Source organism: Clostridiaceae bacterium (assembly GCA_012840395.1).
In the GTDB taxonomy this organism is placed as follows: Bacteria; Bacillota; Clostridia; order Acetivibrionales; family DULL01; genus DULL01.
In genome coordinates this window covers 57,672-113,402 of sequence record DULL01000066.1, presented here as the reverse complement: position 1 = coordinate 113,402, position 55,731 = coordinate 57,672, and the positions used below count along the sequence as shown (strand labels likewise).

Annotated in this window: 52 protein-coding genes and 5 tRNA genes (1 of these 57 cut by a window edge); 10 read left to right on the top strand and 47 right to left on the bottom strand. The window is 36.2% G+C overall.

The annotated features are described in order from the left end of the window. On the top strand, positions 1-260 hold a 260-nt coding region (locus GXX20_08485), incomplete at its 5' end, for a manganese catalase family protein (protein HHW31690.1). Positions 261-376: 116 nt separating this feature from the next. Here GXX20_08485 and GXX20_08480 read toward each other — a convergent pair. The 3 genes from GXX20_08480 to GXX20_08470 all read right to left on the bottom strand — a co-directional run bounded on the left by GXX20_08480 (position 377) and on the right by GXX20_08470 (position 687). Next, positions 377-452 (bottom strand) — tRNA-Lys (locus tag GXX20_08480). Between the two features lie 57 nt (positions 453-509). Further along, positions 510-585: transfer RNA gene (locus GXX20_08475), tRNA-Gln, on the bottom strand. A gap of 25 nt (positions 586-610) precedes the next feature. After that, positions 611-687, bottom strand: a tRNA-His gene (locus tag GXX20_08470). 338 nt (positions 688-1,025) lie between these two features. On the opposite strand from GXX20_08470, the gene GXX20_08465 reads away from it, so the two are divergent. The 4 genes from GXX20_08465 (at position 1,026) to GXX20_08450 (ending at position 5,986) form a co-directional block, all read left to right on the top strand. Beyond that, complete coding sequence (locus tag GXX20_08465) at positions 1,026-1,760, top strand: ABC transporter ATP-binding protein (GenBank protein HHW31689.1); 735 nt, start codon at positions 1,026-1,028, stop codon at positions 1,758-1,760. Positions 1,761-1,859: 99 nt separating this feature from the next. Continuing rightward, positions 1,860-3,425, top strand: coding sequence for a hypothetical protein (locus GXX20_08460; GenBank protein ID HHW31688.1), 1,566 nt, complete (start codon positions 1,860-1,862; stop codon positions 3,423-3,425). A 53-nt stretch (positions 3,426-3,478) separates the two neighbouring features. Further along, entirely contained in the window at positions 3,479-4,702 is a 1,224-nt protein-coding gene (locus GXX20_08455; GenBank protein ID HHW31687.1) for an ABC transporter permease, read from the top strand. Between the two features lie 36 nt (positions 4,703-4,738). Then, the gene (locus GXX20_08450) at positions 4,739-5,986 is read left to right on the top strand and encodes an ABC transporter permease (GenBank protein HHW31686.1); all 1,248 of its coding nucleotides are present in this window, start codon (positions 4,739-4,741) and stop codon (positions 5,984-5,986) included. A 117-nt stretch (positions 5,987-6,103) separates the two neighbouring features. Here GXX20_08450 and GXX20_08445 read toward each other — a convergent pair whose 3' ends face one another. The 5 genes from GXX20_08445 to GXX20_08425 all read right to left on the bottom strand — a co-directional run bounded on the left by GXX20_08445 (position 6,104) and on the right by GXX20_08425 (position 11,764). Continuing rightward, positions 6,104-7,573: a hypothetical protein gene (locus GXX20_08445; GenBank protein ID HHW31685.1), complete on the bottom strand. Its 1,470-nt coding sequence runs from the start codon at positions 7,571-7,573 to the stop codon at positions 6,104-6,106. 121 nt (positions 7,574-7,694) lie between these two features. After that, a complete protein-coding gene (locus GXX20_08440) occupies positions 7,695-8,816 on the bottom strand; it encodes an exo-alpha-sialidase (GenBank protein ID HHW31684.1) in 1,122 nt (373 codons plus the stop codon). A gap of 32 nt (positions 8,817-8,848) precedes the next feature. After that, the gene (locus GXX20_08435) at positions 8,849-9,673 is read right to left on the bottom strand and encodes a hypothetical protein (protein HHW31683.1); all 825 of its coding nucleotides are present in this window, start codon (positions 9,671-9,673) and stop codon (positions 8,849-8,851) included. A gap of 294 nt (positions 9,674-9,967) precedes the next feature. Then, a complete protein-coding gene (locus tag GXX20_08430; protein ID HHW31682.1) occupies positions 9,968-11,119 on the bottom strand; it encodes an aminotransferase class I/II-fold pyridoxal phosphate-dependent enzyme in 1,152 nt (383 codons plus the stop codon). Positions 11,120-11,272: 153 nt separating this feature from the next. After that, positions 11,273-11,764: a phage holin family protein gene (locus GXX20_08425; protein HHW31681.1), complete on the bottom strand. Its 492-nt coding sequence runs from the start codon at positions 11,762-11,764 to the stop codon at positions 11,273-11,275. 61 nt (positions 11,765-11,825) lie between these two features. Here GXX20_08425 and GXX20_08420 point away from each other — a divergent pair, with 61 nt between their 5' ends. Genes GXX20_08420 through GXX20_08410 form a run of 3 tightly spaced genes read left to right on the top strand, consistent with a single transcriptional unit; the run spans position 11,826 to position 12,926 of the window. Then, positions 11,826-12,092, top strand: a complete 267-nt coding sequence (locus tag GXX20_08420) for a transposase (GenBank protein ID HHW31680.1) — start codon at positions 11,826-11,828, stop codon at positions 12,090-12,092. Next, the gene (locus GXX20_08415; protein HHW31679.1) at positions 12,076-12,570 is read left to right on the top strand and encodes a hypothetical protein; all 495 of its coding nucleotides are present in this window, start codon (positions 12,076-12,078) and stop codon (positions 12,568-12,570) included. The genes GXX20_08420 and GXX20_08415 overlap by 17 nt, the downstream gene beginning before the upstream one ends. Before the next feature lie 35 nt (positions 12,571-12,605). Then, on the top strand, positions 12,606-12,926 hold the full coding sequence (locus GXX20_08410) for a hypothetical protein (protein HHW31678.1): 321 nt from the start codon (positions 12,606-12,608) through the stop codon (positions 12,924-12,926). Between the two features lie 107 nt (positions 12,927-13,033). On the opposite strand, the gene GXX20_08405 is transcribed toward GXX20_08410, so the two are convergent. From GXX20_08405 to ruvC, 10 genes are all read right to left on the bottom strand, one after another. Continuing rightward, positions 13,034-13,110, bottom strand: a tRNA-Arg gene (locus GXX20_08405). A gap of 55 nt (positions 13,111-13,165) precedes the next feature. After that, positions 13,166-13,239: transfer RNA gene (locus GXX20_08400), tRNA-Gly, on the bottom strand. A 128-nt stretch (positions 13,240-13,367) separates the two neighbouring features. Next, complete coding sequence (locus tag GXX20_08395) at positions 13,368-13,847, bottom strand: metallophosphoesterase (GenBank protein ID HHW31677.1); 480 nt, start codon at positions 13,845-13,847, stop codon at positions 13,368-13,370. A gap of 186 nt (positions 13,848-14,033) precedes the next feature. Then, positions 14,034-14,639: an XTP/dITP diphosphatase gene (locus GXX20_08390; GenBank protein ID HHW31676.1), complete on the bottom strand. Its 606-nt coding sequence runs from the start codon at positions 14,637-14,639 to the stop codon at positions 14,034-14,036. Positions 14,640-14,728: 89 nt separating this feature from the next. Beyond that, positions 14,729-15,877 carry a GerMN domain-containing protein gene (locus GXX20_08385; protein ID HHW31675.1) on the bottom strand — a complete coding sequence of 383 codons (1,149 nt, stop codon included), beginning with the start codon at positions 15,875-15,877 and terminating at the stop codon, positions 14,729-14,731. A gap of 220 nt (positions 15,878-16,097) precedes the next feature. Then, the gene (locus tag GXX20_08380) at positions 16,098-17,894 is read right to left on the bottom strand and encodes an N-acetylmuramoyl-L-alanine amidase (GenBank protein ID HHW31674.1); all 1,797 of its coding nucleotides are present in this window, start codon (positions 17,892-17,894) and stop codon (positions 16,098-16,100) included. Between the two features lie 151 nt (positions 17,895-18,045). Further along, a complete protein-coding gene (locus tag GXX20_08375; GenBank protein ID HHW31673.1) occupies positions 18,046-18,585 on the bottom strand; it encodes an epoxyqueuosine reductase QueH in 540 nt (179 codons plus the stop codon). A gap of 26 nt (positions 18,586-18,611) precedes the next feature. Further along, the gene (ruvB, locus tag GXX20_08370) at positions 18,612-19,607 is read right to left on the bottom strand and encodes a Holliday junction branch migration DNA helicase RuvB (GenBank protein ID HHW31672.1); all 996 of its coding nucleotides are present in this window, start codon (positions 19,605-19,607) and stop codon (positions 18,612-18,614) included. An 81-nt stretch (positions 19,608-19,688) separates the two neighbouring features. After that, positions 19,689-20,291 carry a Holliday junction branch migration protein RuvA gene (gene ruvA / locus GXX20_08365; protein ID HHW31671.1) on the bottom strand — a complete coding sequence of 201 codons (603 nt, stop codon included), beginning with the start codon at positions 20,289-20,291 and terminating at the stop codon, positions 19,689-19,691. 50 nt (positions 20,292-20,341) lie between these two features. Continuing rightward, on the bottom strand, positions 20,342-20,827 hold the full coding sequence (ruvC, locus tag GXX20_08360) for a crossover junction endodeoxyribonuclease RuvC (protein ID HHW31670.1): 486 nt from the start codon (positions 20,825-20,827) through the stop codon (positions 20,342-20,344). A gap of 193 nt (positions 20,828-21,020) precedes the next feature. Here ruvC and GXX20_08355 point away from each other — a divergent pair, with 193 nt between their 5' ends. Together GXX20_08355 and argH are read left to right on the top strand one after the other, a co-directional pair. Then, on the top strand, positions 21,021-22,250 hold the full coding sequence (locus tag GXX20_08355; protein ID HHW31669.1) for an argininosuccinate synthase: 1,230 nt from the start codon (positions 21,021-21,023) through the stop codon (positions 22,248-22,250). 68 nt (positions 22,251-22,318) lie between these two features. After that, positions 22,319-23,701 (top strand): argininosuccinate lyase, encoded by a 1,383-nt coding sequence (argH, locus tag GXX20_08350; GenBank protein HHW31668.1) that lies wholly within the window; start codon positions 22,319-22,321, stop codon positions 23,699-23,701. A 110-nt stretch (positions 23,702-23,811) separates the two neighbouring features. On the opposite strand, the gene GXX20_08345 is transcribed toward argH, so the two are convergent. The 29 genes from GXX20_08345 to secA all read right to left on the bottom strand — a co-directional run. Further along, the gene (locus GXX20_08345) at positions 23,812-24,000 is read right to left on the bottom strand and encodes a hypothetical protein (GenBank protein HHW31667.1); all 189 of its coding nucleotides are present in this window, start codon (positions 23,998-24,000) and stop codon (positions 23,812-23,814) included. A gap of 221 nt (positions 24,001-24,221) precedes the next feature. Then, on the bottom strand, positions 24,222-24,533 hold the full coding sequence (locus GXX20_08340; GenBank protein HHW31666.1) for a hypothetical protein: 312 nt from the start codon (positions 24,531-24,533) through the stop codon (positions 24,222-24,224). A gap of 369 nt (positions 24,534-24,902) precedes the next feature. Continuing rightward, positions 24,903-26,021, bottom strand: coding sequence for a polysaccharide deacetylase family protein (locus tag GXX20_08335; GenBank protein HHW31665.1), 1,119 nt, complete (start codon positions 26,019-26,021; stop codon positions 24,903-24,905). Between the two features lie 334 nt (positions 26,022-26,355). After that, on the bottom strand, positions 26,356-29,967 hold the full coding sequence (locus GXX20_08330; GenBank protein HHW31664.1) for an AAA family ATPase: 3,612 nt from the start codon (positions 29,965-29,967) through the stop codon (positions 26,356-26,358). Between the two features lie 23 nt (positions 29,968-29,990). Next, complete coding sequence (locus GXX20_08325; GenBank protein ID HHW31663.1) at positions 29,991-31,256, bottom strand: exonuclease SbcCD subunit D; 1,266 nt, start codon at positions 31,254-31,256, stop codon at positions 29,991-29,993. A 4-nt stretch (positions 31,257-31,260) separates the two neighbouring features. Further along, positions 31,261-32,178, bottom strand: a complete 918-nt coding sequence (gene metA, locus GXX20_08320; protein HHW31662.1) for a homoserine O-succinyltransferase — start codon at positions 32,176-32,178, stop codon at positions 31,261-31,263. Positions 32,179-32,202: 24 nt separating this feature from the next. Then, positions 32,203-33,492 (bottom strand): homocysteine synthase, encoded by a 1,290-nt coding sequence (locus GXX20_08315; protein ID HHW31661.1) that lies wholly within the window; start codon positions 33,490-33,492, stop codon positions 32,203-32,205. A gap of 132 nt (positions 33,493-33,624) precedes the next feature. Then, entirely contained in the window at positions 33,625-34,341 is a 717-nt protein-coding gene (locus tag GXX20_08310) for a PHP domain-containing protein (protein HHW31660.1), read from the bottom strand. A 26-nt stretch (positions 34,342-34,367) separates the two neighbouring features. After that, on the bottom strand, positions 34,368-34,703 hold the full coding sequence (locus GXX20_08305) for an AraC family transcriptional regulator (GenBank protein ID HHW31659.1): 336 nt from the start codon (positions 34,701-34,703) through the stop codon (positions 34,368-34,370). Beyond that, entirely contained in the window at positions 34,700-36,022 is a 1,323-nt protein-coding gene (locus GXX20_08300; protein HHW31658.1) for a 4Fe-4S dicluster domain-containing protein, read from the bottom strand. The genes GXX20_08305 and GXX20_08300 overlap by 4 nt, the downstream gene beginning before the upstream one ends. Positions 36,023-36,036: 14 nt before the next feature. Next, positions 36,037-36,468, bottom strand: a complete 432-nt coding sequence (locus GXX20_08295; GenBank protein HHW31657.1) for an anti-sigma regulatory factor — start codon at positions 36,466-36,468, stop codon at positions 36,037-36,039. Then, the gene (locus GXX20_08290) at positions 36,461-36,820 is read right to left on the bottom strand and encodes a hypothetical protein (GenBank protein HHW31656.1); all 360 of its coding nucleotides are present in this window, start codon (positions 36,818-36,820) and stop codon (positions 36,461-36,463) included. Before GXX20_08290 ends, GXX20_08295 begins: the two co-directional genes overlap by 8 nt. Positions 36,821-36,921: 101 nt before the next feature. Next, on the bottom strand, positions 36,922-37,701 hold the full coding sequence (locus tag GXX20_08285; protein HHW31655.1) for an SDR family oxidoreductase: 780 nt from the start codon (positions 37,699-37,701) through the stop codon (positions 36,922-36,924). A 455-nt stretch (positions 37,702-38,156) separates the two neighbouring features. Then, positions 38,157-39,407 carry a homoserine dehydrogenase gene (locus tag GXX20_08280; GenBank protein HHW31654.1) on the bottom strand — a complete coding sequence of 417 codons (1,251 nt, stop codon included), beginning with the start codon at positions 39,405-39,407 and terminating at the stop codon, positions 38,157-38,159. Positions 39,408-39,420: 13 nt separating this feature from the next. Further along, complete coding sequence (locus tag GXX20_08275; GenBank protein ID HHW31653.1) at positions 39,421-39,864, bottom strand: ACT domain-containing protein; 444 nt, start codon at positions 39,862-39,864, stop codon at positions 39,421-39,423. Positions 39,865-40,490: 626 nt separating this feature from the next. Further along, positions 40,491-41,537: a hypothetical protein gene (locus GXX20_08270; GenBank protein ID HHW31652.1), complete on the bottom strand. Its 1,047-nt coding sequence runs from the start codon at positions 41,535-41,537 to the stop codon at positions 40,491-40,493. A gap of 15 nt (positions 41,538-41,552) precedes the next feature. Continuing rightward, positions 41,553-42,308 (bottom strand): FadR family transcriptional regulator, encoded by a 756-nt coding sequence (locus tag GXX20_08265; protein ID HHW31651.1) that lies wholly within the window; start codon positions 42,306-42,308, stop codon positions 41,553-41,555. 3 nt (positions 42,309-42,311) lie between these two features. Continuing rightward, positions 42,312-43,268: a transketolase gene (locus GXX20_08260; protein HHW31650.1), complete on the bottom strand. Its 957-nt coding sequence runs from the start codon at positions 43,266-43,268 to the stop codon at positions 42,312-42,314. After that, positions 43,265-44,083 carry a transketolase gene (locus GXX20_08255; GenBank protein ID HHW31649.1) on the bottom strand — a complete coding sequence of 273 codons (819 nt, stop codon included), beginning with the start codon at positions 44,081-44,083 and terminating at the stop codon, positions 43,265-43,267. Before GXX20_08255 ends, GXX20_08260 begins: the two co-directional genes overlap by 4 nt. Further along, the gene (locus GXX20_08250) at positions 44,070-44,972 is read right to left on the bottom strand and encodes a sugar phosphate isomerase/epimerase (GenBank protein ID HHW31648.1); all 903 of its coding nucleotides are present in this window, start codon (positions 44,970-44,972) and stop codon (positions 44,070-44,072) included. Before GXX20_08250 ends, GXX20_08255 begins: the two co-directional genes overlap by 14 nt. A 58-nt stretch (positions 44,973-45,030) precedes the next feature. Then, complete coding sequence (locus tag GXX20_08245) at positions 45,031-46,305, bottom strand: TRAP transporter large permease (protein HHW31647.1); 1,275 nt, start codon at positions 46,303-46,305, stop codon at positions 45,031-45,033. Then, on the bottom strand, positions 46,283-46,786 hold the full coding sequence (locus tag GXX20_08240; GenBank protein HHW31646.1) for a TRAP transporter small permease: 504 nt from the start codon (positions 46,784-46,786) through the stop codon (positions 46,283-46,285). Before GXX20_08240 ends, GXX20_08245 begins: the two co-directional genes overlap by 23 nt. An 87-nt stretch (positions 46,787-46,873) precedes the next feature. After that, positions 46,874-47,938 carry a TRAP transporter substrate-binding protein gene (locus tag GXX20_08235; protein HHW31645.1) on the bottom strand — a complete coding sequence of 355 codons (1,065 nt, stop codon included), beginning with the start codon at positions 47,936-47,938 and terminating at the stop codon, positions 46,874-46,876. 90 nt (positions 47,939-48,028) lie between these two features. Continuing rightward, on the bottom strand, positions 48,029-48,697 hold the full coding sequence (locus tag GXX20_08230; GenBank protein ID HHW31644.1) for an Asp/Glu/hydantoin racemase: 669 nt from the start codon (positions 48,695-48,697) through the stop codon (positions 48,029-48,031). 353 nt (positions 48,698-49,050) lie between these two features. Beyond that, entirely contained in the window at positions 49,051-50,550 is a 1,500-nt protein-coding gene (locus GXX20_08225; protein HHW31643.1) for a threonine synthase, read from the bottom strand. Between the two features lie 150 nt (positions 50,551-50,700). Further along, positions 50,701-51,831: a patatin gene (locus GXX20_08220; GenBank protein ID HHW31642.1), complete on the bottom strand. Its 1,131-nt coding sequence runs from the start codon at positions 51,829-51,831 to the stop codon at positions 50,701-50,703. Between the two features lie 170 nt (positions 51,832-52,001). Further along, complete coding sequence (locus GXX20_08215) at positions 52,002-53,171, bottom strand: tetratricopeptide repeat protein (GenBank protein HHW31641.1); 1,170 nt, start codon at positions 53,169-53,171, stop codon at positions 52,002-52,004. Between the two features lie 151 nt (positions 53,172-53,322). Continuing rightward, on the bottom strand, positions 53,323-54,606 hold the full coding sequence (locus GXX20_08210; GenBank protein HHW31640.1) for a bifunctional folylpolyglutamate synthase/dihydrofolate synthase: 1,284 nt from the start codon (positions 54,604-54,606) through the stop codon (positions 53,323-53,325). Between the two features lie 92 nt (positions 54,607-54,698). Continuing rightward, on the bottom strand, positions 54,699-55,731 hold the 3' end of the coding sequence (gene secA, locus GXX20_08205) for a preprotein translocase subunit SecA (protein HHW31639.1). 1,706 nt of this gene lie beyond the right edge of the window; only the last 1,033 of its 2,739 coding nucleotides appear in the window; its start codon lies off the right edge, out of view — the gene reads right to left on this strand; it ends in the stop codon at positions 54,699-54,701.

Sequence of the window (55,731 nt, the reverse complement as noted above, 5' to 3'; positions counted from 1 at the left end):
GAGCAAAAGTTGTTTACGAATATCTCTATAGGCAAATCAACGATAAAGGCGTAAGGGATACAATCGACTTTTTACTAAACCGTGAAGAAGCCCATAATACTATGTTTAGAGAAGCGTTTAATAGAATTCAGGATACCGGTTCATTAAAAGATTGGGGAATTACAAAAGACTCTAAGCTGTATTTCAATCTTTCTACACCGGGTGACCAGTTTTTTAATGCTGATAATCCACAGCCAGCAAGCTTTAATAATCCAAATTAAAGTTCTACGAGTCTATAGAACGGGTTGTCTTCAAGTTTAACCAGGTATCAAGAAGTCTCTCGCACCCCAGATAAAATAAAAACCCTTGGAACGCAGTGTTCTCAAGGATTTTTACTTGGTGAGCCATCGGCGATTCGAACGCCGGACACCTTGATTAAAAGTCAAGTGCTCTGCCTACTGAGCTAATGGCCCATACTTGAGGCAAGATTCGTGCTTTTTTATTGCAATACTTGCCACCAAACTTGAACATGGCTGGGATGGCAGGACTCGAACCTACGGATGCCAGAGTCAAAGTCTGGTGCCTTACCGACTTGGCTACATCCCATCATAAATTTCAATATATTCAAACTTGGGGTGAATAGTGGGATTCGAACCCACGACCTCCAGGGCCACAACCTGGCGCTCTAACCAACTGAACTATATCCACCATTTTGCAACGTACCAATGTCAAGGCACAGGCATTATTTTAAGATAGATACTTACGTTTGTCAAGAATAAAATTTCTGATTTTTTTGTTTTTTCACCTGTTTACTTTATTATTATCCCTGATGCTCCATTCTATCCTTGTTTTCATAATTTGTGTTCTTAATATTAATATACCCAATATATTAAATATAAAGTATAATTATATTATATATTACATTATATACTTTTTGTATACTATATTAATGACAATTAATGTTTAAATGTGGTTTTAAAGTACTTTTTAATATCTTTTTCAGTAAGTAACATTCTATTCCGGATGAATCGGGGTGAAAAACTCTAATGAGTAATAGTGTAGCAATAGAAGTTAAAAATGTTACAAAAAATTATAAAAAAAATATAGCAGTCGATAATGTTTCACTAACAATAAACAGGCATGAAATCTTTGGACTTGTAGGACCAAACGGAGCCGGAAAGTCCACTCTTATATCCATGTTGATTACATTAATAAAGCCCGATAGCGGAGATATAATAGTTGAAGGAAACAGCGTGTTAACCCAGGCGGCTAATATAAGGAAGATGATTGGGTTTGTACCGCAAGATATTGCCCTCTATCCCACCCTCACAGCCTATGATAATCTAAAGTTTTGGGGGGAATTATACGGCCTTAAATCCAGTCAGCTTGAAACGAGGATCAAGGAAGTCCTAAAGATAGCTGGTATGGAAGGCAGAGCCCATGACAGGATTGAAGAATATTCCGGAGGAATGAAGCGGCGCATCAACATCGCTGTTGCTCTGCTGCATCATCCTGAAATATTAGTTATGGATGAACCTACTGTTGGTGTTGACATTATATCAAAGCATTATATTATTGATACAATTAAAAACTTAAAAAATGAGGGCAGGACAATTATTTATACCAGCCATGATATTGATGAGATGGAAGCGATATGTGACCGCATCGCTCTTATGAAAAAAGGAAGGATTTTAATGTGCCAACCTGTGGATAAAATAAGAAAACTTTCATCCAGCGGAAAGCTAAAGGAAGCAGTCCTGGAAGCAATACTGTCTGGATAGCATTACTTTCAGTATGAATTTATATAAATATAACATAAGTCCCGATCAGTATAATATTTGCTATAATCCTTTCAGATTATTTCAGGAGGTCAATTTATAATGCTAAAAAACAAGAAACTTATAATAATAGCATCCGCCATTATAGTTTTGGTATTAACCGCTTCTCTTATTTACTATCTGGTTAGAGGAAAAGAAAATGTAAAAGATCTATACTTCAGAATTGAAACTGAAAACTTTGTAAAATATATGGATGAGCTCCAAAAAAAACATAATGAACGGGAAAAAAGATACAAACCTTTTAATGAAAATCCTTCCCGCTCAAGATATGAGCTTTCGGTTAAATTATCTTCTCCCGCATCCGTGGAAAATTCCTTTGGTAATCTTCCATCTCAGGCAATTGACATAATAAACAGCAGCAAACTTGTATTGAATACAAGGTACAATATAAAAGAAGAAAAAAGCTTAACTTCATTGGCATTTCTTCTTGAAGGTTTAAATTTTGCAGATGTTAATATTTTCGTGGATAAAAATACTTTAGGACTTCAGATCCCCGTAATTTATGACAAGTACTTCCTGATAGATAAGAATAACCCTAAAATTCCCTTGCAAAAATTCAACCTGGATTATCCTATAAATAAGATTCTTTTGCCAAGAGAAATGAGTCCTTACACAAATTTCCCAATTTCTGAAATAAAAAATATTCTAGTTGAATATTCAAATTTTCTGAAAGATAATATATCAGATGAACAGGTAGTTTTGTCAAAAAACATTCAGAATTACGGCTTTGAAGCACAGAAAAGCGGAAAATACGATCAGTTCACGCTTTCTTTTAATGAAGATCAGTTAAAAAATCTAAGTGCAGCTTTTATTAAAATGATTTTTAAAGATAATCGTCTTATTAACATTACTGTTGATAAAATTAATAATGCAATAAAACTTATAGATGAAGCAGGATATTTTGATTTGATTCCCGGCTTAAAACCTTTAACCGAAAAATTATTAAGCTACTCTGATTACAATATCCTGGTAAATGAATTATTAGACATTATAGAGAATACCTCATTCCCTGACGGTCTTAGCATGAAGATCATAGTAGATTCATCAGGTAATATAATCTCGCGAAGTATTAACCTTTCCAGCAAGGAACAGGATATGTCAAAAAGAAATTATGATATTTTATTCAGTCAAAACAGTGTAGTTGGTAAAATTGTGCAGTCTGCAGAAAATGGCGGTGATGCCGCAGAAATACAATTCAACTTTGAAAAGGGCAAGTCAAAATCTGACAAATCTGAATCCTTTGAGGGTTTCATAAAATGCGTAAACAATATTTGGCCTGATTTTAAAGCTAATATTAACCTGACTTCAGAGAGTTCTGAAAATGCAAAAAAGAAATCTATCAACACAAGCTATAACTTAATTGTAAACCTTACTATAGAAGAATATAAAATTGATAATGCAGATATATTGATTAATATAAAGAAAGAAGACAGTTACGGTGAAAGTTTTGAAATGCCAGCAACAGATTCCCAGTGGGCTGTTGATCTGAACACCATAAGCGAAGAGGAACTATCAGAGATCGTTAAGGAACTTCAGTTCTCTACAGCTAAGTTTTTACTTAACAATAAGGAACTGATTGAACCTTTTACCAGTACGGCAAAGCGTTAGGACAATGAATTTTTCATTGACATTTACCTTTCATTATACGGGGGTGCCGGCAGTTGAGAGTTTTTGTTGTTGTAAAGAATGATTTAAAGCTGTTTTTTAAGGATTGGAAAGCAGTGGTTCTCTTTTTTGGTTTGCCATTTGCTTTTATCAGCCTTTTTATCTATGTTCTGTCTCCATTTTTAACTCACAATAGATTTATTGAGACCTTTTCAATTGCTCTTGTGGATGAGGAAAACTCTCTTGAATCAAGAATGCTGCTGAATCAGTTTATTGAATCAGAAGCTATACAAGATTTGGTAACCATATTTAAAGCTGATGAAAATGAGGCAATGAACATGCTCAAAGACGGAAAAGTGGCTGCCGTTGTAATAATTCCCGAAGGTTTTGTAAAGAGTGTATCAGAAGGTGAGAACAAGCCTTTCAGAGTAATTGCAGATTCCAGGAAGCCTTTACAGGCTGACATTATCAAAAATTTCATGCAAAGCTATGCAGATATCGTATCTGCTTCGCAGAATGGTATAATGACAGCTTATGTTTATTACAAAAAAGCTGCTTCATCAGAAAAATTCTATAATGAAAAATATGCTGATGTCGTTACAAAATTCTCTTTAAAAGCCTTATCCAGCGGAAGAATTTTTGAAGAAAAAAAAGTTTCATATATTCCTGATGTTACTCAATATGAGTATTTCATTGCTGCCCTGCTTGTAGTATTTATTATGTTCAGCGGTATAATGGGCATTAAGTTTACTGCCAACGAAAAACAATTGGGTATCCGAAGCAGGCTTGAAATATCTCCTATGAGTGCTGCTGAGTTTATTCTGGCAAGATTTTTAACAGTATTCATTATTTCAATCCTGCAATTTGCCTCAATAATTATCCCCGGCTCAATTTTTTTCAACATTTATCTCAGTACTTCACCTCTGCTTATGATATTGTTATTTATAATAATAGTATTCACAGTTTCTGCCTGCGCAGTTTTTGTGGCAACAATATCTCCCTCACCTGCCACAGCAGATCTGGCGGGAAGTTTGGGAACTTTGCTGATGGCAGTAGTTGGAGGTAGCATTTATCCCCTTACCGCAATGCCTGATTTTATCAAAACTCTAAGTTATTTTACCATTAACAGATGGGCAGTTGATGGTTTTTTGCAAATATTTTCTGCTAACATTACATCTGTATTTTACTGGGATCTGGCTGTGTTAGCAGGGATGGGTTTACTTTACCTGGCCGTTTCAATTCCTTTTTTAAAAGGAATAAAGAACCATAGGGCATCCTGATCTTTAATTGGAAATTTGTTCGGAGGTAAACATATAATGTCGAAAATACTAACAGTAGTTAAATATAAATTGAAAATAATTATGTCAGATAAAAGCTTTATTATCGCTATGGCTTTAATTCCTCTTTTCCTTACTTTCATTACAGGTTATGCCTTAAGATATGAGAAGAGAAATCAAATTCCTATTGCTATATGCGATTTGGATAATTCAGAATATTCAGTAATGCTAACCAAAAGAATATCTTCTAAAGAAGGCTTGATTGTTATTGAGGCTGATGAACAGGAAGCCGTAGCACTTGTAAAAAACCATAAGGCTGAAGCTGCTTTCATAATTAAAGAAGGTTTTATGGAAAAAATACTTAAGGGAGATACTGATGGAGCTATTGAACAGATAGAGTCTCCTTCTACTTTGTCTGCGGGTATTATTGCGAGAAGCATAGCTGGAGAAGCTGCAAGATTGATGTTAAATTCAACTGCAGCCGACTGGGTGATAAAAGAATATGAAAACATGGGAAAGTTTTCCAAAGACAATTCTTCTGAGAATAAGAAAACTTTATGGTCTGAAGCATGGGAATATACAGATTCGTTATGGGAACCTGAACCTCCGATGAAAATGGATTACAGTGAAATCAAGGGAGGAGCTATAATTCAAGAATCAAGCCCTCTATCCGGAACAGTTGAAGCTTCAGCTCTTGGTATGTTGACCGCTTTTCTAATGTTTCTCGTTTTGTTTAACAGCAGCTGGCTTATTGATGAAAGAGAAAACAGCACCATAAAAAGGCTTGTGGCAGGTATAAATGCTTTAGGATCTGTATTTGCCGGCAATATCTTAACTCTTTTATTTATTGGTATTATTCATATCGCATTCTTCTGGCTGATATCATCCCTGGTTTTTAAGATTAGTATCTTCAATAATCCAGCCAGTCTCTTAATTATTATTGTATACCTGTTAACAGTAATTGCCTTAAGTTTATTTATATCTTCAATTTTAAAAACCAGGATGCAGCTTCAGACTGGTGCTCCGCTATTTTCAATAATTACAGGATTTGCAGGAGGATGCTTCTGGAATTTTGCTGAAATGTCGGGGGTAGCCAGATCCATATCACTCTTTACCCCTCAGGGACTTGCGCTTGAACTTTTTAGAAATTTTAATCTTCCTTCAAGTATAATAAGTTACCAGGATGCTCTTGCAATGGTCTTTTCAAGCTGGCCTATGATAGTAATGATTATTTCTGCAGTTTTTTTGACTGCTTCAAGTTATATAATTATTAAAAACCAGTATTAATATATACCAGTTTTTGTGCATTTGCCAATAAATTGGATAAACAGGCAGCTTTCAAATAGCTGCCTGTAGTTTCGCAGAGAGTTTTTTATCTGATTTATTCTTCAACATTATTCATTATTAATTATTGGGCTGTGTGTTTGCAGGCTCTGTCCAGTCATCAAGAGCTGTTATCTTCCATTCTTCACCAACCATGCTCAGTGTCGCTACAAGAGATAATTCCAAAGGGTTACTTCCATCCTCCAGGTTCACACTTTGTATATAGTATATTTTTGAAACGCTGCCCTCAGTTTCTTCTTTTTTTATTTCTTTTATCTGCAGGCTCTTGAAAATACCTGTTGCTGCCGCAATTTCAGAGAAATATTCAACATCTATTTCATTCTTGCTGATTTCAAAAGATCCAAACATTTTAAATGCATTTAGTCTGAACTTTTCATCCAGCAAATCATAAGCTTTATTATATTCTTCGTTATTTATAAGCTTATAGAAATTCTTTAGTGCCATCATGGGAGGACTGTCCTGAGGTTCCTCAGGCTCTTTTTCTACAACAATTTTGACTCCCCTTGAATCATATCCTTCAGGATACTTGATAAGATTGGCCGAAACATCATATATTACTTCAATTTCTTCCGGCGTTATTCCTGCGCTGTCTTGATCGGCTTTCATATAGGAAATTTCCATTAATGAAATTTCCGTATCAGATTTCCATGAAAGCATTTTATATGAATAGTGTTTGTCAGGAACCCCTTCCTGTCCTATCCTGTTCCCCAGAGGAGTTTTTCCTTCCACAATATACCATCTGTCAGAACTGCAGTCCAGAATCTGCAACATGCTGTCCGGAACAGGCCCACCTTTATTGGATGTATAACAAAAGGCCGCCATCTTCTTATCTTTAGAAAATTTTAAAGGGCTTAATTCAGTTCCTTCTCCGATATATATTTCTTTTACGTCACCGTTCTTTAAATCAATTACATATAAACAGAAAAGTTCATTAGAAGAATTATTCTTCTTCTTTACAAAAAAGTACAGTTTAGCCAGTTTGCCGTTCAATGTCGCTTCTTGTATTGTATATCCGGCTGATTGAATATAATCATCCGTATCTTCAACTTGTTTAAGAAAAGGTATATTGCCTGAAGAATATTCTCTTGATCTGCTAACTCCGTCATAATAGTAATCAAGAATTACAAAAGCTTTATTCTCATTGTCATAGCACAGCGCCATTTCAACCTCAAATTCAGGAGAATTATCAATTATTTTTACCGGGCTTTCCACTATCCAATTTTCTTCTGCAAAAGCTTCTTCTGTTTCCAAATTAACTTCTTCACTGTCTCCGGTTCCTTCTTCATGTTTATTTTCATCAAGATCTTTATTACCGGTTACTTCTGCTTCTTTGTCATCACCGCTGGTGATATCATCTGTATCATTTTTATTTTCAGTCTCTGCCAATACGTTTGTCTGATCTGAATTCTTATTTGCCGACGAATTTTCACTTTTCAAATTGAATACACCGGATATGTACATGACCACAGCTATCATTACTACTGAGGCTACAATTATAAATATTATATATTTGGGATTCTTGAATTTCATAAAATCCTCCTGAAAAGAGATATTTATACTTACAATGCCATAATTCCCTAATATATATAAATTATACTATAAATATCATCAATACACCAAATATATTCTTCTGCTAATATCTGGTATTAATTTATATAATATTTAGTCTGGTCCAGATTATTTTTCCCTGTCCCTCTTCAATGATCCAGTTAACCATCAGGAAATCTCCACCCTGGTTTAGCCTTATAGCCGATGGTTGCCCAAACTTAAGAAATGCAAATACATCCATCATTTTTTTATTTGCCTGCAGTAATGTTTTTGGTTCCCATACCACTTTTTCATCAATAATATCCCAGGTACCATTTGATAAATCTACTATGTAAGCATATATTCCAGGCTTGTCTGTTCCACGCCTCATACAATGGAGAGAAAGTATTTTCTCACCTTCAATATGAACCAAACCGGAAGCCTGACCCATTATACCTGTAGACTGAGGTTTTTCAAAGGTCTTTCCATTGTCATAAGAAAGAGCAAAATGATTTGGTAATTGTATTCCATTTGCAAGGTCTTCATTCCAGCTTATTACACATAACATTCCTGACTCCGTCTGGCAAAGCCTTTGCTCCCATATGGTTATATTTCTCCCCGGAAATTCCATAATAACAGTTGAGTCATCCCATGTTCTGCCTCCATCTTCTGAGCGCAAAAGACGGCTATGTAGTCCGGATTTGCATATACCTTCCCAATTTTTAAAATTTGCTATAGGTGTAACCAGATGCCCGTTTTTCAGTTCAACAAGAGGAGCGGAAGCTTCAACAGGATCTCCCAGAAAAGAATTAGGTATAATAACCGGATCTCCCCAGCTTTTACCCATATCCGTTGATTCAAAAAGTACCATATTGCTATCTAGAATTCCCCCCGTCTCTACATTTCCAATTGGTAGACAGGGGTTGCTTCTATCCATCTCATACCCAAATGCCAGTAACCTTCCATCCTTTGTTTGGGTAAGTTTCAATGAATCTGATGTTTTTCTGGAAGATTTCCTCTTGTCATATATCTTTCCTATCCTCTCCCAGGTTCTTCCTTCATCTCTGCTTATTGATATTTCAGTAGTCAGATCCACACTTTCAAAAGCTTCTCCTACTACATATGCTGCCATAAGGGTTCCGTCATTCATTTTGATTATTCCCGGGAAGTATCCATGTCTGCTTCTCAGCTGAGGCAACTTATTTTCAAATAAGATGCCTGTTTCAATAACATTAATACTTGACATTTTAAAACCCTCCTATTGTATTGCAAATCCATTTAAACAATTCCGGACATCCTTATAACTTCAATTCCTCTAGATTCCAGTTCTTCAAGTATTGCATTCATTCCTATGGAATCACTGGCCATATGACCTGCAACTATCAAGTTGCCAATATTCTGCTCTTTAATTGCCTTAAGTGTTTCTTCTTTTTCGTGCATACAAACCAAAGTACCTACTCCCGCTTCAAAATAAGCCTTTGCCACCAAAGGACCTCCATTAGTGCCACCTGACATTGTTACTACTACTTTGCCCGCAAAACTATCAGGTGAGCCTGCCCAAATTCTCGGCTGCTGTATCTTTGCGACAGCTCTGTATTCTCTTATCTCCATTAAAGCATCAATTACATCAGATAACTTTGCCCTACTGTTACCTTTTAAATGTTCGTCAATCTTTTTCTGGACGGTTTTTTCAGAAATTATATCTGCAGGGGTATGTATATTCATATATGGTATTTTTAATAATCTGGCAGCGGAATTTATTCTGTCATAATTACCACCCTGTATTATTCTTTCAATATCTTCAATCCTGCCACTTATTGCTTTTTGTGCTTTGTTGACTGGAACTCCACAACTGACCATCTTGTCTATCTGATATTCCAGCATCTTTGACATACCCAGTCCGCTGGTTGAACTGCTGGGATGATGGCCAAGAACCATGTCAACCTTTAGTTCCCTGGCAATTAATAATTCCGGGACATCTATACTGATGCCGGACATTACCTTCTTAATATTGTCTCCTTCAAATATAATACCTGAGTCCTCTGGGACATGATCAAGCCCGGCAAGCTTTAGTGCAATTTCCATTACCTGTTGAGTATTCATTGATTTCCTCCTCTCAAAAGCAAAGGGACGGTTCTTCTGCTTCCGTTCTCTTGTGAAAAGGAGCAAGGAACCATCCCCGTGTTTCCGTCTCCTTGCCTCCATAAGGCATAAAAATATATTAATTATATTAACATATAAGATTATAAATGCAATATGTGCTTCCAGATAAGGTTTTTTTATGGAACATTATTTTTAAAGAATCATTCTCTAAGATATTTCCTCCTATTTAAAGCTGTAGCATATTTCTCGGTTTTCTGATCTACCAAGGTCTTTCCTCGTGTAACTCTCCGTAATTTATACATGTTTCAAGGCATTTTCCAGGTCTTCAGTCAATACATCTGCGTCTTCAAGCCCGATGGATATTCGCAGGTACTTTATAGAGCAACCAGTAGCTAAAACTTCCTCATCGGTCCTCCCGCATGCCATTGCCGTTATTATGCTCTCGTATCCACCCCAGCTTGGTCCAAGGGTAAAATAATTCAAATTATTTATAAATCTTTTAATTCCCTCTCTGTCAGTATCTATTTCAAAACCAAATACGCTACTGTATCCCTTCATCTGCTTTCTGCCCAGTTCATACTGGGGATGGCTTTCTAAAGCCGGATAATTTACTGATAATATTTTAGGATGACTTTCAAGATACTTGGCCACTTTAATACCGTTTTCCTGATGCTGTCTCATTCTCACTCCCAGCGTTCTCAAACTTCTTATAAGCAGCCAGGCTTCAAATGGAGGCAAAAAGCTACCGAATGTTGGAATTTTTTTCATTATTTCTTTGCTCGAAATTACTACGCCTCCAACAATGTCACTGTGACCTCCCAAATACTTGGATATAGAGTGAATAACTATATCAATGCCCAAATCCAAAGGATTTTGGAACACAGGTGTAGCCCAGGTATTATCAATCATAGTATATATACCTTTTTCTCTTGCTATTTTTGCAATTGCAGCAAGATCCTGCAATTTAAAAAGCAATGAGCTAGGACTCTCAAGATATATTATCCTGGTATTTGGACGTATTGCAGACACTATTTCGTCCAGGTCTTCTCCACTTACTCTTGTGGTTTCAACGCCAAACCTGTTGAAATATGTATCCAGGAATTCATTAACTCTTCCATACACATGTTTTATACAAACCACATGGGCATCTTTCTCAAGAAATGCTGAAAGAGCTGAAAAAATCGCCGATACGCCTGAAACATAACATCTGGCGACCTCTCCGTTTTCCATTTTTGCAATCTTTTTTTCAGCTATTTCATATGTTGGATTCTGAATTCTAGTGTAGGAATAACGGTTATTGTTCTTATTGTTTTCTTCATTAGATTCGTAGGTTGGAAATTTAAAAATGGTATTTGAAAAAATTGGTGGTACGACCGCACCCAGGAATTTCTCATGATCATCTCCATAATGTCCGCCTATCTGCTGTATTTCGTCAAACCTTTTCATTATGCATAATCCTCCGTCAGATTAATGTTGGTGAAATATGTTTCACCTTTTTGATCAATAACATTAATCTAACACCAAAAACAACAATAGTAAATTATACTTTTTTTCCTTTTGGTATAATAATTAATCATTTTATAATATTTTTTCAGGATATCAGAAGAACTCTTCTTCATCTTCAGTTTCTTCTCTCTCCTCTTTGGAGAAAGGAATAATCTTACCAGATTCATCCTTCAATAAACCGAAAAATTTAAGAAGAAAATTCGGAGCAGGCACCCCAATTATCAAAAAATGCTTTACAATACTGAATCCTTCTGTTCCCAGCAAGTATGCAATTGCTGCGATGCCAAACATACTTGACACTGGCAATTTCATACCAATCTTTGTGGTCAGGAAAATTATAATGAAGTCAACCAAAAAAGCAATAGCCAGAACAAAACCATACAATACCTTTTTGATTATTCCCCAGAGTGCAACCTCTTTATCAAATTGTTTTTTTGTTTTAAACACTTCTATGATGCCTAAAATATAATCCATAATCATAAACAGTATTAATATTACCACTAATTCATTTATACTGTTGTATAGATAACCTAACACAGCGGTTACAAAGAACATAAAACTTTTTGTTCCTGTTGTCTGATTCATTTTCATACCACCTTTCAATTTATATTTTATGTGCAAATAACACCCCTTTTGACGGGCTCTTATGATATTTTTTTGTGTAGAAGTAGCCGGATTTCAAAGAGCCGTATCCTGCCGGACCGGCAGGCCTCCCTATGACCCTGGAGACCTTCTGAAGCTTTACGTATATGGCTACTTCAACAAGATACGTTCCAGCAGAAAACTTATGGCTGAATGTACCCGCAACATTGAATTGTTTTTTCTCCTAAACAGACTAACCCCTGATTTCAGAACAATATCAGACTTCCGTAAGGACAATGCTAAAGCTTTGAAAAATGTCTTCCAATCGTAATACGGATCAGAGACTGCTGAAAGAAGTGGCCCAGCGTGCAAAGGAAACCCTGGAGTTTGAAACAGTTGAGGTAGTGGCAGACAAGGGCTATGAAAATCGTGAAGATATATTAAACTGTGTAATGAATGGGATAGTTCCAAATGTAGCTTTGAAATATGATAAACACGAGAGGCTCTACAACATAGACTATGAAGAAGCAGAAATTACAGAAGAGATAAGGAACTCCAATAAACCAGAGGACATACAAAAGTGCATATCCGCAGGAGTACTTCCTGCTTGCTATGAAAATACTGTAATAGAAGTAGAAGTTCAAGAACAGTCTATTTTAAGCTGCTTTACGCTAAACGAGGATGGAACTGTAACATGTCCTATGGGCAACAGACAAAGAAGAAAGGAAATAACACCATATTCGCCAATAAAGATGCATGCCGCCAGTACCCTAACAGATGTACAGGTTCAAAAAATTACAAGACTGTAAGCTTTGGGCCTGGCACCAAATGTGTTTCGGTTCGAATGTACGGAAACGTAAAAGGAAATCTCAACCCTATTCCCGAAAATGCCGATATCAGTCCATTCAATCATACGCTAGACAGAAAAGACTATATAAAGAAGAAAGTTGTCCTCAGAATAAAAGAAGATATCCACAAGATAAAAGAACGAAAGTTCTTGTCGGAGCACCCATTTGGCACAGTAAAGTGGTATCATGGTGCGCATTATCTGTTATGTAAGGGTAAAGAAAAAGCGACAGCAGAGCTGGGGCTTAGCTTTCTTGCCTATAACATGAAAAGGGCAATAAATATGGTAGGAGTTAGGAAATTGATCGAAGCAATGTAAATATAGGGACAGTTCTTCTGCTTCCGTCTGAAGGAAGCAGAAGAACCGTCCCTGTGCTTCAAAAAACGCCGAAAACCCTGATTTCATCAGGGTTTTCAGACAAATTGTGGCGTGCCCGGAGGGATTCGAACCCCCGACCTACGGATTAGAAGTCCGTTGCTCTATCCAGCTGAGCTACGGGTACATACATTATTAAAAAAGAACAATAAAAAAGAAAGAATACTATCAATTAGATAAATTGGAGCGGGTGAAGGGAATCGAACCCTCGCAATCAGCTTGGAAGGCTGATGTTCTACCATTGAACTACACCCGCAACACTATCCTTGCGCTGACTTTACCTATTATACAAGTTATAAGTTCCTTTGTCAACACTCTTTATATTATTTTCATAAGCAATATTTCTTCGACAAAATCAATTATAAGCTATATACAAAGCTCAAACTACGCTTTACAAAGTTTAGGGCTTATTTTTTCATTTTCAATCTCAATTATTGCATAAGACTCATTGGAATTCTCTCTAGGATCACTTATGCTGCCCGGATTTAATATCAGGCATTTATTTTTAGAAACCAGCTTAGGAACATGTGTATGCCCGAACAGAATTACATCTGCTCCAATTTCCTCCGCTTTCCTAAAAAGTTTTTCATAATCCCATTTTACAGAGTATTTATGCCCGTGTGTAATAAATATTTTTTTGCCGTTGAACTGAAGTATTTTCTCTGCAGGAACATCATCTATCATAAAATCACTGTTTCCATGTATATATTCAACAGGTATATCAGGAAAAAGGTCTGATAATTTCTGAGCATCTCTGTAATAATCGCCTAAATGTATAATAAGATTTATTCCTCTACTCTTTCTGATTACTTCTTCGGCTTTTTCTATCTCTCCATGTGTATCACTTAAAACCAATATCTTCATACTTCCCCCAAAACAAGCTGTCACCATTTACTATCTTCAAATAATATTGAACCGCCAATATAATTTGAATTGGCTACATGCCTGTTTCACCAAGCAACCTTATGGTGTTGACACTATAATATATAATTTCATAAATATCCTGGCATGAAGCTATATATTAAATGCTGAAAGCTTGTATATCCTTCCTTATTTTTCGATTATTTCATAATTTTTTAACTTATCAACCAACAATCTTAAGGCCTTTCCTCTGTGGCTTATCTTATTTTTCTCATGCAAACTAAGCTGAGCCATTGTGGCATTATACTCAGGTATAAAAAACAAAGGGTCATAACCAAAGCCATTATCTCCAACAGGTTCAAACCCTATATATCCTTCACAGGATCCATTTATTGAAATATGTTTACCATCAGGCAAAATCAGCGCAATTGCACACACAAACCTTGCTGTCCTTTTTTCAAAAGGTACATCCCTTAATTCTCTTAGCAATTTTTCATTTCTGTCCTGATCGCTTGCCCCTTCCCCGGCATATCTTGATGAATAAATACCTGGCAAGCCATTCAAGTAGTCCACTTCCAGACCAGAATCATCTGCCATAACCATCCCTCCGGTTACGTTGAATACAGCTCTGGCCTTAATAAACGCATTTTCTTCAAAGGTCTTCCCTGTTTCTTCGATATCTCCTGAAAAACCAGCTTCTTCCATTGATATCACTTTATAAGGAAGACCTTCCAAAAGTTTCTGTATTTCTATTAACTTTCCTTTGTTCTTGCTTGCTACAATAAATTTTTCCACAAATTTTTCCACTTCTCTAAATGTCTCCTGTATGCTTTTCTAAATACTTCTGAATCAATATTACATATATCTGACTATTATTTTTTAATTTACTCATCAATAACACTATTTATCAAAGCAGGTATAATATAGTCTTTTGAAACACTGGTTCCTTCCGGAAAGTTTGCCGGCTTTCCCATTACAAGAAATCTTATTCGATCAATTCCGCCCATTCCTCTTACTGTATATAAAAACTGATTTATAATTCCATATTCCCTGGCTGTTCCTCCTCCATAGGATGTTAACCTGGCATCAAAATCTAAAACCAGAGTACTTCCATCCATGCTGTTATTCAACAACTCAACTCCATTAGGCACCTGGGTATAAAGATGTTCTATACCCGGATCTTCCGAGAGGAATCTGGTTATAAGAGCAAGGGTATCACTGCTTCCTGTTTTGGGATACATTCTTGATACTGGCAGCAAATATTCATACCTGTCATTTACTCTCTTATAAAAATAAACATCTTGTTTTGCCATATCTTTATCAAGATTTATCCTGTCTGAATTAATCAATGTATTATCTCTTCCAAGAACTCCAGATAAATTTGTATTATATTTCATATTATTGACGGTATGGCCATTAATAAGGATTTTTACTCCTTCGATAGTACTAAATTCCGTTAATGTATATACAACCGATGAAACAATATTCTTCTCAGTAGTTTCATCACTATAATTTAAAAAATCCTTATCAAAATCAATGGTAGCTATACCCTCTTTAATATTCAAACCTAATATTTCAGTTCCTGAAGGAAGTACTGGATACAACCCAAAATACTCTATTTCCTCCCTGTTAATGGAGTTGTCAACCAGCAAACTGACCGCAGCTCTGGCAATTCCTTCCTGCTTCGCAATTTTTCTTGAAGCTGGAACAATATAACCGTCCCTGTCTTGATAATATAATGTTATCCACAAACTGGGAATATCTTCCTGGATATTATCTTTCTTGGGTTCACCAGTATTTTCATTACTTATTGTGTTTAATGCAGTATCTGTGCCGCTTGGAGTGATATCTGTACGTTTCTCATAATCAGTATCCTCTTCTTCTTGTTCTTCTTTTATTGTATCAATACTGGTTTTTGTAGTTTTTGTTGTATCAGATTTCTGTTCTTTTTCTAATCCAGAACAGCCAACCAGTCCCAAGCTACTGGTAAACACCAAACAGGCAAGTACTAGCAAGCTAATAAGCCTTTTCATATTTCCCTCCATAATAAAGATTTACATTTATTACTAATTATGGACAAGAATATGAAATTTTATAATATCCCAGTCTGCTTTCGCTATATTTATTATTATCAATGTGCATACTAATATAAAACATTAATTAATACTAACACAAAAGCAATTAGAAAAAAATCAGTAGAATATATAAATTCTACTAGATAATTTAACTGTTTTTTATATAGTTTTGTATGTTCTATTTGATCTTTTCCAGAGCTTCCATTATTCCTTTAAATAAAGCCTGAGCCGCTTTTTCCCTGAACTCTTCACTCCTGAGATTATTCCTGTCTTCTGAGTTTGTCAAAAAAGCAATTTCAGCAAGAGCTGCAGGCATTTTCGTAGCCTTAAGGACAACAAGGTTAGGTCGTTCTCTTATGCTTCTGTCAATAGTCTTTAACGTATCTACTAAATTCCTCTGTATTATTTCTGCGAAAGTCTTTCCATTAATTCCTGTTCTTCCATTCTGCGGATAATACAGAGTCATGGTACCCCCATAATTTACATCAGCCATAGCATTATTATGTATACTCAAAAACAGCTTTGCATTTAGTGCATTGGCAATATATGCCCTTTCATACAGGGCTACTGTAATATCTTCCTGACGTATCATATATGTTTTTATATTATTCTCAACAAGAAGTCTGTTGAGCCTTTTAGCGATATCCAAATTCAATTCTTTTTCATATAAATTTCCATAAATTGCACCTGGCTCGGCACCTCCATGACCGGCATCAATAACAACCAGCCTTTCATCATCAGAGGCAGGCTTAAGTACTGTTATTGCAGTATCATTGGCTTCAGATCTTGTAAAAACCAGATACTTAAACGTATCTTTTGCATCGAATATTATGCTTGTGTTGCCTGATTCTTTGTCTTCAATTATTTCAATAGACTTCAGGTAATTGTCATTTATATTAAGCATACCAGTACCAAGGTTAGCCAGTTTACTTGGAAATGTAATTATGTACTTTTTCCCTTCATCCTCATAACTTGAGGTATACAGATTTTTTAGAAATTCTCCTCCCTCGGTAAGCTTTGCTCCATTTAATGTAAGATATACTCTGTCACTATGATTATGATATTTAATATTTTTTAAGGAAGTTTTTTTCACATTTATGGTCAAGACACCTTCTTTAGTGTCAGCTTCATAATCTACCTGTCCATTTATATCAAGAACAACTCTTACAGTGTCTTCCGTAAACTGACCATATCTTATTGAACTAATAAGGCTGCTGTTAACGGGAATCTCATTCCTCCTTATATTTAACGGAGCATCAGGAATATCAACAACTATTCTGTCAGGTCCTGTCAGTCTCATAATCCTAAACTCTTTTTCACTATCCATTGAAATTAAAACTCTTTCATCTTCCTCTAAGGACAGATATTCAATGGATAACTGACTATCTCCGTAAGACTCATCTCTGTTTTCTCCGCTACGATCAGAAGTATCCTCCCTTCTGTCTTTGGCGTTTTTCTCATCATTATTTCCTACCTGGGAGTTATCCTGGTTATCCCTGTTATTATTATCTTTACCAGTGTTGCTTTTATCCTCCTCATCCACTACTTTATTCTCATCGTCTATTACACTGACAAGTATTATTAATTTGTTTTTTTCATTTTTTATATTGACTTCAGGTTGCTCTGTTACATCCAGTACAACCCGTGCAATGCCTTTATCAAACTGTGCATATCTGACAGATTGTATCAAACTGCTATTTACTGGAATAATTTGCTGTTTTCCTGGCGCATCAACTCCTAAAATATCTACAACTACTCTTTCGGGATTTTTTAACCTAAAAATACTATAATCAGAATATTTGCTGATATCAACAGTTATTTCCTCGGTTTTCCCCTTATTTGAATAGCTTACTCCATTTAAAAACCCAACTATCTTAGGAGTATAACCGGAAAGATATGAAGATTCGGCTACTACATTACAGGAAAAAGATATTAAAATAAGAAATGCCAAAATAACTGCCGCGATTTTTTTCATTATGACCCCCGTTAGTATTCATCTTTTGTATCACTTTTTGTATTTTTTGTAAGATACATTTTGTATATTTATTTTACATTATACTTCGGCATTTTTGGCATAATATACTAATTTTTTATTGAAATTTAATACTTCTGTAATAATAACGTAACTATTTGCTTCCTTTTGACTTTACTGGAGTCTCTCTCCTGGAAATGATACAGCCACAGTACTTTTGACGGTATAATCCAAGCTCTCTTGCTTGTTGTTGTCCTTGTCTGAATCCTTCTCTTAAATCCCTGTAGTAGAAATCAATTCCATAGGTCGTCCCCATTTTTTCCCCAAGTTCTTTTATCAGTTCGTGTTTTTGATATGGACTTACCAGAAGAGTTGTAGTAAAAGCATCAAATCCTTTCTCTTTTGCCATCCGCGCAACTCTTTCCAGTCTCAAACTGTAACACATATTGCACCTTTCTTCACTGGTACCGGTAAATCCAAGCCAATCGGTCTCTTGAAACTGATCTGATACAGTTATAGGAAAATTTTTTATATCAGAAAGTATCTTTGCATTATCTCTGCGCTTAATAAACTCTTCTATAGGATGTATATTTGGATTAAAAAAAACTCCTTCAAAGTCTATATTCTCCTTCTGCAATACATCTACAGGATATACAGCACAAGGTCCACAGCATATATGCAGTAAAAGTTTCATAGTTACCTCCGCCCAATAAATTCCGTCTAATTATATTTTATCCCAAAATGATCATAGGCAGCCTTAGTAGCTATTCTACCCCTGGGAGTCTTGCTGATAAAACCTAACTGAAGCAGATAGGGTTCATAAACATCCTCTATAGTATCAGTTTCCTCTCCGATTGACGCAGCCAAAGTCTCAAGTCCCACCGGTCCTCCGCCAAATTTATGGATTATGCATAGAAGCATGTTTGTATCAACCCCATCAAGACCTATGGGATCTATATCAAGAGCATTCAATCCCATTACAGCGGCAGCGCCATCAATATATCCATTACCTTTTACCTGAGCAAAATCCCTGACACGTTTTAACAACCTGTTTGCAACTCTGGGTGTTCCCCGGGAACGTTTGGCTATTTCTTCAGCTCCTTCATCGCTAATACCTACTTTTAATATGGAGGCAGATCTTTTAATAATTTGTTTTAGTTCATCTGTAGAATAGAGTTCAAGCCTGTTAATAACACCAAATCTGTCCCTTAAGGGAGAAGTAAGAAGACCAGCCCTGGTAGTGGCACCTATTAATGTGAATTTTGGAAGATCAAGCCTGATTGATCTGGCACTTGGCCCCTTTCCGATAATTATATCAAGGGCATAGTCTTCCATGGCAGGATAAAGAATTTCTTCCACGCTCCTGTTTAATCTGTGTATTTCATCAATAAAGAGTACATCATAGCTGCCAAGGTTGGTAAGTATAGCAGCTAAATCTCCTGGTTTTTCAATGGCAGGTCCGGATGTAATTCTTATATTTACCCCCAGTTCTGATGCGATTACTCCTGCAAGTGTTGTCTTTCCAAGTCCTGGAGGGCCATAAAGAAGTACATGGTCAAGGGCTTCTTTCCTTTGCTTGGCTGCCTCTATAAATACCATTAAATTTTCCTTAACCTTTGTTTGCCCTATATATTCACTGAACCATCTAGGCCTTAAGTTTGTTTCATCAAAATCTTCTTCTCTTAATTCACATCCTATTAGTCTGTCATTATTCATTTGTACTTACTCTCCTGCAAATTAATCTATATCTATATTTATACATTTGTTATTTGCCCATCAAATAATTAACACATCAAACTACTTTACCAGACCTTTCAATGAGTTCCGTATAATGGTTTCCAGGTCCATATCTTCAGAATAAACAGCAGACACGGCACGACTTGCTTCAATTGCCGTATATCCCAAAACCATAAGGGCACTAATTGCTTCTGATATCCTTGAATCTTTTACTTCGGGTATCTCTGAATCTTGTTCCTCTGTTGAAGATATTAACTGTTCTTTCTTAATTTTATCTTTAAGTTCTAAAATTATTCTCTGGGCAGTTTTATTCCCTATGCCTTTTACTTTTGTAAGAGTTTTTACATCATCTGTTATAACTGCAAGGCTGAATTTTGAAGGTGTTATAGAAGACAAAATAGATATTGCTGCTTTTGGCCCCACTCCTGATACTGTAATTAATAGTTCAAAAAGAGCAAGTTCTTCTCTTGAAATAAAACCATATAGATTAATGGCTTCTTCCCTGGCACTCAGGCAGGTATACACTGTTACCTCACTTCCTACCATACCTATATTTTCTATGGTAGTCAATGAAGTCTGAATTTTGTATCCAATACCATTGTTTTCAACTACTATATTATCTCCGTACTTTCCTACTAGAGTACCTTTTATATAAGAAAACATATTGGTTGCTACCTCATCTCTAAAACAAATTTATATGATTTCAAGCTTGTCTAAAGAAGTTTATTCATCCTGTAAGAATGAGCGTGACAAATTGCAACTGCCAGTGCATCTGCCGCATCATCCGGTTTAGGTATATCCTGAAGATTTAATATTATTCTCACCATTTGCTGGACCTGTGTTTTGTCTGCATGGCCATATCCAACAACTGCTTGTTTTACCTGTAAAGGTGTATATTCAAATACTTTTGCTCCTGATTCTGCCGCAGAAAGCAATACCACACCTCTTCCATGAGCCGCTGCTATAGCTGTTTTTATATTTTTGTTAAAAAATAGCTCTTCAATACAAATAGCATCTGGTTTATGCTCAGAAATCAGCACCTTTATCCCTTCACTCAGCAGTTTTAACCTGTCAGCAAATTTTTCAGATGCTTCCGTAGTTATGACTCCATATTTTATAAGAGAAAACCTGTTTCCCGTATATTTTAATATACCATACCCTGTTATTGCAAACCCAGGATCTATACCCATTATAATCATCATTGATTCTCTTTTCTTCAACAAATAGTTGTGTAAATTATTTTAATATAATATATAATGATATAATGTTAACTGGTGATTCAATTTGTATATTCTTGCATTGTATTAAGTAAATATTGCATAATTATACAGTAAGATGTATAATTAGTAGAATCACATAAGTATATTTTAACATATAACTGGAGGGTTTTGTATGGGAAAGAGTGAAAAAGTAGTACTAGCCTATTCCGGCGGACTTGATACATCTATTATCATACCTTGGTTAAAGGAAAACTATAATTATGAAGTAATAGCTATGGCAGCTGATTTAGGTCAGGGAGAGGAGCTAGACAACCTGAATGAAAAGGCAATAAAAACAGGTGCAAGTAAAATTTACATTGAGGATTTAAAGGAAGAATTTGTTACTGATTTTATTTTTCCTACTCTAAAGGCCGGCGCTATTTATGAAGGAAAATACCTTCTGGGTACCTCTTTTGCAAGGCCATTAATTGCTAAGAGATTGGTTGAAATTGCAGAAAAAGAAGGAGCTACTGCTATTGCACATGGTGCTACAGGTAAAGGCAATGACCAGGTAAGGTTTGAGCTTACAGTAAAAGCTTTGGCACCACATCTCAAAATAATAGCTCCGTGGAGAATATGGAATATTAAATCAAGAGAAGATGCCATCGATTATGCTCAAGCAAGAAATATTCAGATACCAGTTACAAAAAAGGATAACTACAGCATGGACAGGAACTTGTGGCATTTAAGCCACGAGGGATCAGATCTGGAAGACCCTTGGAATGAACCTCAGTATGATAAGCTGCTTAAGCTTATGGTTCCTCCTGAAAAAGCACCGGATAAGCCAGCTTATGTAGAAATATATTTTGAAAAAGGTATTCCCAAGAAAGTAAACGGTGTTGAGTATGGACCTGTAGAATTGATTGAAGTGCTTAACAAACTTGCAGGAGAAAATGGTGTAGGTATTGCAGACATAGTAGAGAACAGGCTTGTGGGTATGAAATCCAGAGGGGTATATGAAACTCCTGCGGGAACAGTCCTGTATGCCGCACACAGAGAATTAGAGTTACTATGCCTTGACAGGGATACTCTGCATTATAAAGATATTGTTGCCCAAAGATTTGCCGAACTGGTTTATTACGGACAATGGTACACACCACTCAGAGAAGCAATATCTGCATTTGTTGATGTGACTCAGGAAACTGTAACCGGAACAGTAAGAATGAAACTATATAAAGGAAACTGCATGCCTGCAGGTGCCAAGTCCGACTATTCCCTTTACAATGAAGAGCTTTCTACCTTTGGAAGAGACGAAGTTTACAACCAGAAAGATGCTGAAGGGTTTATTAACCTGTTTGGTTTGCCTATGAAGGTCAGAGCCCTAATGCTGAGGAATAACAAAAAGGATGGCAGTAATAAATAATTTTTTAATAAGAGATTGCATTCATCAATAAAGATTGCAATATAAAATATTTGTTCATGAGGTGGCATATGAAACTTTGGGGCGGAAGATTCCAGAAAAGTACTGATAAATCTGTGGATGATTTTAATTCCTCCATTAGTTTTGACAGCAGAATGTATAAGGAAGATATTGAAGGAAGTATAGCCCATGCAAAAATGCTGGGAAAGTGCAATATTATTCCAGAAGAAGATTCTGAACTTATACAAAAGACCCTTCTTGAGATATTGTCAGATATAGAAAAAGGAAGTATTGAGTTTGAGGTTGATGCCGAAGATATTCATATGAATATTGAAAAAATCCTTATTTCCAGGATCGGTGAACCAGGTAAAAAACTGCATACAGCAAGAAGCCGCAATGACCAGGTTGCACTCGATATAAGGATGTACCTCCGGAATGAAACCAAGAACATTATTAATATGCTATCAGAACTGGAAAGAACCCTGCTTCATATTGCAGAAAATCATATTGACACAATAATGCCCGGCTATACCCATCTTCAAAGGGCTCAACCCATAACCTTTTCCCATCATATTATGGCATACTTTCAGATGTTCAGAAGAGACATTGAGCGATTACTGGATTGCCTAAAAAGAATAAATATTATGCCTCTTGGTTCATGTGCCCTTGCAGGAACAACCTATAAACTTGACAGAAATATGGTAGCTGAGGAACTCGGATTCGATGCTATTACAGAAAACAGCCTTGACGGAGTCAGTGACAGAGATTTTGTAATTGAGATGGCTTCCTGCCTTTCTATTTTAATGATGCATCTTAGCAGATTTAGTGAAGAAATTATACTCTGGTCCTCTCATGAGTTTTCATTTATTGAGCTGGACGACGCTTACAGTACAGGAAGCAGCATAATGCCTCAGAAAAAGAACCCTGATGTGGCAGAACTTGTAAGAGGCAAAACAGGAAGGGTTTATGGAAATCTTATGGCATTGCTTACTGTAATGAAAGCACTTCCCCTTGCTTATAACAAGGATATGCAGGAAGATAAAGAAAGCATTTTTGATTCCATCGATACTGTAAAAATGTGTATACCCGTATTTACTAATATGCTAAATACCTTGAGAATAAACAAAGATAAAATGCATAAAGCAGCTCAGGGTGGTTTTATTAACGCAACTGATGTTGCAGATTATCTTGTGAAAAAAGGTATACCTTTCAGAAGTGCCCATGAAATTGTTGGTAAAATGGTTTTTTATTGTATTCAACAACAAAAGGCTATTGAAGAACTTTCTTTAGACGAATTAAAGAGTTTTTCAGATAAAATTGACCATGACATTTATGAAGAAATAAGCCTGGAAAAATGCGTATCAAGCAGAAATGTTCCAGGAGGTCCTGCAGGAAACAGAGTAAAAGAAACAATCGAGAGTGGCTATAAATTTATTGAACAACTGCAGTATTAATCAACCTGTCAATTTTCTTTCAATTTCAGCTCACGTTTTTTAAACGTGAGCTGAATTATGTAATTTGAAATTTGTATGATACCGTCGAATTTATAAACGAAATAAGTATGTTAACAAAAGTTATATGCTTTTTCATCTATGTACACACTAATATTTAAAGCATCTGAATCATAATTAATGGTAATTTTAGAAACACCAATACCCTTATTTTTCAGAGATTGAGTAAGCTCTCTTTGAATTTTTTCTGTAAGAATTTTATCGCTGCTTTTTCTCTTGAATGAAATGTATCTAATAAGCATGAAAATCACCTCAAAGGTAATAATATAATATTTCCTTTTAAATGTATAATATTTCCATTAAAGAGTATTTTTGCTGTAATCCTTATGAAAAACTTAAAAGGAACCTTTTTTCAGGTTCCTTTTTGATAATGGTAAATTATTGATTAAACTGATACATTATTATTTTTAATATTGATACTTTATTTAAGGTACATAACACTTAATTTAATTAATAATGCCTGTTAATGCCGTTTAACTTTTCTATCTAGTGCCTTTCCGAAACTATACCATGAATCTCTGAGCTTAAATCGTAATTCTTCATCTAAAGTACGTTCAATAACATCATTTAGTCTTTTCCTCATATCGATATATTCCAGCAATTCAAACTCATCTTTATTCAATATTTCTTCCATATCTGCAATCCAATTTAGCACTAGATCCAGACCCATAGTATTTTCTGGTAGTTTTTTCTTCATGTGAGCAATAACCAGTTTTACAGCCTTTTTCTTTACATCAGCATCTGTCTGAATTTTTTTTGGTGCACCCTTTGCCATATATAACACTCCCTAATTATAATAATAATAAATAATATCAATCAGTTGATAATGAAAAATAAACTAGTACAAACTAATACATACTACAAATTAAAAAAGCATGTTTTTAAATAGCATTGTTTTATAACAAATTATCTCAGAATAATTCACTTTGACAATGCAATTAGCATAAACTTAATTGTAGTATGATTATTGCTGTTAATAATGTCCTATATTCCCGCTATTTATGAAAATGCTTGAGAACTTATATATAATATATATATATATTTATTATAACACATATATTCAAATATGCAAATCAAATGCCAAAATTAGGTGTGATATACTAGCATCAGGAAATACCGGTAAATCCAGTGTGCGATTAGAAATCTAGTATATAATCAAATTACGTCCTTCCAGTTTGCTTTTATCAATTAAATGTTCTCTTTCTTTTGGCACAGTGATGGTGTCAGGATCTCCGTCGCTTACATACTGTTCTTCTCTGGAAAGATTTTCAAGCCACCAGGTCAAATCCATGTAAACAGGTTCTATCCCCTGAGACCTAACCCGGGGTGTAGAAAGAGGATTAAAATCCTTGCTGACAGGTGATAATGCCGGATTGGCACCAACTTCGACTATTACTTTGTTTTGATACTTAATACCTTCAAACTCGCCCTCTATAACAAAATTTCTTAAGTCTGAAGCAGGAAGTCCATATGGCAGTGAAAATAATGACATCTTATATCCGGGAACTAATTCAAGCATTTTTTTGTAGTTTCCACCTATTTCCCTTTGTACTTCTTCGGCTGTTTTCGCTTCGTTAAGCCTTATATGAGTATAGGTATGATTTCCGATTTCAAAACCTTTATTTATAAGATACTCCAATCTTTGGGTAAGAGTTCCGGCTCCGGGAAAAGTGTTAAGCCCCAGATTTACAAAGAAGGTACCCTTTAGGCCAAAATCGGGATGCGTTTTATTGAATTCCTCTAAAATACCAACGGCAGAATCAGGATTAGCAACAAGTGTACCGTCTTTTTCTATCAAATTAAACTGGCCGCTTGTACCATCATCAAAGGTAAATACCATAGGTATAAATCCTGCCGGTACAGAAATATTATTGTTTAAATAATCACTCAGGCTTATTAATCTATAATCCTTTTCATATAAAGTATCAAGCAACTTCCTGAATTCATCAAATGTAGTTGTAAACTCTTTATCTCCTGATTTATATTCTTTAATAAAGTTATGAAACATAACCACCATAATTTTGCCTGATTCATTAGGCTTTACCACAGATAAGTCAATAGGAGGACGTGTTTCATTATCATTCGATGAGTCATTATTCTCTGTCTCATTATTCTCTGTATCATTGGTGTTTGTATTATCATTTGCAGTATTGTCCTCGATTGTATTATTATTCTCCAGGTTTTGATTCTCCGAACCATTATTTTTAATATCATTTTGGGATATATTATCCTCACCGTTTTGTTTAGAATAATTTATATACATGCTGCATGCAACAAGTACCACCGCAGTAATCAGGCACAAAGCCAGTATTAATTTATATGGTTTTTTCAATTTATATGTTTTGCTCACAAAAATACACTCCAAAAACATGCTTTTTTCGACACTATACATAATATTATAACATAATTTTTAAATATTAAAGACCGATTTTGGGTACTGAATTAAATAACTGAGATGGCCAATTTTTACATAAAAAACTTAAAAAGTCTTTTGAAAAAGTTATGCGAAATGAAATGCAATATGAAATAAACATATATATAAAGGGAACATTCAATAAAGAACGTTCCCGAAAAATGTAAAAAATGCAGGACTGTCCCTACGCTTTTTCTATGTAAACACGGGTTCCCACTCCCTCAGAAGTTGGAGGTTCTACTATCAGTCTTCTTGCTACCCTGTTTTTAACTTCAGGAATATGGCTTATCAGCCCGATTACCCTATCAGAGGAACTTATCCTTTCCAGTGAATCGATTACCGTATCTAGCAAGTTTCCGTCAAGTGTACCAAAACCTTCGTCAAGAAAAAAGAATTCCAAAGGACTCTGTCCTTTCAATTGTATTTGCTTTGACAAAGCAAGGGCGAGAGATAAGGATGTTAAAAACGTTTCACCGCCGGAAAGGGATGTTACCAGTCTGTGGATGCCACCCTGCATATTGTCTCTTATAACAAAACCGCTTTCAGAATCCAATTCCAGTGCATACCTGTATTTGGTCAGTATTCCAAGAGTTTGGGAAGCTTCTTTTGCTATATATCTCAATCTCTCTTCAGCAACAAACTCAACAAAACTGTTTCCTCTTAAAAGTTTTTGTATATGTTCAAGCATGTCACATTTACGGCTATATTCCTTGTACTCTTTTATAAGTCCTACCCATATGTCAAAATTCTTTTTAACAGATGCATATGTATTTCTTGCACTTTCATATAAAGCAATGCTGTCATCTCTTTCTTTTCTTTTTTCATTATATCTCCCGTTTATATCATCCCACTCAGATTCACTTATACTTCGCCCGTTCAGTTTTTTCTGTAATAGTTCCCTGTTTGCCTTAAGATTTATTCTTGCTTGTTCATAATCCTTTATAATCTCAGCCATTTTATCCCGTTCATTCTGCGGAATAATCGATTTTTCTGCTTGTTCGATACTAGTGAAACCTTTTTCTTCCAGTGCATTATATAATTGTTGTTTTTCTACATTAAGATATTTCTCATATAAACTTTTTTGGTTTTCTAATGCCGCCCTCTGGGTATTGAGTTCATTATACTTTGCTTCGGTTTTACTAATTAGTTCAAAATACTTCTTTTCTTCCTGCTGTATACGGATTATTTTTTCTTCAACATTGGCCAGTTGAGCATAAATGTCGCCTTGTCCTGCCAACAAAGTTATTCTTTCTTCTTTCTCTTTCTTTTGAGAACTAATGGTTTTTCCATCTGCTTCCAGAGCGCTATATCTGGTAAGCATTTCCTGTTTTTCCCATGTAAGCTTTTCAATATTTTCTCTTATTTCCTTTGAACGATTTTGTTGATTCTCAATATTTTTTCTTAGTGCTTCCACTTTACGGTCATTTTCTTCTATTCGTCTTATCTCAGTAATAATATCTGCTATACCTAGCCTGTTTTTTATAGCATTCATTTCTGAAAGCTTACCGGTATATTGCTCTGAAGAAGCCTTTAGTCTATTTTTTTCCTGGGCGAGGTTTTCCCTGTTTACTCTCAATTCTGCTTTGATTCCGTTTTCATCAGCTAAATATCTGGAAACAGTATTATTTAAATCCGCTATTTTTTTCTCAAGAGCATTAATATTATTTTCCCATTCATCCACTGCCTTCAATCTTGACAGATTATTATTGTTGATTTTCTCCAGTTCATAATCCATTTGTTCCGGATTAATACTTCTTATATTCTCGGGAAGATTTGAGGCTAATGCCTCATATTCATTTTCTTTCTTGGATATTTCTTCCCTGGTTTGTTTCAGCTTGTTTCTTAATCCCTCAAGCTGTTCTTTCAATTTTATGCATTCACTATCAGATTCCCTGGCTTTAATCTCAAGGCTGCCCAGATTTTCCCGGATATCTTTCAGTTTTTCTTCAAGAACATCCATCTCCTGCATGTTATTATGGGCTGATGCCGGAGCAGGATGGTTAACTGACCCACAAACAGGGCAAGGTTCACCTTTTTTAAGATTAAGCGCCAATATATAAGCTGAATTCTTTTCGTATTCCTTTCTGGCTTGTTCAGCATCGGTCTTTAGTTTTTCTAATTCTTCATATAAAGAATCTCTGTATTTTTCAGCTTCATTATATTTAATGATGTACTGTTCAATATTTCTATGTACTTCTTCAGAAACAACTTTAAGGTCGTCAATATCTTTTCTTTTATACTTTAAACTTTGACAAATAGCCTTTATATTATGGTAAGTGTTAATATCCTTAAGAATATTATCTCTGTCATCTGGCTTCGAATTCTTTTGAGCAATCTGCTCATTTTTCAATCCTTCAAGCAAGCTTAATTCTTTATTTTTCTCCAGTTCTATTACAGCAAGTTTCTCCTCCAAAATCTCTGTCTTTTTTGTCAATTCCTTTACTAAAATCTCATGTCTATCTTTTTCTTTTCTTAAAGCTTCAGTTTCATCTTGTATTCTTAATGCAGCCTGCACCTGGCTTCTATAATCAATATCTACTTTTAAATTCTCAATAGTTTTACTATATTCCTGAATTTTGTTTTCACACTCAGATAAATCAGTTTTCTTTTTATGGATTTCTTTTTCCTTTGATTCAATTTTTAATTTCAGTGAAACATATTCTTCCCGCAGTACTTTCAGCTTCTTTTCAAGATCATCTGCTTCCTTTCTTAATTCCAAAGCACTTTCAAGCTTTGTTTTCAACTCCACTAACCTTGGTATTTCTTCATCAAAGCTTTTCTTACAGATCTCATAATGCTTCCGTATATCTTTTAGAACATTTTCGGTGTTATTAATTTCCTGCAATAGTGTATCAAGTTGTGATACCGTATCATAGAGTTTTTTACCGGTACTCCTGTACTGTTCTATTAATTCTTTTAAACCTTCAGCCTTCATTGATTCCTCATATTGTTTTTTCATTAAATCAATCTCTGGCTGTTTTGATATGTACGTTTCTTCCTTTTCTAATATAAAATTAAGTTCCTTTACAAGGTCCCAAACTTCCCTTGCCTGGTTTAAATTTAATTCCAGATTTTTTAGTTCCTTATCTACCTTCTCCTTCAAATCCCTGGCTTCCTGAACTTTTTTTTCTGCTTCAATGAGGGATTTTTCAGAAATATCTCCAAGTGCCGAAAGTGCTCCTTCAATATTTGATAATTTATTCTTTGTTGCATTAAGCTTCCTGTTTACTTTTTCAGATAAATTCCTTCCATATTCCTCAAGATAGAAAATCCTTTCCAGCATTTCTCTCCTTTTAGATTTTTCCAGAAAAAGAAATTCCTGGAACTTATTCTGGGGCAAAACAACTGAACGAGTAAAATCATCTAAATTTAAACCCAGCAATTCTTCCACTTTACTTGTAACTTCACTGGGTTTGTCTGCAATTATCACATTACCTTCACCAGTAATATCTGATAGCCTTGCCAATTTAACTTCAATAAAGTTCTCAGAGCCTTTTTTCCTTTTATAAACCCTTTCAACTTTATATGTCTTCCTCAGTTTGTCCTTTTGAAGATCAAAAGTATAGACAACCCTCAGATTGTCTGAATAAATATTCATTATGCCATGAGTTCCCCTTAAGGCTCTCTGGACATTACCATATAAAGCCAGAGTGATTGCATCCAATACTGTAGATTTTCCGCTCCCGGTGGGCCCAAAAATACCAAACAGGCCGGTTTCTCCAAGTTTATCAAAGTCCACCTTCTGGACTTCTTTGAAACTTTGAAGCCCCTCTATCTCAAGGTACCGTGGTCTCAATTTTAACACTCCTTTTATATCCCTTATGCTGTAGTCTCCATAACAGAATCCGTTAGTCCGTCCTCTCCCTGGTCTTCGCTATTTAACACATCAAGAAATATGGTCATAAGCTCATCTGATATTTCCATACCGGTTTTGTATTTATAATAGTCTTTAAACAGCTCATCAATCTTTTTGGCTTCCCTATCTTCGAAACCTTCAATAAAGCTAGTCTCTGTAGCTATTATAGGCTTGATATTTATTATACCCGGATTTAATTCCCTTAGTTTTTTCTGTTCCTCCATAGTAAGAGGCCTGTCCAAAAAAATTTCCAGTTCAATCCATGCATTGAGGTCCCTGCCCTCCATACACCAATTGAGAGCCTCTTCAATTCCTTGCCTTGCTGTCCATTTCACCAATGGCTTTCCGCAGTTCAAGTATTCCTCTTTTATGTAAGGTTCTTTCCCAGGGATTATATCTGCAATAAACACCTCTTTGCTTTGCCCGGCCTCAGAAAAGCTGTATGCCAGAGGAGAGCCTGAATAATATGCAGGACATGGAGCATCCTTAACTTTTTGTGGCTTATGTAAATGGCCGAGGGCAACATAGTGGGCTTTTGAAGGCAGCACCTCGGGATCCACCGTCATTGCCCCTCCCACCTGGATAGTTCTTTCAGAATCTTTACTTGTAATGCCTCCTCTTACAAAGATATGGCTTACCACCAGATTAACGGTATCATCCCTGAAGTGGCTGGATAGGGTTTCAAATATGCTTCCCACTCTGTCGGAATAAGCTCTCTGGAGTTTATTTTCCTCAAGTTCCTCGGTTAGTACCTCATCAAGACGTGCTTCAGATGGATAGGGAAGTGTAATTATTACAGCATTATGTTCACAACCCTCTATAAACAGTTCCAGCCATCCCGGGCCGGAATTTACAACTCTGATGCTATTATCATCGTTTTTTTCACCTGCGGGATAGCTGGATGGATAACCTAAAAGAATAATACCGTTTCTAAAAGCAAGAGAACTGGATGCACATAGCCTTTCCGGATTGTCATGATTTCCGGCAATTACTACAACCGCCCTTTTTCCACCTTTATTCAGTTTGTTTATGGCTTCGAAAAATAATTCTTCAGCGGCTGCAGAAGGATTATATGTGTCAAATATATCTCCTGCCACAAGAACCAGGTCTATATCCTCTTTGTCGGCTTTGTCACACAATTCATCAATAAACTGTTTTTGCTCATCTATTCTGTTTATATTCTCAAGGGTCCTGCCTAAATGCCAGTCAGAGGTATGAAGTATGCGCATAATGTCACCTCAATTCATTTAAATCATAAGGTGTCTCCTGGTAAACATAATAATTCAGCCAATTAGCATAGAGGAGGTTTGCATGACTTCTCCAATTAACAATTGGATCCTTTGTAGGATCATCCCCTGGAAAATAATTTTTAGGTATATTAATCTTCAAATTTTTTGCAATATCACGCTCATATTCCAGTTTCAATGTACAGGGATCGTACTCAGGATGGCCAGTTACAAAAATCTGCCTTCCATTCCTTGAGGCACAAATATATAATCCGGCATCCTTCGATGTAGACAGGATTTGGAGCTCAGGCACCTTTTCAACATCTTCTATTCTCACTTCCGTATGCCGTGAATGAGGTGCAAAGAATACATCATCAAAGCCTCTGAAAAGTTTCACAAATTTTTCATTTACTGTATGTTCAAATACTCCAAACATTTTCTCCTTTAACGGATACTTTGGAATTTTATAATGATAGTATAATCCTGCCTGTGCTCCCCAGCATATATGCAGAGTAGAGAATACACTGGTTTTGCTCCACTCCATAATTTCTTTCAATTCTTCCCAATAGGCAACTTCTTCGAAATCCATGTTTTCTACTGGTGCACCAGTAATTACCAAACCGTCAAATTTTTCATCCTTAACTTCATTAAAAGTTTTATAAAAAGTTTCTAAATGTTCTGCGGGAGTATTCTTTGAAGTGTATGAAGCAGGATGTAACAATACAATATCCACTTGTAGAGGTGTATTACTTAACAGCCTCAAAAGCTGGGTTTCTGTTGCTATCTTTGTGGGCATGATATTTAATATGGCTATTCGTAAAGGACGTATATCCTGGTGAAAAGCCCTCTCGTATCCCATTACAAAAATATTTTCGTTGCTTAGAATTTCCATTGCAGGAAGATTATCAGGTATTTTTATCGGCACAGGCATCCTCCTTTATACTTCCAACTATACTTCCAACGACTTAGTAAGTGCTTGATCAAGGTCATAAATAAGGTCTTCAGGATCTTCTATACCTACAGATACTCTTATCATGTCAGGTGTTACTCCTGATGATAACTGGGCTTCTTCAGACAATTGGGAATGGGTTGTGCTTGCCGGGTGTATTACCAGGGATTTCGCATCAGCCACATTCGCCAGGTGAGAGAAAATTTTTAGGCTTTCAATAAATTTTATTCCCGCCTTTAATCCTCCCTTAATTCCAAAGGTAAATATAGCCCCGGGCCCCTTTGGGAAATATTTCTGTGAAAGCTTATAATATTTATTATCTTCAAGAGCAGGATAATTTACCCAGGATACAGCTTTATGACCTTTTAAAAATTCTGTAATCTTTTTTGTATTACTTACATGACGTTCTATTCTTAATGAAAGAGTTTCCAATCCCAGTAGAAGAAGAAATGAATTAAAGGGACTTATAGCCGCCCCCATATCTCTTAGCAGTTGTACTCTGGCCTTAGTAATATAAGCAAGGGGTCCCAATGCTTCTGCATATACTATTCCATGATAACTCGGATCAGGTTCAGTAAATCCCGGGAATTTACCACTCTCAGCCCAGGGGAACCTGCCTGAATCCACAATAACACCACCGATTGAAGTCCCATGGCCTCCAATATATTTGGTTGCTGAATGTACTACAATATCTGCTCCATACTCAAAAGGTCTTATTAAATACGGGGTACCGAAAGTATTATCAACTATTAAGGGTATTCCATTTTCGTGTGCTATCTTTGCCACTTCCTCAATATCCACAAGGTTTATTCCCGGATTTCCAATTGTCTCTATATACAAAGCTTTTGTTTTATCTGTTATTGCTCTTCTAAAATTCTCTGGGTTGTCAGGATTAACAAAAGTTGTATTAATACCATATTTGGGCAGGGTGACTGCAAAAAGATTATACGTGCCTCCATATAGTGTACTTGCAGACACTATCTCATCTCCGGCACCTGCAAGATTAAGGATGGCATATGTAATAGCCGCTGAACCTGAAGCCAAAGCCAAAGCTCCTACTCCGCCTTCGAGAGCAGCCATTCTTTTTTCAAAGACATCTGTAGTGGGGTTCATAATTCTTGTATATATATTTCCAACTTCTTTTAGTGAGAAGAGATTAGCTGCATGTTCCACGTTCCTGAACACATATGATGTAGTCTGGTATATAGGAACCGCCCTTGAACCTGTGGTAGGATCGGGTTCCTGACCTGCATGCACCTGTAGGGTATCAAATTTTAATTTTCTTTCCATTAATTACACACCCTCCCTTATTAGATAATATTAATTGTACAATATATTGTTATATTTATTATATTTTATTGAATAACTATACTATCTGTAGTCTATTTTGTCAATAATAATTTAGAAATGGGACACGAAAAGTTATACTTTATTTCTCAGCTTGGCAATAAGGCAATGGGCGCTGGCTTCCTCAAGTTCTATAAAGCTTTCTCTTTCAAGAATATCCCAAAGAAAATGCGCGTCAGAAGATTTTATGAAATTATATTTAGCAAGATCGGAATGCAATGATTTAAATTCTGTTTCCGAACAGTTCTTGGATATTTCAAGATATCCTGTTTCCAGTTCCTCAGGTACAGTTCCCAGATTAGATATAATACTGTATGAAGTTTTATCAACATGAGCAGGTAGTGCTGCTCCTCCAAGCATTATGGTATGGCTGAACACATCCTCTATACTTAAATCTGCACCTGCAAGGAGCATAGTTTCTACATATCCTGTGATCTGATCCTTTTCATTTAATATGATCTGCTGTCCAAATATATCAGCTCTGTTTGAAATGTCTGGTAAGGCATTATACACAATATTCTGAAACTTCAATACTCCGTCAAGATCAGGGAAAAGACAGACAATGTGGACTTCTTCCCTGGTCATGACTTCCATACCTGGTATTATAAGCAGTTCCTTTCCATGAGAACATTTTATAACTGCCTCAATATTCTCTGCTGAATTATGGTCAGTGACCGCTATAATATCTAATCCCTTTAAACATGCCATATTAACAATATTGTTTGGAGTCATATCATTATCTGCACATGGGGATAAAGCAGAATGGATATGCAAATCATATGATAATTTCATTGGCTCACCTGGATAAAACGAAATAATTATTTGGAAGTTATTTGAAATATTCTGCAGCATAATTCATATGCGCTTGATTTGCTGCGAAGAATATTTACTCCTTCTTCCATGGCTTTTGTTAAAGTTGTTTCTTCTACTTCAATATTTTCGGGTATTATAATACAGGAAACTTCTGTGAGCAAGGCAACAGCCACTATATTGATGTGATTGTGTATAGTAACCCATATATTCCCTTTACCGGCGTGGGACATAACCCAGCTTAATAAATCACATACATAAACTCCTGTTATTTCTTTATTAAGGCTTTTCTCTCCTGTTAAAACTTCTAATTCAAGTTCTTTTGCTATCTCTCCTACAGTCAATCGTCAACACTCCTATCTTTATCCAATACAGGTGGCATTTTTGATTCCAGCTCTGCCATTTGTACAGCAAGGCTTCTTACTTTCTCTCTTAGTTTAAAAATACAATCAGTCTCGGTTGCTTTTCCTCTTACTATATCTTCAGCCAAAGCTCTACAGCTTGGAGCGCCGCAGGCTCCGCAATCTAAACCGGGAAGATCCCGGTTAATTTTTTCAAGAGCCTCAAGCTTTTTAATAGCAACTGAAATATCATCATCCAATTTCATAACCGGCCGGTGTACAATACTTCTGGTCCAGCCCAGGATATCATCATATATTTCTGAATTGACAGGCGGATATTCTTTTCTTTTTGCAATATCTATATGTTTCTTAAGGTTATTTTTCGCCACAAACATATTTTCAACGGTCAGGGGGCCTCCGATGCAACCACCTGTACATGCAAGGGCTTCTATAAAATCTACATCCTTGAGTTTTCCATTTTCTATTTCCTCAAGAATGCTAATTACGTTATGAATACCATCCACTGCCAGAAATTGATCTGTCCCGAGAGCTAATCCCTCTCCTCCTATATTTGCCCATCTTACACCTTTAAAACCTGACATCTCAAGTTCTTCAGAGTCTTCATCATTGCCTAATATTTCCAAGAGTTTTATATAAATATCTTTTATGGCTATAGCTCCGTTAACCGATGAATACTCTCCTATATAATTACCCTTTATGCTGGTAACTTTTGCAGGACAAGGAGTAATAAAAAAAACACCTATATCATCTGAAGATAATCCTTCCTCAGAAATCAGCTCTTTACGTACAATCCTTGCTGCCACTTCCATAGGAGAATGAATTCTCTGAATATTATCAATAAGGCTTGGAAATCTGACTTGTATTAGCCTTACAACTGCCGGACAGGCTGAAGAAATCAATGGTTTATTCTCTATCCCCTGTGAAATTGCCCTTTTTGTGGCATCACTTACAATTTCTGCGGCTCTTGATACTTCAAATACCTTATCAAAACCAACCTTTTTTAGTGCATTCAATATCCGGTTTCTTGAAAATTCGGGCTTAAACTGCCCATATAATGATGGTGCAGGGATAGCTACTTTATATTTATATTGTTTTATGATTTCAAGTGGATCTGTAATAGCCTTTTTGGCGTGGTACGGACATACTCGCAAACACTCTCCGCAATCTATACACCTTTCATTAATAATTCTCGCTTTGCTTTTGCGAACTCTAATTGCTTCAGTAGGACATCTTTTTATGCAATTGGTACATCCTCTGCATTTCTCTTCGTCAAGTCTGACTGAATGAAAATAATTATTCATGCCCCCACTCCTTTTTAGTTAACATAAACCGTAATCTTTACCACAGTTCCTTCTCCAACCTTTGAGTCAATTTGAAGCTCATCAGAATACCTTTTTATATTAGGGAGCCCCATTCCTGCACCGAAGCCCATTTCCCTTATTCTTTCAGAAGCAGTTGAGTATCCTTCCTGCATTGCCAAATCTATATCTGGTATTCCCGGACCCTTATCTTCAATTTTTATTACTATTCTATCCGGATAAATATTAACATCGGCAGTTCCACCTCCCGCATGTATAACCGCATTGATTTCTGCTTCATACATTGCAATAGCGGTCCTCCTTATTATCTGAGGATTAATTCCAAGATGGCTCAATACTTTTTTTACACTGCTGGAGGCCTCTCCGGCTACTCTGAAATCATCATCCGGTAAAATAAAACTCAGGTTAATGGATGATTCTTTATCCATTATAAGTGCACCGTCCTGTTATCCCTGCGCTATAAAGTCTTCCACAAGCAGTAAACATAGGAAGTTTTGTAGATAATACTACAATATTCATTTGTTCTGCAAGTTTAATAATATTTTCTCCAGGTATTTTCCCTCTTACGAAAACTACCGCTTTAATATCCATCATTTCAGCAGTACGGATAACCTGAGGATTAACCAGTCCGGTAAGTAGCATAATATTACTTTCTTTCACATATGCCATTACATCACTCATAAGGTCGGATCCGCAGGCTGAAATTATTTCCTGTTCCATTCCATCTGATCCGGTAAGGAGTTTCGCATCAAGTATTTCTATTATTTCTCTGATTTTCATCTTATGACCACCTTTTAAAAAACAGTCTGACTATATCTTATCATATTGTTAAATCATTAACAAGTACTCTGAACAGTATAAATAGTGTATTATTATAATCCCTATATTGCTGTATATCCCCCATCAACAGGTATATTTGCTCCGGTAATATACAAGGAAGCATCAGAAGCCAGAAATACAATAACACCCTTAAGATCGGTATCATTTGCCATTCTTCCAAGAAGTGTCCTTTTATTATATCTTTCAACAAATAACTCCGGTTGATTGGCAAATAATCCTCCCGGACTTACTGCATTGCAGCGTACATTTCTTGCACCGTACTTGCTTGCTACGAATTTTGTAAAATTAATCATTCCTGCCTTATGAAAATAATAATCTCCTGCTGATTTTCCCATATTAAGACCTTCATAGTTATTCTTATCAGGTCCAACCATGCCCATCATTGAAGCAATATTAATTATGGAACCACCACCCTGGGCAGCCATTACATCTCCGAATGTTCTGCACATTAAAAAAATGCCTGTACCATTAATAATCATACTTTTTGTAAAGTTTTCTGCAGGATCATCCCAATCATTTGTAGTTCTTGCTACAGCATTATTTACTAATATATCAATTCTCCCACTCTGTTTCAAAATTTCATCTCTGAGTGCAAGTATAGTTTCTTCTTTACCCTGGTCATAATACAATGCTTTAGCCTTATAACCCTGTTCTCTGAGTTCGGAAGCTAATATTTCAAGTTTCTCAACATTTCTGGAAGCCATATATGTTTCAGCGCCAGCTTCTGCCAAAGCATAAGCTATCTGCCGGCCATATTTTCCTGCTCCACCTGTTAACAAGGCAACTTTCCCTTCTAATGAAAAGGAGTCTAATACTTTCATTTTGCTTACCTCCATAGCTTGACAAAATTTTTATACTTTTGTTTCATGTCTCAAACATTATGTAATTCATAATACTTGTTATAACACATTATAGAGAACTTGAGCACTGTTTGCAATCTTAAACAGGAAAGTATGTCAGATATAGTCACCCTTTTTTGTTCACCGGAATAATATATACTATCTCAGTAAATCTCAGTAAAAAGGGAGGTCTGTAATATGTCAGGCATTTCAAAAGGTTTATTTAATGATAACTGCGCTATTCTTTTCTTCATCATCCTGTTCCTGATGTTGTTCTGGAACGGTGGTTATGGATATTACAGAGAGTAAAATCCAGTAATAGGCTGTAAAAAAGAAAATTATTAACAACTAAAAGGTATATAAGGTCCGCAATCAATATTGATAACAGGACCTTATATACCTTTTAGAATAGAGATCATTTTTGTTAAAAACAAGTTTCACTCATCAAGTATGCGGATTGAGCTCACAATATTATCAATTAAACCACTGTTCATTAAATTACTAAATTTATCTTTATGTGCTTTTTCGGTATCTTTGCAGGTAACAAATGCAATTTCTTTCGCTGTTTCCTTTTTGTTCAGATAAATAAAGTTTACTTCCCCAAATTCCCGGATAATTAAGTTCTTTGCCTGTTCAATATCACCTGCAGATACTCTCACAAAAAACCTGGTTTCCATATTATCTATATCTTCAATATTATTATAGTCTTTCCTTTTCCAAATATTTCTTCCATTACTGTCAACATGTTTTATTATGTCTATTATATCTGCTACAACAGCACTGGCAGTAGGCAATTTTCCTGCTCCCCGCCCATAAAACATAACTTCTCCTATTGCATTTCCTCTTACTAATATGGCATTAAATACATCATCCACATTTGCCAAAGGATGGCTGTTATTGATAATTGCAGGACTTACTCTTGCATGAATTTTATCATTTTTCTTTTCACTTATAGCTATAAGTTTGATTACTGAATTCATCTGCAGGGCATACTCAAAATCGAGCAAAGACAGCTTGCTAATACCTTCTGTATAGATATTCCTGCAATCTACAAACTCATTAAAAGCAATAGAAGACAGAATCGCGATTTTTCTGCATGTGTCTAGACCTTCAATGTCAGCAATAGGGTTTGCCTCTGCGTATCCATTCTTCTTCGCATTCTCCAACGCAGATGAAAAACTCTTACCTGAATCTTTCATTTGTGTAATAATATAGTTTGTTGTACCATTTAGTATTGCAGTTATGGAATAAATTTCGTTTGCGGCCAGACATTGGTTTAACGGCCTGATAATCGGAATACCACCGCCCACGCTGGCTTCAAAAAGGTAGTAAACATTATTTTCCTTGGCCATTTTTAACAGTTCTGGCCCGTGAAGAGCAACCAATTCCTTATTTGAGGACACAACATGCTTGCCCGCTAAAAAAGCCCGCTTTGTATATTCTAAAGCTGCTCCTGTACCTCCTATTGTTTCTACTATAATTTTAATTGATTCATCTTCAAAAATCTCATCTGCATTGTTTGTTATTATATCTTTATTAGGATCATCACTAAAATCCCTTATATCAAGTATCTTCTTAACTCTTATTTCTTCTCCGGCCTTTTCGTTAATACTCATTTGGTTTGTATTGATTACTTCTACCACTCCGGAACCCACTACTCCGTATCCCAGTACAGCAATATCAACCATTGTTAACTCCCCTCTATTCTCTTGCAAGTATTGCCTGTTTTCTAACTCCTTCAATACTGCTGATACTATCCATAAGTTCTTTTATACTTATTTCCATATCTGCAGTTTCAATTGATATAATTACATCTGCCAATCCGTTTATTGGAATATTTTGATTAATTGTAACAATATTTGCTTTTGACAGGGCTATTTTATTTAATATATTGGATAATATGCCTGGAAAATCTTCTACAACTAAATGTAGAGTAATTATCCTGCCTCTTGAAGTCTCATAGAAAGGAAAAACAAAATCTTTATATTTGTAATAAGCGCTGCGGCTTATATTTACTTCTTTTACCGCTTCATTTACGGTTTTACCAGGGTATTTTGTTAATAACCTTTTGACTTCTACCACCTTTGAAAAAACTTCAGGTAATATAGAAGAGTCAACCAGAAAGCAAGTTGAATTTTTCGACATATTACCTTCTGTCCTCCTGTCACGCACAAATGTTTTTATACTGTGTAATGTTAACATATTTTGTTTAGAGTTTCAATATATTTATTTAATAAAATAGATGAAATGAAACAGACAAACTCAGGAAAAAATATAAAGCTGTTCTGGGAATATGAAAGTGAGGATATTTCCATATAAAACACAACGAGCACGTAATGATCTACCTTGCACCACTATAGATAACTTATTACCTAGCTATGACCTTCCGGCCATAACCAAGCAGTTCATCACCCATAATGATGGTTCGTTCGACCATGCAAAATACCTACCCAGCTATATGCAACCTCTCGGCTGCATATAACCGTAACAGCACTCTGCATGGTCTTCGCTCGACCCTATATAATAAGTTGGGATCCTATTATAATCTAATCATATACAGACTATAATAAAACCTTTCCCTACTATATAGAATCTTCCCTCCGACTGCATATACGCCTGTAGGACCAGCCTTTAGACATATATACAATCTTTGGCCGACCTATATATATCCCCTTCGGAACATATATAAGTCTTGACTCAACCATTACGTACCCGTTACGCTATTATAATTGACCTTTTCAATAAAAATTATTCATGAAAATTTATTAATTCTAACTTCCAAATTTTTTAAATTTACGCCGTTGAGAAATTTCAACTAAAGCCTGTTTCCATGCTTTTTCAAAAGTATTGCGGAATAAGGCAACTGGGCCAAAATTCTCATATTCTTCAGGTGATAATTCCCCAGGGAAGAACCCTTTTCTAAAATCAGGCAATTTTCTTAAAAGCTCATCTATTACTGATGAAGGGGTTGGCATATGAAAACGCTGTACCACAACAGGATTAGATTTTTCAAGTTCTTCACCGGTTCCTGACCAATTAATTGTAACTGTGGCTTCAGCTCCGACCATCTCAGTGAAATGATGAAGTCCGCGGGCTCCGCCACTTAAAAATTCCACCGGGTAGCGGCGTTCCTTAACAGTTTCATAAACCTTTTTAGCTACAGCAATTCCTGCATGCCAGAGTATATCCGGTTCAATATCAATATTGTTAGCTTTCACATAATTTCCAAGATACTCATCATATATACCGGCAATGTGTGCAAGATAGACCACTGTCTTTGGGTTGCCTTCTGTTGCTTTGAGTAAAGCTTCACAAATATCAATGGCCTGCTGAACGGCAAATACTTCTGTACAGCATACCGGGATTCCCATTTTTACCAGTGATGAAATTGCTTTAATACCATCTGGCACTACAGGGATTTTGACCATAATATTAGGCCCATAGGCCCTGGCTATCTCAGCCTGGCGCATTATAGCATCAGTATTTTCCTGAAAAGGATCACCTTGAATAGTAACATAACCTAATTCACCGTGACTTGATTCATACAGTGGCATAAATTCCCTGGCAATTAAACCTACCAGTTCTGCCTGAACCTGGATTAAAACTTCTGTATCATCATCTGTCTTTTCAATCCATTTATCAATCAGCTGTTCACACAACTGTGGTTCTTCCTTAAGCATTTTTGATACGTAGGATGGGTTTTGCGTGCAGCCCACTGCTCCTGCAGCAATACCTACTCTTGCCTGGGATACTGTTACATTATTAATCCATAAACGTGTAGGAGTCATACGAGTAACTCGTTTAAAATATCCTTCCATATTGCTCCTCCTCTGTCAACGCAATTCTGATTTCCAATATTTGAAATGTTTATCGATTGTTTCTGCAACTAACGTTTCATCTCTCCTAATAATAATATCAAGCATTTGTTTGTGTAACTCATACATTTCATCCAATTCATTCGTACGGATAAAATGCTCTGTTGCCCTGGCCCTGGTAGGGCGTGACAGTCGTTCTATTACACGGCTGATTTTTTCCACAAGTGGATTTTTTATAGCATGCTCCAACGCCTTATGAAACTTTATATCAGCATCAAGTATTTTATTTTTATTTGGACAGTTTTCTATAACTGATTTCAAATCTGCCAAAGCTTTCTGCATCTGTTCAATATCATCATCTGTTGCTTTATCTATAGCAAGCTTTAAAATACCCACTTCAAAGAGCCTTCTTAGTTCAATCATATGAGAAGAATTTCCACCTTCAAGAATTAAACCATAAACCATAGGGTCCAGCATACGGTCTGAAAAACCTTTTGCTACAAATGTTCCCTCAGCCCGGTGAATTTCCAGCACACCCATGGCTACCAGCACTTTTATTGCTTCACGGACAGAATTACGGCTTACCTGCATGGATTCACACAGCTCGGTTTCTGTAGGTATTTGTTGTCCAGGTTGTAATTCTCCGTTGATTATCGCATTGGTAATTCTCTCAATTATACGGTCTACCACTGACTTGGTGGGCATCGGCTTCATTAAACTAAATTGATTTTTTTTGCCATCATTCACTTGAGTTGAATCTGTGTTTTTTCCCATATCTTATACAATCTTCTCCTTTTTCCTGTTTATAGCCTCTTTCGCACCATCTACAATTGCCTGCACGGAAAGACCATAGGCATCCAGCAATACATCCGCATGTCCACTGCAGGGATAAATATCCCTTAGTCCAATACGGATAACATAGCAGGGATGATAATGGGATGCAATTTCGCATATGGCACTGGACATTCCGCAAAAGAAATTATGATCTTCTACTGCTACAGCACAGTTGGTTTGTTCCAGTATCTGTGCAATAGCTTTACTATCCATTGGTTTTATTGTGGGAATATTAATTAGTATACCATTTATACCCTCTTCCTTCAACTTCTCCAATGCCTCTGCTGCCCGGTTCATAATAAATCCGCTTGCGAAAATTGCAACATCATATCCATAACATTTAACCATATGAATTTTTCCAAATTCAAACGGTGTTTCATCAGGAAATACTTCAGGTTCCCGTCCGCTTCCTAATCTAAGATACACCGGACCTTCTACTTCCAACATAGCCTTTGCAGCCTTGTAGGTTTGCCCTGCATCAGCCGGAGCTATAATCTTTGTGCCAGGTATAGAACGCATTATTCCGACATCCTCATAAAACTGGTGCGTAACGCCTTCTCTCTCACCTCCCAGCATACCTCCATTCAAGCCAATGAATTTTACATTGAGGCCGGGATATGCCACAAAAGTACGTATCTGTTCACAAGCTCGCATAGTCAGGAAGCCTGCATAACTAATTACTACAGGTATCAAACCTGTGGTCGCCATCCCCGCCGCCACCAGAACAGAATTTTGTTCAGCTATACCTACTTCTATTAACCTGTCAGGGAATTTTTCCATAAAAGGAACAGCACGTGCAGCAAGCACTGAATCAGGAGATATAACAATAATGCGCTCATCTTTTTCGGCTGCCTCTATAATGGCTCTTATTGCAGCTTCCCTTGTACTTTTTATCTTCATATGGCACCTCCTAATGCTTCTCTTGCTATTCTTACTTCTTCTGCTGTCGGTGTTCTTTTATGCCATGCATTGTTATTTTCCATATAGGGTATATTTTTGCCTTTTATTGTTATACACTCAATCAGGGATGGTTTGTCCTCAATTGCTTTTGCTTTTTCAATGGCTTCTTTTATGGCATCAACATCATGGCCATCTATTGTCTGTACATGCCAGTGAAAAGCTTTCCATTTATCTGCTACCGGATAAAGGGAGCTTAACTCGGTAACTTTCCCACCGGACTGGTTATTATTGCAGTCAGCAAATACAATTAAGTTGCCCGCCTTATACTTTGCTGCAGCCATAGCTGCCTCCCAAATAACTCCTTCCTGCTGTTCACCATCTCCAACTATGACATAGATAAAGCTCTTTTGACCCTGCATTTTGCATCCAAGAGCCATACCCAGGCCAATACCTATCCCATTTCCCAGGGAACCTGAAGTCATATCTATACCTGGTGTCTTATTCATATCAGGATGTCCCTGGAGCATTCCTTCAAACATACGAAGCTTTTTTAGTTCCTCTATTGAAAAGTATCCTTTTCTTGCAAGGGCAGCATACAGAATTGGACAAGCATGACCTTTTGACAGAATCAGTCTATCCCTCTCAGGCCAACGGGGCTTCTGGGGGTTGATATTCATTTTATCAAAATATAAAACAGACAGTATTTCTGCAATTGACATACTAGGCCCCGGATGTCCGTCTCCAACAGCATGAACCGCTTCAACCACATCCAAACGCAACCTGTTTGCCATACGGCGAAGCTCATCTGATGTCATAGCTATTCTCCTCCTTTAAGTTCTTATGAAGAAAGGTTAAACTTTCCCAAACACTGTTGAAATACTCATATGGATCTTCCTGGCGGCATAGTGCTTCAAGTCCTATACGCAAATCTTCATCATGCCCATATAAGCCTTCTAAACTAATAAATAAATTTGACAGATCAGGTATCATCCATTCAGTATCCGGATATTCATAACCCAGATGTTTATCACCATATAGTGGATTCTTTCTGTCTTTTATAAAGCAATTTGCAAAATGAATATGGTTGCAATAAGGCTTTACAGCTTTAAGAGCTTCTAAAAAATTCTCTCCTTCTTCAACGGTGTGGGCAGTATCCAAAGTGAGTTTTATAGGCAAACCTGCATTATCCATTCTTTTCATAAATTCCAGTGTCCGGGCATATGGGCCAATAAGGTGGAAGGCTTCCATAATGCTGTCACAAGGCTCCATCAAAAAGCACAAGCTGTAATTTTTCTGCTGAACATAGTCATATAGCTCTTCAATTGATTTTGCCAGAGAATCCAGGCCTTTTTCCACATTGTTTCCTATTCTTCCTGAATTCATCATTATCTCCGGTATGCCATTATGCTGAGCCTCATCTATACAGCTTTTAAAGAGCTTTACTGCTGCAGTTCTTCCTTCTTCACTTTCGTGGCAAAGATCCAACCTGCTTTCTTTTGATGGTATTACTGCAATATAAACACTTGAAAGGCCTGTATCAAGCAGTACACTCCCTATCTTGTCCCTGCTGTCCCCGTCATGGTAAAATTCAATGCACTCTATTCCCTTTTCAGCGAGAAAATATGCCATCCTGCGGAATTCATCAATGTTTTTCCGGGATTTTGGGAAGTATAAATTTGTACAAACGCTATTGATTAGTTTCATAACATAGTCCTTTCATTTAATATGCTTATATAATATAGGCCACATTAAGTAACATATATTAGATAAAGCTTGCCGGCCATAGTATTAATCCTGGGAATAATATAAATAGTAAAATACATATTAATGTAGCGAATATAAACGGAAGCAAAGCCTTGGTAGCAGGTATTATATCCAGATCCATGAGATCACATGCTATATAAAGGCACATACCCACCGGCGGAGTTACAAGTCCTACACCTATGCATACTACAACAAGAACGCAGAAAACAGTTGGGTCAATCCCCACTGCCTGGGTAACAGGAAACAGTACCGGCATTAAAAGCGTAAGTGTTGCAATGCTTTCCATAAATGTTGTTACTATCAATATAATTAATAATATAATTAACAGTATTACTGTAGGATTTGTTGATATTGATAATAGAAAATCTCTTACAAATATATGGAAGCCTGCAGTAGTTAAAAGCTTGGTGTATAATGCAGCTGCCCCAATTATTATAAATATTTTGCCGCAAGTTTTGGCAGTTTCCAGCATTGCTATTTTAATATCTTCCCACTTTAACTCCTTATAAACCAGTCCGCCAACAATCAGTCCGTATACAACTGCAATAACTCCAGCCTCTGTAGGGGATACTATTCCGCTCATTATAGAGCCAATAATTATAAATGGCATAAGTATAGCCAGGAAAGATTCTTTTAAGGCTACTAAAATAGGCTTAAACTGTATTTTACCCTCTTCTTTAGGCACCCCTTCTTTTTTAGCAACAAAATAGGACACTATCATTTGAGCAATACCAAGAATAATTCCCGGAATAATTCCACCAAGGAAAAGTTTCCCGGTAGATACGCCTAAAATACCGCCCAATACAACCATTGGTATGCTTGGGGGAATTATAATGCCAATAGTTGAAGAAATGGCTGTTACAGCAACAGTAAATTCCTTGCTATATTTTTTCTTCACCATTTCTGGCATCAAAAGCCCGCTTACTCCAGCGGTATCTGCAGCCGCAGATCCTGAAATACCTGCGAACACCATACTTGCAAGTACATTTACATGAGCCAGTCCTCCTATTACATAGCCAGCTATAGAATAGCAAAAGTTGATAATACGGCGGGCGATCCCACCCTTTCCCATAACTAGGCCGGCAAATGTATAAAGGGGAATAGCCAGTAATGCAAAGGAGTTCATACCCTCAAACACACGTTGACCTACTGTAACCATATTGCTGCCGCCAATAAAAAGTATTCCTAATATTGATGACAAACCTAACGATACTGCGATAGGAACTCCCAATGCCAGAAGGACGAAGAAACTAATCATGAGAAATGCTATCACAGGCAGAACCCCCTTTTTTGTCTTTATTATTTAAGTCAACAATTAAGCCGATAATTACAGAAATTGCACTTAAAGCAGATGCCACAGGCATTAGCCAATAGACATATGACATTTTCAATGGTGGCATGGTTGATATTTCCTGCCTGGATTTGCTGGCAAGCAAATATGTTCCGTAAGTCAGTAAGCAATAGAAAGAAAAATTTATTATGCCTACAATAATCTTATTTGCAAACTTAATTTTACCTTTAAGCAGATCTTCAATCAGGGAAATTCTTAAATGGTCTGTGGTCACACAAATACCAATGCCTGCAATGAACATAGCCCAAACATTCAGATATTGGGAACCTTCCATATACCACCGGATACCACCGCCAAGGAAACGGGCAGCCACATTGTAAATTAAAATAACTACCATTATTCCTAATAAAATGCTACTTATTATGGTAGCAGTTTTATCTATTACCTTTTGCAGTTTGAGCATAACTGCTCTCCTTTCTATCCACATATATTAAGCAGGTGAAGCTTATGGTGCTTCACCTCACCTGCCTACCGTTGGTCCTTATATAATTTATTTATTTTTTTGCCATTCAGCCAATTTTGCAAGTAGTTCTTCTCCATAGGAATCTTTCAGATTCTCGGCAACAACCTTGGTCGCTTCTACAAATGGAGCAAGTTCAGGAGTAATAATAGTCATGTTTTCAGCTTCAAGCTTGCTGATATAATCTTCTGTCATTTGTTTATTTAATTCACGGTTATATTTTTCAGCTTCCTTGGCTGCTGCGGCAACAATCTCTTGCTGTGCAGGGCTCATCTTCTTCCAGGTGCTTTCAGCTATTGCAAAACACATACCTGAATAAATATGGTTTGTCACAGAAAGATAGGATTGAACTTCATATAGTTTATTATTATAAATAACAGGTATGGGATTTTCCTGTGCATCATAAGTACCTTGTTGAAGAGCCATATAGAGTTCTGAAAAAGCAAGAGGCTGCGGATTGGCTCCCAAAGCACGCATAGTAGCCATGATAACAGGATTCTCTGGGGTACGGATCAGCATTCCTTTCATATCTTCTGGTGAGTTAACTTTAACCTTTGATGTTGTAACACAGCGGAAACCATTGCAGAAATGAGATAACACCCGGATATTGTCATCTAAGAGCAATTTCTCTACTTCAGCAACTATGTCGCTGTCCATAAATGCCCACGCTTCCTCAAAGTTTTCAAACAAAAATGGAAGTGCAGAAATTCCCATCTTTGGCTCATATGTTGCAAAATTGCTGGCGTCAGTAATAATAATATCTACTGTACCTGAATCCAATGCCATAGCCTCAATTAGCGCGGCATCTCCTCCCAACTGTCCTGAAGGATAGATCTCAACAGTAACGGTTTTGCCGGTTTTTTCTTCCACTGTCTTTTTAAAGAGCTGAGATGCTAAACCACGTGGGTCTTGCTCATTAGTACTGAAACCGATTTTAAGTGTAATATTTGGGCCAATGGGTTCATTAGCATTTGATTCTTGTGTGGTTGAAGGGGTTGTAGTTGATGTTCCACTCTTATCAGAAGTGTTTTTGCCGCATGCTGTGAATACAAATAGCAACACGAAGCATAAAAGAATAGCCAGTTTTTTCTTCATGATATATTCCTCCTGTTATCATTATATTTACTTTACTATATTTAAAGGCTGCCGCCTATAATATAGAACAGAAACAAAAACAATATGCATTTATTTCATTGAGTCCGCTGCTTTTCTTACAGCTGCGGTTCCGAACCTTATGCTTGATAATACTGGCATACCTACGGCTCTGGACACTGCTTCTTCAGCATAAGCCATAGAACCTTGAGCGAATAAGAATATATCAACTTGATCTTTTACTTTAGAACAAGTATCAATCAACATTTGCTTAAAATCTTCCTGATTCAGGCCAAAAGCGCCGTCTGCCAACGCATCAACCAAAACTACTTCTTTTCCCAGGACTTTTGCACAATCCTGAATTAAACGTTTAGTAGGTTCAAGAGTAGTACGAAGTGTGGCCACTACTCCTATACGATTTCCTTTGCGTACTGCTTCCATAGCCATATCCTCATCAATGCGCACAAACTTAACACCTGTCATCTCATATAACGGTTTTGCTAGTTTTGCCACATCGCCAACCGAAGAACAGATATTAAACAGAATATTTGCTCCATCTTTTACAGCCTGTTCATACAAATTCAACAACCGGCGGGCACATCCAGGTGTAACACCACCATTGTCACGGGCTTCCTGCAGAATACTAGGATCCTGGTAGCTCACAATTGTCACACTGTCGTCTTTAAATTGAGCATTTAATTGTTGATTTACCATTTCAATTAACTCGGGGGTAGTGCTTGTGTAGACTGCTGCAATTTTCATATTGACATACTCCTTTTTGAAATAATTGGTAGATTTATAATAAATAACTGCTAACTTTCTTGGTACCTCTGCACTAGATGAAGAATTATTTGTATATTACTTTGATTTGTTAGTTTTGTATTTACTTAAGTTTAAAATTAATGAATTATAAATATTTAAAAAATTACCCAATGTCAAACGTAGGATGTTGGACTTATTATATCAATAGTTTTTTTCTATGTCAATAAGTTATTTAATTTTTAGTGATTAACCCACAAAAATAGCACTATAAAAGGCAAAATGCAAAATGGAATATAAATATAAAACCCCTTAGTTTTTCAATACTAAGGAGTTTTTATTCTTTCTAAATAGTTCTATATAGACAATATTTCTATAACTTCCTGTTTCATGCCAGATACACTGCATCTTCTCTTATGTTTTTCTTCTTTTTTATCCAGATCCCTGAGGCCTTCAGGCACAGGAATGTTGCATTTGTCTGACAGCATGTCAAGAAGCTGGAATTCGCTTTTGCCTTTGACGGCTTCTTCACCGAATATGGCTCGTACAACACTGTGATTAAATTTAAAGGGGCTGGCTGTTGAAGCTATAATAGTCTTGGTTATATCTCCTGTAGAAATCACATATTTATCATATACGTCTACACCAACTGCCGTATGGGTATCAATTACGTAGTTAAAATCGCTGTATATGGATTCAATGGTTTTTAAAGTCTCACTCTCATTAGTATATCCTCCCCAGAAAACGGAAGTAATTCTTTTATGGGTTTCTTCATCTATGAAGTATATGCCGTCGCTCATGAGTTTTTTCATCCACATATTTATCATATCCGAATTATGCTCTGTTATTTCATAAAGAAGTCTTTCCAGGTTACTGGATATAAGTATATCCATTGATGGTGATATAGTCTTTTTGAATTCTCTTCTGATATCATATATTCCGGTCCTTATAAAATCTGTCAATACATTATTTTCATTTGATGCACAAATAAGTTTATTTACAGGAAGTCCCATTTTCATAGCATAATAAGCAGCCAGTATATTGCCGAAATTACCTGTAGGAACCACAATGTTTACTTTTTCTCCGGCCTTGATATTTCCTTCTTTCAAGAGATCGGCATATGCAGAAAAATAGTAAATAATCTGAGGAACCAGCCTTCCCCAGTTAATTGAGTTTGCAGAAGAAAAAACATGTCCCCCCTCTGACATTCTCTTCTCTAGCTCTTTATCTGCAAATATCTTTTTTACACCACTTTGGGCATCATCAAAATTACCTTCTACGGCGACCGACCAGACATTATTACCCTCTTGAGTAACCATCTGCTTTTTTTGAACCTGACTGACACCATTTTCCGGGAAAAACACTATAACCTTTGTCCCCTTAACATTTTTAAATCCTTCCAGGGCTGCTTTACCAGTATCACCCGATGTTGCAACCAGAATTACTATTTCTTTTGTTTCTCCCGTCTTCTCAATTGCTTTAACCAGTAAATGAGGCATTATTTGTAAAGCCATGTCCTTAAAAGCACTGGTAGGCCCATGCCACAATTCCAGTACATAAAGGTTTCCATTAAGCGCCACAACCGGAGCAATATTGGTATTACTGAACTTACTGGATTGGTAAGCATTATTTACACATTCTTTTATTTCTTCATCTGTATAATCACTTAGAAAATATTTCAGAATTTTACAAGCTCTTTCCTGATAACTCATACCTGCCATTTCTTGGATTTGCTCAAAGCTTATTACTATATCCTTTTCAGGAACAAACAAACCTCCATCCGGAGCAATACCCATTTTTATGGCTTGTGCAGAGTTTATTGACTTTAAACCACCTCTGGTACTTTCATATAGCATAATAATCCCCCTTGCACAAAAAAATAGGCCCTGGGCAATACTAATTGCCCAAAGTAAATATGTGCTGTAAGTATATTATATATATAATACAACAAATACTCCGGAAATTAAAGAACTTGACCTAATGATTATTTCCTGGAAATTAGGGGGTTAATATCTAAAAAAACTGAAAGGGTAGAAAAATCCTCTCCTATATCTCATCAAATCCCTTTCCATCTTGTTAAATACCTTATAGGCTTCATTTTTTCCCGCATTAAACATATGAACTTTATCATCATTGCTCAGGTTAAAATCCAGCATTGATATTTTTGGACTAATTAATATTTCCCCAATATATTTTATTTTAATTTCTTTATCTTTAGGTAAACCGGGATCATGAATGGCAGATATAATGCTCTTTAGAATATCAAGAGCCGTATTCAGGCTAAAAAATCCAGGTTTTTTATTACCGTCTTTGAGGACAAAGCCTACTGCTTTGGCTGTTTCAGCATTGATAGCCCAGTGAGGAAAACTATCAAGTGCTCCTCCATCAATAAGGTAGTAGGTTTTGGTTTTTTTCCCTTCTGTCTTCTTAATCTCTACCGGCTTAAAAGCAAAAGGATTGCAGGTACTGATTCTGATTGCTTTAGCCACTTCAAACTCATCAGGATTAATGCCATAAAACTCAAGATCATCAGGTAAAACTACCAACTTTGCCCTGGTGCAATCAACTCCTGTAACTCTTAATTTATATCCTTTCGGATTTTGTTTATCAACTGTTCCTCCTCTTAAATCACCAAAAGTCCTGATACCTTTTTTTCTCAGACATATTGATATCCATTCCTCCAGATAGTCTCCGTCAAAAAGACTACCCTCTTTTGCAAATGTGGCAATATTTTTAAAGAAATTACTTCTTTCTAAATACTGGTCCTGATCAGATTCATCTTCATTAACAAAATCATCAAAATTATATTTTCTGCTAAAAAAATTCTTAATACTTTCTTCACCTGTAGTTCTGGTCCTGTGAACAAACTCTAAGTATCTTTCGATCACCGGTACTTTTTTAGGTATCTTACTGAACTGTACTTCTTCAAAATCGAACTCATTAAGGTTTTTCCACATTTCATATGGACTCATCCCTGCTGAAAGGAAGGACCCCGCTAATGCTCCTGCTGATACTCCGGCTATGTTACCCCATTTGTATCCCCTGTCATAGGCTTCTGCAAAAACGCCAATATATGCTATGCCCCTTACTCCTCCGCCTCCAAGCGCAATATTTATTTTACTTAATTTAGGATTCAAAAGACTCACCCCAATAAAAATAAACCTTATATCGGTTTATTCTATTGACTCATATTAATAAATACTGCTATATAATATGAAAAAGGCAGCATAAATGCTACCTTTTAAACTTTATCATTTAAATTGACTATATTTAACATAAGTAGATTAGTTTTTAATATTAAAAGTAATTAAGGCATCTGGGTTAATTCATTTATCCTGTACTTTGCATACGAATAATAATAACTGTTTGGATAGTTATCAAGTATCTGCTGGAACATGGCAATGGCATTTCTTGAATTATTCAGTTCTTTATAAGATCTTCCCATATAATACAAAGTAGCATCAATTCGTGAATATTTTTCATCATATAACCGTACTTTTTCAAATAGCTTCAATGCTTCTTCATATTCTCTGTTTATGTACTTGGCATATGCTTTGTTATAAGCACTCTCAGCCGCAAGGGGCATAATATTTTTATACATTTCTTCAAACTTTGATTTTTCTTCATCCTGAAAATCAAATGTTTTCAACAGTATAAGCATATCTGCCGCATCTTCATATTTTTTGTTGTCTGCCAGTTCCTTAACTTCAAAAAGCTTAAGGGTAAATTTATAATAATCTATATTTGAATTGGCTTCCTGCAAATCTTTTTCCAGATTCTTATTGGTTTCGGATAATTGATCATATTTATCGTTAAGTTCTTCAATCTGACTTAATAATTCATCTTTTTCCCCGCTGATTTTTGCTATCTCTTTTGTACTGTTCCCTTTTATAACAGGTATCACAATTAGCAGTGGTAATATTAAACCTGCTATAAAAGACACTGCCATCAGCTTTATTTTGTAACTATCATTAAACAATGGTATTTTATTTTTATTTTGATTTTGCTGTTTACCCGGATATTGTTCTGCTTTGAGGCTGGGTTGCGCTATCTCTTTTGGTTCTTTACTTTTCCCAAGCTTTTTTTTATTTACCGCTCCTTTTTTCTTACTTGAAGCAGTTGCAGCATCTCCGTCCTGTCCGCTCTTTATCTGATTTATGTACGAGAGAGCTCTTACACCGTTGTTCTCGGCATTTACTACTCTTTCAAACATTTCAATTGCCTTTTGCTGGTCATTTAAGTAAGAGTAGCATACTCCAAGAAGGTTTACAGCTTCATAAAAATCAGGATTCAGTGCTATTGCTTTCCTAAGCTCAATTACTGCAATATCTTCGCTTCCATTCTGCAAACTTTCCAGTGCTTTATTATAAAGAATTATCGAATTCTTAATATTATCAGGAAGATCTGCGCCTTCATCTTCCAATATCTTCATATCAATCGGACTGTAATTCTTCAATTCCTCCTTGAGATCAATCATGGAAGCACCTCCTATCTCATACAAATCATTTACTATTTGAAGATTATAATATATAACCTAATATAAATTCTATTGCAGTATACCCAAATACATCTAATATAAATACATTAATAAATATAAATAATAAATTAACTATACAAATTATCGGCTTTTACTTATTATTTTTAAAATAATTTCTTACCTCACCAATATAGTACAGTGAACCGAAAGCACAGATAACATCTCCGGGCTCTGCTTCCCGCAAACTTTTTTCAATTGCTTCTTTTATTGTTGGGCTGGCTGTTACATTACTACAATAGAATCTAATAATTTCAGCAGTCTCTTCCGCTTCCAGGGCTCTGTCACTGTTAGGGGTTACTGTTATAAACCTATCCGCTATAGGTGAAACAGCTTCAATCATTTCTCTGTATTTTTTATCTTTTAAAACGCCTATAATAAATATTTTTCTCCTGTCAGGAAAGTATAGGTTTAATGCATCATGAAGTGCTTTTGCCCCTTCAATGTTGTGAGCACCATCTATTAAGAACAATGGCTCCCTGTTAACAATTTCCAATCTCCCCGGCCACCTGGCCTTAATCAGCCCTTTTAATATTGATTGCTGATTTATTGCAAAACCTTTGTCCCTCAGCACCTCTGCAGTTTTAATTGCTACTATTGCATTATTAATCTGGTGAGAGCCAATCAGAGAAATCTTAACATTTCCATAATCTTTATAATTAAAGGCTTGTCCATCAGCACCAAACTCTATACTACTGATTCCTGAAAAATCAACCCAATGGAGCCTTGCATTTTTATCCTTGCATACTTTTTCAAATACTTCTCTGACATCTTCAACCTGAGGATATATTACAACATCACAATCATTTTTTATTATTCCAGCCTTTTCAAAGGCAATTTCTGGAAGAGTATTTCCCAGTCGGTCCATATGGTCATAATTTATAGTTGTAATCACTGCCACCTCTGGTTTGTCTATCACATTTGTTGAATCGAATCTTCCTCCAAGACCAACTTCAAGTACTACAATATCACAGTTAACTTCAGCAAAATACTGAAAAGCCATGGCAGTTATAATCTCAAATTCTGTAGGATGGTTTTCGCCTTCAGCCAGCATCTTCTCAACATTTGCCTTAATCAGTCCAGTTAGCCTGGCAATATCTTCTTCTTTAATCTCCTCATCATTTACCTTTATTCTTTCGGTAAAACGCTCAAGATATGGAGAAGTAAAAATTCCTACTTTATAACCCGATTCAATAAGAATACTGCTAATAAATGCAGACGTAGAACCTTTACCGTTTGTTCCAGCCACATGGACATATTTTAATTTTCTTTGCGGATTGCCCATTAATTCCAATAGTCTGGTAATATTCTTTAATCCAAGTTTACTTCCAAATTTATGAGTGCCATGTATATAATTTAACGCTTCCTGGTAGTCCATAGTCTTTCCTCACAAGTATAATAAAAATTTTTATTAGAAAATTTCATTGTATTTTTAAATAATATATTTCTTCATATGAATTATTTTAAAATTTAATTATTAGCACCGCAACATTTTTTATATTTTTTGCCACTTCCGCAGGGACAGGGATCATTTCTTCCAACTTTCTCGCTGGATCTGGTTACTGGTTTTCTTACCTCATCCCCATGGCTGGCAGTAACCGGTTCTGCAACCTTTTCCCTCTTGACAGCCCTTTCCTTATCTATCCTTGACTTAAGAAGTATCTTCAGTGAATCCTCCTGGATGTTCCTTATCATTTCCTCAAACATCTCAAACCCTTCAAATTTATATTCTATAACCGGATCCCTCTGGCCATAAGCCCTAAGGCCGATGCCTTGCCTTAACTGATCCATTGCATCAATATGATCCATCCATTTTTCATCGACCATACGCAATAGAACCACTCTCTCAAATTCCCTCATTAATTCAGGTGTAAGCTCCTGTTCTCTTGCCTCGTATGCCTTCAATGCATTACTGAGTATGGTTTCTTTGAGAGATTCTTTAGTTATATCTTCCATATTCTCTCTGTTTACCTTAAGAGTTCCCTTGGGCAATAATATATTCTCAGCATATTCTATAATGCCGTTCCAATCCCAGTTGTCCGGATATGGACTTTCACTGCAGTAAGTGGATATAATCCTCTCTACCACACCTTCTATCATTTTTATATAATTGTCTTTTAAGTTATCTCCATTAAGAACAGATTTCCTTTGGGAGTATATTATCTCCCTTTGCTTGTTCATTACATCATCATATTCAAGCACATGCTTCCTTATATCAAAATTCTTGCCTTCAACTCTTTTTTGTGCATTTTCTATAGCATTGGAAAGCATCTTATGCTCAATGGGCTGATCCTCCTCCAGCCCAAGGGCATCAACAATTCCTGTCAACCTGTCGCTGCCGAATAATCTCATTAAATCGTCTTCAAGGGAAATATAAAACCTTGAAGAACCCGGGTCACCCTGACGTCCGGATCTGCCGCGGAGCTGATTATCAATACGTCTGGATTCATGCCTTTCAGTACCAATAATATGAAGGCCTCCAAGTTCCACTACTTTTTTTCTT

Bases quoted from the DNA above. Each gene is read 5' to 3' on its own strand.
- GXX20_08465 (HHW31689.1), top strand. From the start codon at position 1,026: ATGAGTAATAGTGTAGCAATAGAAGTTAAAAATGTTACAAAAAATTAT.
- GXX20_08460 (HHW31688.1), top strand. From the start codon at position 1,860: ATGCTAAAAAACAAGAAACTTATAATAATAGCATCCGCCATTATAGTT.
- GXX20_08450 (HHW31686.1), top strand. From the start codon at position 4,739: ATGTCGAAAATACTAACAGTAGTTAAATATAAATTGAAAATAATTATG.
- GXX20_08445 (HHW31685.1), bottom strand. From the start codon at position 7,573: ATGAAATTCAAGAATCCCAAATATATAATATTTATAATTGTAGCCTCA.
- GXX20_08440 (HHW31684.1), bottom strand. From the start codon at position 8,816: ATGTCAAGTATTAATGTTATTGAAACAGGCATCTTATTTGAAAATAAG.
- GXX20_08435 (HHW31683.1), bottom strand. From the start codon at position 9,673: ATGAATACTCAACAGGTAATGGAAATTGCACTAAAGCTTGCCGGGCTT.
- GXX20_08430 (HHW31682.1), bottom strand. From the start codon at position 11,119: ATGAAAAGGTTTGACGAAATACAGCAGATAGGCGGACATTATGGAGAT.
- GXX20_08425 (HHW31681.1), bottom strand. From the start codon at position 11,764: ATGAATCAGACAACAGGAACAAAAAGTTTTATGTTCTTTGTAACCGCT.
- GXX20_08420 (HHW31680.1), top strand. From the start codon at position 11,826: ATGATATTTTTTTGTGTAGAAGTAGCCGGATTTCAAAGAGCCGTATCC.
- GXX20_08415 (HHW31679.1), top strand. From the start codon at position 12,076: ATGTCTTCCAATCGTAATACGGATCAGAGACTGCTGAAAGAAGTGGCC.
- GXX20_08410 (HHW31678.1), top strand. From the start codon at position 12,606: ATGTACGGAAACGTAAAAGGAAATCTCAACCCTATTCCCGAAAATGCC.
- GXX20_08395 (HHW31677.1), bottom strand. From the start codon at position 13,847: ATGAAGATATTGGTTTTAAGTGATACACATGGAGAGATAGAAAAAGCC.
- GXX20_08385 (HHW31675.1), bottom strand. From the start codon at position 15,877: ATGAAAAGGCTTATTAGCTTGCTAGTACTTGCCTGTTTGGTGTTTACC.
- GXX20_08380 (HHW31674.1), bottom strand. From the start codon at position 17,894: ATGAAAAAAATCGCGGCAGTTATTTTGGCATTTCTTATTTTAATATCT.
- GXX20_08375 (HHW31673.1), bottom strand. From the start codon at position 18,585: ATGAAACTTTTACTGCATATATGCTGTGGACCTTGTGCTGTATATCCT.
- ruvB (HHW31672.1), bottom strand. From the start codon at position 19,607: ATGAATAATGACAGACTAATAGGATGTGAATTAAGAGAAGAAGATTTT.
- ruvA (HHW31671.1), bottom strand. From the start codon at position 20,291: ATGTTTTCTTATATAAAAGGTACTCTAGTAGGAAAGTACGGAGATAAT.
- ruvC (HHW31670.1), bottom strand. From the start codon at position 20,827: ATGATTATAATGGGTATAGATCCTGGGTTTGCAATAACAGGGTATGGT.
- GXX20_08355 (HHW31669.1), top strand. From the start codon at position 21,021: ATGGGAAAGAGTGAAAAAGTAGTACTAGCCTATTCCGGCGGACTTGAT.
- argH (HHW31668.1), top strand. From the start codon at position 22,319: ATGAAACTTTGGGGCGGAAGATTCCAGAAAAGTACTGATAAATCTGTG.
- GXX20_08345 (HHW31667.1), bottom strand. From the start codon at position 24,000: ATGCTTATTAGATACATTTCATTCAAGAGAAAAAGCAGCGATAAAATT.
- GXX20_08340 (HHW31666.1), bottom strand. From the start codon at position 24,533: ATGGCAAAGGGTGCACCAAAAAAAATTCAGACAGATGCTGATGTAAAG.
- GXX20_08335 (HHW31665.1), bottom strand. From the start codon at position 26,021: ATGTATATAAATTATTCTAAACAAAACGGTGAGGATAATATATCCCAA.
- GXX20_08325 (HHW31663.1), bottom strand. From the start codon at position 31,256: ATGCGCATACTTCATACCTCTGACTGGCATTTAGGCAGGACCCTTGAG.
- GXX20_08315 (HHW31661.1), bottom strand. From the start codon at position 33,492: ATGGAAAGAAAATTAAAATTTGATACCCTACAGGTGCATGCAGGTCAG.
- GXX20_08310 (HHW31660.1), bottom strand. From the start codon at position 34,341: ATGAAATTATCATATGATTTGCATATCCATTCTGCTTTATCCCCATGT.
- GXX20_08300 (HHW31658.1), bottom strand. From the start codon at position 36,022: ATGAATAATTATTTTCATTCAGTCAGACTTGACGAAGAGAAATGCAGA.
- GXX20_08295 (HHW31657.1), bottom strand. From the start codon at position 36,468: ATGGATAAAGAATCATCCATTAACCTGAGTTTTATTTTACCGGATGAT.
- GXX20_08290 (HHW31656.1), bottom strand. From the start codon at position 36,820: ATGAAAATCAGAGAAATAATAGAAATACTTGATGCGAAACTCCTTACC.
- GXX20_08285 (HHW31655.1), bottom strand. From the start codon at position 37,701: ATGAAAGTATTAGACTCCTTTTCATTAGAAGGGAAAGTTGCCTTGTTA.
- GXX20_08280 (HHW31654.1), bottom strand. From the start codon at position 39,407: ATGGTTGATATTGCTGTACTGGGATACGGAGTAGTGGGTTCCGGAGTG.
- GXX20_08275 (HHW31653.1), bottom strand. From the start codon at position 39,864: ATGTCGAAAAATTCAACTTGCTTTCTGGTTGACTCTTCTATATTACCT.
- GXX20_08270 (HHW31652.1), bottom strand. From the start codon at position 41,537: ATGGAAGGATATTTTAAACGAGTTACTCGTATGACTCCTACACGTTTA.
- GXX20_08265 (HHW31651.1), bottom strand. From the start codon at position 42,308: ATGGGAAAAAACACAGATTCAACTCAAGTGAATGATGGCAAAAAAAAT.
- GXX20_08260 (HHW31650.1), bottom strand. From the start codon at position 43,268: ATGAAGATAAAAAGTACAAGGGAAGCTGCAATAAGAGCCATTATAGAG.
- GXX20_08255 (HHW31649.1), bottom strand. From the start codon at position 44,083: ATGACATCAGATGAGCTTCGCCGTATGGCAAACAGGTTGCGTTTGGAT.
- GXX20_08250 (HHW31648.1), bottom strand. From the start codon at position 44,972: ATGAAACTAATCAATAGCGTTTGTACAAATTTATACTTCCCAAAATCC.
- GXX20_08240 (HHW31646.1), bottom strand. From the start codon at position 46,786: ATGCTCAAACTGCAAAAGGTAATAGATAAAACTGCTACCATAATAAGT.
- GXX20_08235 (HHW31645.1), bottom strand. From the start codon at position 47,938: ATGAAGAAAAAACTGGCTATTCTTTTATGCTTCGTGTTGCTATTTGTA.
- GXX20_08230 (HHW31644.1), bottom strand. From the start codon at position 48,697: ATGAAAATTGCAGCAGTCTACACAAGCACTACCCCCGAGTTAATTGAA.
- GXX20_08225 (HHW31643.1), bottom strand. From the start codon at position 50,550: ATGCTATATGAAAGTACCAGAGGTGGTTTAAAGTCAATAAACTCTGCA.
- GXX20_08215 (HHW31641.1), bottom strand. From the start codon at position 53,171: ATGATTGATCTCAAGGAGGAATTGAAGAATTACAGTCCGATTGATATG.
- GXX20_08210 (HHW31640.1), bottom strand. From the start codon at position 54,606: ATGGACTACCAGGAAGCGTTAAATTATATACATGGCACTCATAAATTT.